Consider the following 54,986-nt stretch of genomic DNA (forward strand, 5'->3'; position numbering starts at 1 on the left):
GGCGGTGTGCTGCCGGGAGGGCGCCGTGGTGCGGGAGACGGTGCGGCGGGTGCCGATGCCATGGGCGAGTTCTCCAGAAAGGGCGGAGAGGAAGCCCGCAGGGGTGTAAGCGGAGGCGCGTATGGTCCAGGCGGGGTGGTTGATGCTGGGGCCGGCCCAGAGGGTCCAGGTGTCGAGGAGTTGGGAGTCGTGGGCGGCGAAAACATCGAACTGGACACCGACCTCGCCTTGTTCGGTGGACCAGCGCATCCAGCGTCCGTCCACGGAGGACGTCCAGCCGACGTCCGCGAGCGGCCGGACGGCCTCGGTGACGGTCGTCTCGATGGGGGTGCCGAGGGAGGTGTCCTCGGCGTCTCCGGCCGTGAGGGCGGACAGCAGGGTCCCGAGGACCGGTGCGGGGACGGTGGAGGTGAGGGCCATGTGCCACATGCGTTCGCTGACCGGGCTCTCGTAGGCGGCAAGCGTCCATGTCGCGTCCCGGGGGTCGGCGTCGAAGAGGATGCGCAGGGTCAGTGACTCGTGGTTGGCGATGGTGGTGTTGTCGTGCCAGGTGCGGTACTTCTCCCAGTCGCCGTTGTTGTCGAGGAAGATGTTGAAGACGGCTTCGTGGTCGCCGGGGTCGGCGGCGTAGGCGGGTACCTGCTCGACCGACGGCGCGACGGTGTCGGTCGGGGCTGTGTCGGGCGGGGTGAGGTTGGCGCGGGCATGGGCGGTGTGGCGTTCGGTGGCCGTCATGGGTGCGGGTCCGGGACGTACGGCCTTGCCGCGAGCCTGTTCGAAGGCGATGAGGGCTTGGGCCGGTGAGGCGAAGGCGCCGGTGACGTGACGCAGGTGGTTTTCGCCGGCCAGGTGGACGCTCTTGCCGGTGTCGCGGTAGGTGCCGACGGCCACGGTGTCCCAGCTATCCTCGGCGTGGGCGTGGGCATGGATGACGAGCCGGCCGTCGCGGATGGCCTCGTGGATCTTCTGGGCTTGGTCGGAACATTCGCGGATCTCGTCACGGCTGAGGCGGGACGCGGGGTAGTTGACCCACGTCCATTCCTCGTCGATGGCTTCCCGCAGGTTGGGGGTGATCTCGGTGGTGATGCCTTCGGCGTGCAGGGAGTGGGTGGCCTTCTCGGCCCAGTACGGCTCCTCGCTGTCGATCCGGGCCAGGACCATGGTGCGTTCGTCGAGGGAGTCGAAACCGTGGGCGGCCAGGAGGGCTTGGGCGGTGCGGTGGCGGCTGCCGGTCAGGCGTGCGACGACGGCAGTGGGGTGGGCGGGATGTACGCCGAGTTGGACTTGGGTGTCGAGACGGACCGGGGCGTCGGGAGAGGTGCTGGGCATGAAGGGCGGGCTCTTTCGGGTGAGCTCGGCAGCGGACGGCCGCCGGGCCCGGCAGTGGGGTCATCGGTGGGCGCGCGGGCTGAGTAGTGCGGGCTGGGGCGGCGGGCCGGACGCGCGGGGCGGTTGCCCGCGGCGTGCCGGCTGGCTTTCGGCGGGAGCGGGAGCGGGAGCGGGAGCGGGCGGGGGCGCGGTGGCGCGCATCCAGCGGGTACGCAAGGAGCCCACGTCGGCCAGGGCCCGGCGACTGCCGGTGACGAGCTGGTGAGGGGTGTTGGCCAGATCGTCGGTGTAGGCGGTGATCCGAGCGGCGACCGTCTGGGCGCGGGCGAGGAGAGCGCGCCCGAGGATCTTCTCGCCCCAGTATTCGGGGGAGCCAGCGGGCGTGGAGACCAGGGCCATCAGCTCTTTGGGGGTGATGCTGGCGGTGAGCAGGCCGCGGTGCTGGGCCTCGTCGAGGACGGTGATGGGATCGACCATGCCGCCGCGGTGGACCAGCGCGGTGATGGACTGCCAGAGCGCGGCGTGCAGCGGCAGCAGAAAGTCCGCCTCGGTCAGCCACCTCATCTGTCGGACCTCCGCTGGATAGGCGGTGGCGGTCGCAAGGAGGAGGCGCTCTTCGTCGAGGTCCTCCTCGCTGGCCTGCCGTGGGACATCCGGAGGGAGTGCGGTACGGGGGAAGGAGCCGGGGTGCGGGGCGAACTGTGCGGCGAGGGCGTCCAGGACGCGGCCGATGTCGTCGGCCATGCCGAGCGTCGCGGCGGCAGGGTTGGGCAGGCCCGGGTCGCTCGCGGTGGACGCGAGGCGTTCGGCGTGGGCGCGCAGGACCCGGCGGGCGTTGTCGGCGCGGATCATCCTGGCGTACGCCGCCGCGTGCTGTGACCGCGGGCAGAACTGGATGAGGGTGTGAAGGTAGGAGGTGTTCAGGCCGGGAGCGTGCGGACGTGCGTGCTCCAGCACGGCGTTGAGCCAGGCGGTGTCCTTGGCGTGGTCGGCCGGGTCGGGCGGCGGGAGCGTGCGGATCGCGGTGAACAGCGCGGCATGGGCGTGGCTGTCGAAGTCATGAGCGATCAGTGGCTCGGTATCGGCCAGACGATCGGGTTCGAGGAGGAGGGCGCCGAGCAGGGCCTGCTCGGCGTAGTGGACCGGCTTCGGCGCGGGCGTGAGGTCGAGGTCGTCGTCCTCGTCGGGTTCGGGGGTGTGGGGCATCAGGCGGCGAGGGTGAAGTCGTCGGGGTTGAAGGGCTTGTTGAGGTGCGGGGCAAGCAAGTGGGCGGCCAGGCGCGGGGGGACGGCGTTGCCGATCTGGGAGAAGGTCTGGCCCTTGTTGCCCTGCCAGGGATAGTCGGCGGGGAAGCTCTGCAGCACGCCCGCTTCCCGCGCGGTGATCTTGATCGGATCCGGTGCCGCTCGCTGCTCGTCGTCCGGAAGGCCGGAGATGGGGTCCGGGATCCAGAGACATTCGTTGGCGCGGTGGCCGAAGAACAGGGTGCCGGCGGGCTGGCTGGCCCTGCGCACGGTGGCGTTGGTCTGGTTGTTGCTGCGCAGTGACCACGACCAGCGGTGCGCTTCGGCAGTGAACGTGGGGGCCGGAGCATCTGCGGGGCGGTTCTCACCGGGCCGGTCGGCCCAGCCGGAGCCCTCCCGGCGGGAGGCCAGGACGAGTTCGGCGTCGGGGTGGGGCGTCCAGGTGCCGCGGTCGCGGGCGTCGGTCAAGGTCTTGCGCGAGCCGGAGGGGAAGGGCTCGGGGCCGCCTCCTGGTCCGCCGCCCGCGCACACGGTGGGTACGGGGCGGTCGGTGGCGCCCCAGCCCAGGGCTTCGGCCATGGATACCCAGCGGTCGCGGCCGGGCCCGAAGAGTGATTCCGGTTCGGCGGACTGTGCGTGGGTGGGCGGCGGGGGTGCGGCGGTGCGGGTGCGGGAGGCGAGCAGGATGGCCCGTTTCCTTGTCTGGGGGACGCCGTAGTCGGCGGCGTTGAGGATGCCGGTCCACACGGAGAATCCCCAGGTACGCAGGATCGCCGCGTACTGCCGCCACAGGGGCAGGACGTCGGGGACTTCCTCCATGAGCACCCATTCGGGCTCGCCCACCGTGTTCAGGGCGTGCAGGTAGCGCATGGGCTCGGCGGCGAGGAGCGAGCGTGCGTCCGCGCACGCGCCGAGCAGCCGCTCACGGGTGTCGCGTCCGGCGGCGAGGTCGGCGACGGCCTGATGGACAAGGGGCTGGTCGACAAGGCCGAGGCGCTTGCCCGCCATGCTCCATGCCTGACAGGGAGGGGAGGCGATCAGCCCGAGGACCCGGCCGGAGAAGATCCGTACCGGATAGGCGGCGACGTCGGTCCGGATCGTCAACTGCCCGGCCCGGGCACGGGTCTTGCAGGCCCACTCGTCCCACTCCAGGCCGACATCCCTCGCGCCGAGGACGGTGAGCGCGTGACTCCAGCCGCCGGGCCCGGCGAACAGATCGAGGACGATCCGCCTCAAGAAGCCAGCCCGAAGTCGTCCTGCACCGGCACGCCTTCACCCCGGCAGGCCCAGGGAGAACAGCCGTCGACCACGCCGTCCTCCAGCTCTTCGGCCGAGGCCGCAGAGTCGTCGATCTCCTGCTGGCGCGCTGCCCATTCGGCGGCCGTGACGTGGTCGATGGGGGCCTGGTCGAGCGGGACGCGGGAGCGGTGCAGGAACGCCTGCCCAAGCAGGGGGTTTCCGGACGCGTTCGCGCGGGCGTTGCCCTGGCGGATGGCCGCGTCGAAGGCGACCACGTCCTGCCATTCCTGCGGACTTGTGTCCCGGATGGTGCGCCACTGCGCGTTGCCGTGAAAGGGGCAGCCCAGGCAGGATGATTTCGGCGTGTCCGCCAGACCGATGGACGTGAGGTACCGGATGCAGTCCGCGCGCGACCAGTTGAGGTCTATCAGGGGGTGGCGGTTGCGCATGTACCGGACGTCGGCGTCCTTGGCCCGATGGAATTCATCAGTCGAGATACCTACCCATTGCTCGACGAAGATTTCCTTCGGGATGCGCTGCGGATAGGGGTATCCGAGAAGTTTCCGGACCTTCTTCTTGATCGGTTTTATCTTGTATTCCCCGGTGCACTGTCGCCTGGTCATGCCTTGTTTCCCGTCCTCGTTGAGGACGTAGAGAGGCATGGATGCGAACCGATGGCCGGGGTCGAGAGCGTCGTCTCGGATATTCCCGGAGGTGACACGCAGCACGGGTATTCCGGCGGGATCGGAGATTTCTCGTGCGAGGCGGTCGAGGTGAGAGTAGACCGCGCGGGGCTCCCAGCCGGTATCGGCGAAAATGGCGTAGTCGGCCTTCGGGAGAATCCCTTGCGCGGACAGGGCGAGCAGGGTGCTGGATTGGACTCCGGCACCTAGCGAGAGGATTTTCAGGGTGGGGGCGGTCATGGAATTCCGTGGGTGAGGGCGTGGTGATGCCGAGCGGGGTGTGCGTTGCGGGGTCAGCGGGATCGGCCGACGGTGATTTTGGGCAGGGCCGCTGCCGGGCGTGTGGTGGTGAGTGTGGGGGCCTTCGGCCGACAGAAGGAGGCGGCAAGATCGCGGCAGCCTTCGGGGGTGAGGTGGACCCGCTCGTAGTGGGGCCACTCGGGGAATTTCTCGCGGCCCACGAGGCGCCGGGCTTCCAGGGCGCGAATGGTGCTGGTGCTCACGCGGAGGTTCTCGTGGCGGACGAAGGGCTTGTTGCGGTCGATCGTCACGTCGCCCCGCGCGACGGCGCGCAGCGCGGCATCCTGGGCGGCGGTGAGGGCAGGTGGGTGGTGGAGGGGCGGGAAGCCCCGGTGAGAGCGCTCGGTGACGAACAGCTCAGCGGTCGCCAGCGCGTCGTCGGCCCCGAGCGCGGTCAGATGCGTGACGAGGGCGACGCGCCTGCCGGCCTCCCACCGGGCTTGGTGGTCGGTCAGCGTGACCAGGAGCGAGTCGTCGATCTCGACGGGAAGTCCGGCGCGCGTGGCATCGAGGATTTCGGCACCGGCCAGGAGGTGGTCGGCTGTGCCTGTGGCCAGGTGGGCCAGCTGGCGGACGCGCGCGTACACAGAACTGATCGCGGGGCTGCGGTACATCTTCCGCTGGGCATTGAGGGTGTTCACGATGTCGAGCGCCGATCGGGCCAACTGCCCTGCGGATGCGGCCTGTTCGGTGAGGCCGGCTGCGGTGCGGGTGCCGCCCAGCGGGTGCCGTAGGAGGGTGTCGTTGTAGCGGGTGAAGTCGGAGCCGAGGAGCAGGAGTTGTTCGGCGGGGGCGGTGGGTGCGGTGTTCGGGGTCAGCCTGGAGCTGTTTCGGTGGGGGTCAGCGGCGGCGTGCGGCGCGATCGAGCTGGGCGAGGGCGTGGTCGAGGCGTGGATTCGCGGAGGCTCGGCGGACGGTGGTGATCAGGGCGCTGTCTGCGTGCCGCGTGATGACGGGCACGTCGGCGTAGGCCCGCTCCACGGCGAAGGGGGTGGCCAGGGCGTCGAAGAAATTGCGGACGAGTGCCTCGGGTGCGTCCTGGGTGAACGTGGCCAGTGGCGCGTCTTCGCAGTAGAGGTGCTCGACCCGCCAGGAGATGTTCTCGCCGGGCGTGTGGTGCAGTCGGCAGTACAGGTCGGGTGATGTGAGGACGTCACCGTTGGCGGACCAGTCGTGCAGCGCGGCGAGTTGGTCCAGGGGCATGTCCGTGATCGGGATGCGGTCGGCGTGACGGGCATCGCCGAGCAGCTGGGGCAGCGCCTGGGTGACCGCGGCGACGGCCTCCAGGGGCGCGTCCCTGCTGAACATCGCTTCCCAGAACGGCTCATGGTGGGCGACGGTGACCCACCGGCCAAGGGGGTGCAGCGGGTTGAAGTCGAGGAACAGGCTGGCGTCGGGGCTGTCGATCTGGATGTGCCCGGTGTCGGCGTCGTGTTCGTGGCGCCAGCCGAAGAGGTGGATGAGGGGTCCGATCACGTCGGCGATCCGGTCGCCGGCGCCGGCCATGTACCGGGGCGAGATCATGACGCGGTCGTCGGGCGTGTACGGGTTCACCGGCTTGCCCCTTGCCTCACAGCGGACTTGGGCGGCGTTGTCGGCGCGGTGTGCGGGCGGGACTGGGCCAGAGCGCGCCGCCCCAGCTCCGTGACGGTGATCTTCTGGCCGTGGTACAGCGACGTGCTGGTGTCGGCGGTGACCATTCCGTGCCTGGCCAGCGCCCGGTACGTGGCGATGGACACGCGGACACCGTCGCTGGTCGCTACGCGTGTGACGCCCGCCCCGCGCTGGAGACTCTCATACAGTCGGCCGCCGCCCACGAGGGACGCGAGGGCGTCGTACTGGGGGCGGGTGAGAGCGGGCGCGGTTGTCTGATGAGCGGATGCCGCCCTGTGCTCCTGTGCGGATGCCAGGTCCTCGGTGATGCCGTGGGCCAGGTAGCGGCATCCGATCGCGCTCAGGTCGAGCTGGTGGGCGGCATCGCCGAGGTGACCGGCCATCTGCGGAATCACCTCGGCATGCCGCGCGGCACGTACCGCCTGGTCGTCAGCCGGAGAGGGACAGCCGGCATCCTGCTGGCCCTCGTAGGGGTTGGCGAGCAGCGCGTGGGCGATGTCGGTGCCGGCGAGCGACGAGGAGGACACGATCGAGGCCAGCAGATTCAGGCTGGCGCGGCTCCTGGCGATGTCGGTGTACGCGCTGTTGTCGAGCGTGGTCAGCCGGGCGACGGCGGTGGCCGTGAGGTCCTGCGCCTTGATCAAGAGGGGGCTGAGGCGGCGCAGCGCGTCCGTGCCGGGGGTGTAGGAGACGTCGCGTACGCGTGCGCGGAGGGCTTCGAAGTCCCCTGCGAGGTCCCGGAGTTGGCGGACGAATTCCTTGAGGCCGAGTGGGGGTGTGGAGATGGGGTGGGCTCCTGGGACGGCGGTTCAGTGGCTTCGGGCGGTTGCCTGCGTGGGGGTGGGGCTCGGGCGGGGCGTCGTACGGGGGGCGCTGCCGGGCTCGGTCAGGGGTAGTCCGAGGACGGAGGCGAGGGCGGTGATGCCTGCCGGTGTGAGGTGCACGCGGTCCTGGGCCGGGCCGCCGGCGTAGGCGGCGCGCGCGGAGTTCGGGGTCCGTTCGGCGAGGTCCTTCGACTCCAGGGCCCGCAGCGTGCTCATGAGGACCTTGGGCTCCCGGGAACGTGTGAAGTCCCGGCCCAGGGAGCTGCTGGCCACGACGTGACCGCAGGCGATCTGCGCCAGGGCGGTGCGCTGGGCGGCGGTGAGCCGTTCATCTGGTGCCGGGGCGGTCGACCAGTGACGTCGCCTGCTCTCTGCGGCGAGAGCCGCGGCGCAGCCGACCGCGGTTTCGGGAGCCAGCGCGGTCAGTTCACGGGCAGCCTGAATGCCGTGGTCGGCTGACGCGGTGCTGAGGAAGGCGAGCTGCTTCAGTCGCACCACGGTCTCCGTCAACTCCGTGCTCTCGTAGAGCCGTTCACCCTGGATGGCCTTGACGGCGACGCGAGTCTCGGACGCCAGGCGCTGTGCGGAGACGACGTGGGTCCTCGGCTCAGGCGCCGTCGCCGTGAGCAGGACGATGTCGAGCGAGTCGTTGTGCCGGGTGTAGAGATCGGCGAGGTGGAGCAGCCGCTCGACGGGCGTCAGCGGTGGCGGCACGTCGAACAACAGGGTGTCGGTGGGCGGAGTGCTCATGCGCTGCGCCGCACGGTCGCAGTGCGCCGGGGTACGGGGGCGGCCGTGCTCGGCGTTGGGGGACGGCGCGGTCCGTCAAGGCAGGCACGGGCCGCTTCCAAGGCTTGGCCGGCGTCGTCGAGGTGGACATGCAGGCGACGGTGAAGGTCGATCGTGTCGAGCTGCCCTTGGAGGGAGGCCGGCGTGGGCCGGGTGAACGAGACGAGCGGGGCGAGGGCCTGCGTGTAGTGGGCGACGGCACGCCCGAGGTGCCCGGCCATCAGGCCCAGCACCTCGGCCGAAGGCCGGGCCGGCGCATCGGGATTCGCGGGCAGGAGGCGGTACTCGGAGTCGGCTGCCGTACGGGCGACGAGGTGACACAGCAGGTCGACGTGCCGGATCGCGGTGAACAGGCCATAGAAGTCCGGGGTGATGCGGTGATCGCGGACGTCGGCGGCCACGGCGTCCAGTGCCTCGCTCAGCTCCATGTCGTCCAGGTCGACGGGCTCGTAGGTGTGAATGGGCGCCTCCGTAGGCGAGTTGGGTGGGGAGGGGGTGCGTGGGCTGGATCTGGGTCTCGGGTCCCCCTGGCGTAGTTGGAGCACGATGTTTCGGCGGCTCGTGGTACTGGCCTGCCCGGTCGCCGGCGAGATGGAGCTGCGGGCCCGGCGTGGTGCGGGGGATGGGAGTGGTCGGCGCGGGACACTGCCGTACGGCACGGAATGCGAGACGTCAGCGCCGGGCGTGGGGCGTGCCGGCCGGGGCGCGTGGGGGAGGGGTACTCGGTGGGATGGTGAGCGGCGGGTCTGCGATCACGGTGCTGGGGTCGGCGGCGCCGGGAGCGGCGAGAGAGCGGTCGATGAGCTGCTGGTCCCCGTTGCGGGCGGCGGCGGAGGCCAGACGCCGCGAGAGCCGCTGCGCCAGTGCCTGGTAGGTCGTGGCCGCACGATCCATTTCGACGCAGGCGCGTCGCAGGTGGTCGCGGCTGGTGCCGGGGGTGGGGTCCGCGCCCCTGTACAGCAGGATCTCCGTACGGCTGCTGATGGCGATGGCGCCGAGGGCGGACGCGAGGGACACCTGCGCACAGGCTTCCGCGAGATGGGCGACGTTCTCCCGGCCGTACTTCATGGCGGCGTACTGGCTGGTGGACAGGTCGTGGAGTTGCCGCGTGCACGTGATCGCCAGCTCGTGCAGACGCAGGACAGGGGGCGCGAGTTGATCGATGGGGGCGAGGATCTCCTCCTCCCGGACCCGTTCCACTTCCTCGGTCAGGGTCACCAGTGTGGGAGCCACCTGGCCGAGGAGGCGGGTCTGCTCGGCCAGGTCGATGATCTGCAATGCGAACTCCAGAAGGGGCGAAGGACACCACGCGCTTTCGACGAGTGCGCGGGCGGGTGTTAGGCAGCCGTGCCGTAGTCGCCCTGGCGGGGGGTGTGCTTGGCGACGGCACGGGCGGTGATGGCCTGGGAGGCACGGGCGGAGGCGGCGGCAAGTTCGTCGGCGCCGGGCTCCGCGTACCAGGGGCGAAGGTCGAGCATCGCGGCACGCAGGCCGGTGGCGAAGACGAGCGCGGTGCCCTTGGGCAGGGCGCGGATCGCGTCCGCGGGCAGGATCCGCTCCTGCCGCATCGACACGGAGGTCGACTTCCCCGACTCGGAGGTGGAGGTCGAGGTGGTTTCCACGTCGTGGTCGCCGATGAGGCGGGAGAGCTTGTCGGCGAAATCGGGGTCGTCGATGCCGGAGCCGATCACCTTGACGGTGGACGCGGACCACAGGGCGTCCATGCCCGTGTCGCCCCAGACCTTCTGGCCCTGCCGGTAGGACTGCAGGATCGTGATCGGGATGATCCCGCGCGAGCCCAAGTGGCTGTACAGGTCGGGGAGATCGGAGATCTTGCAGACGTTGGCGGCCTCGTCGAGGATCGCGAGCATCGGCGGGTCGAGGCGCCCGCCGGCACGTTCGGCCTGGGCGGTCGCGGCCCGCATCACGGAGTCCGCGCACGCGGCGATCAGCGCCGACGCGCCGCCTCCGCCGTCCTTCGACAGCAGATACAGGGTGTCGGTGGAGGTGACGAACTGCGTGGGCCGGAACTCCGGGACGTCCTTCTGCGGCGTGATCCAGGCGGCGATCTCGGAGTTGAGGAGGGCCGCGGCGTACTGGCGGGCGGTCTCGTAGATCCCGTCGCGGGTTTCGGGCGGCCCTTCGACGGTGCCCTTGAGCTGCGCGGCGACCGCGGTGAAACCGTGGTCGCGCAGGATGTCCAGCGGGGTGCGGTCGGCGGGGAACGCCAGCCACTGCATCACGTCGGTGATCGGGCGTTCGTCGAGCGCTGCGGCGAGGAAAAGCTGGCTGAGGATGTTGGATCCGGCCTTGGACCAGAAATCTCCCTGCTGACTCGCGTCCACCGAGGCGGCGAGGAAGTGGCCGGCCAGTCTTCCGGCTCCGTCGAGGGTTTTGGCGTCGGCCAAGGGGTTCCACCACATCGCGCGTGCGGCGTGCGCGATCTGCTGCGGGTCCATCGACCAGGTCCGGCCGACGGCCGCCCGTGAGTCGAGCGTGGCCGTGTAGGCGTCGCCGGACGCCTTGTTCGAGGTGATCATGACCGGACCGGGGGCGTTGAGGATGGAGGGGATCGCGAGGCTGGTGGTCTTTCCGGACCGGGGGGCCATGATCGCGACGGCGACGTCCTCGTATCCCATCCTCACCTCGTGGCGTGTGCCCTGGAGGGTGCCGAGGAGGATGCCGGTGTCGGCGGCGTCGATGTGCTTGGTGTTCTTCAGGCTCGGGCGCAGGGAGCGGGCCTTGTCGGTGATCGCCTTGGCCATCAGGGGTTCGACGTCCCTGGCCTTGGCCATACCGGTGATCTTCTTGCGGCTGCCGCCGCGGTTCTTGTGCAGGGCCCACAGGAGTCCGGCCGCAGTGCCGAGGGCGAGGAGGACGGCGGTCGGGACGATGCGTGCGCCGATCAGGAGGGATGTTTCTCCGGCCGCGGGCCAGAGCTGATCGGGGTGCAGGAGGGCGGCGGCCGGCTGGTAGGGCGCCCAGGTGCCTCCGGTGAGGCGGGCGGTGATGTTGCCGGACAGCCAGGCGAGGTGGGAGAGGGGGACGACGACGGCCAGGACACCCAGCAGGAGCCGGAAGGCGAGATCGTAGCCGTCGTTGTTGCTGGAGGAAGGAGGCAAGGGCGCGGTGTGCTTCGGTGTGGGGACGGGGGGTCAGCGGCTGCGGCCGGGGCCGGGTGGCTGCCCGGGCGGGGCGCTCGGCGGTGCGGCGGGCGGAGCGTGGCGGGCGCTGAGTGTGTGCACACGGTCGTCCAGGGCGAAAGCGACCAGAGCTGCGCGCATGCCGACCTGGGTACGGGTGACGAGGCGGGGGTTGAGCGTCGGCGGGCGCCACGTGTCGACGACGCGCACGACCGGAGTGGGGTCGGTCATCGACGCGGTGAACGCGGCGATCAGGCGGGATGGCGTGTGTTCGCTGAAGTGGGCGTGCCACACGATCCGGGAGCCGTTGACCATGACGGTGGCGAACCAGGGGTTGGCCCGGTCGGAGCGTTGGAGGAACGCGGTGCCGTCCGGCGAAACCAGCCCGTTCCCAGTACCGGCGGGGGTCCAGTCGGCCTGCCGGAGCACGTCGTAGGGGTCCGGCGCCGCAGCCGTGTCCGCCGCCGGGTCGGTGAGTGCGTCGGTGACGGCTGCGATGAACTCAACGGGGGTACGGGCTCCGAAACTCGCGTACCAGGCCGGTGCTGCCGGTTCGGGCGCGTGGTGGAGGGTCCACCACTGGCTGTCGGGGTCGGGCTCCAGACGCAGCAGCGCTTTCTGGTCGGGGCTGGTGAGCACGACGTCGGGCGTCAGCGGCGTCAGCGGTTCGTGCTCCAGGTTCCAGCCGCAGGCGCGGTGGAGAGGAACGGTGATCCACGTGGGATCGCCGCCGCCGGCCAGGTGACGCGGCGCGACATAGTCGACCACGATCCTCTCGTCGGGGAACCTGCTCACCTGCGCACCTCGACCGTCCGGCCGGCGGCCGGCGCCGGTGCCGTACGCGGCGGGGGTGCCAGAGGCGAAGGGGCTTGCCGGGCGGCGGAGTTGATGTCGCCGATGACGTGGCCGTGGGTGGCCCAGTCGTCGAGGTAGCTCCAGCACTCGGCGTGGTGCTCGGCGAGGGCGTCATCGAAGACCGGTGTGCCGGGCGTGGCGTCGGCGGCGAGGGCGTCGCGGGTGCGCAGCCATTGTTCGTGCAGGGCGTCGAGTTGATCGAGCGCGGTGTGCAGGACGCCGAGCCGGTAGCTCCAGTGAGACTGCACCGAGCCAGGCGGCAGGCGGGGCAACTGCACACCGGCCGTGGCCAGGAGGTGGCGGGCGTCAGCGCCTAGGGTCTCGAACGCGGCGGCGGTGTCGGCGTCGCGCTGGCTCTGGCGCAGCCCGTAGGCGTGGTCGTCGTGGGGCCAGCCGTCGAAGTCGGTGTGCTCGTCGGAGTAGTTGTCCCAGGCGTCGAGGATCTTCTTGCTGTCGCTCAGATACGCGCCAAGGTGGTGGAGCAAGGCACGGTGTGTGTGGTGGTCGGTGGAGATGGGGAGGGGTCCTGTCGGTTCAGCGGCGAGCGGCCGGACGGGCTGGGCATGCGGTCGCCCGGGTCGTCGTGGGTTTCGTCTGCTGTCGGCGGGTGGAGCGGGCCTGCGTGCGGAGGGACTTCAGGCGCGTGGTGTGGGCGTCGACAACCTGCTGTGGGCGCAGTGGGCTGGGTTCCTGCACGGCGCTGTAGTGGCCGGTGCGGTCGTACATGCCGCGCTGGAGCGGGCTACGGTCGGCCAGTGTGGTGAGGAACGATCCGACCAGGTGGGCGGGGGTGCGCTCGTCGAAGTAGGCGTGCCAGATGCGTGGGCCGGGGAATTCGCCGTGGCCGGGCTCGCGGGTCTCGATGTGCCAGGCCGGCCCGTCGTGGAATTCGCTCAGCGGGCGCCGTTCGATGTGGCACATGGAGTCTGGCGAGTGCGCCGTGCCGTCTGAGTCGCGGTGCCACCCCGAGGAGATGACCGGCTGCCACGGGTCAGCCTGCTGTGGAGGCGGGACGACGAGGGCGTCCGTGAAGCCGGTGAGAATCTCGGCGGGCACGAGTTCACCGAACTCGGCGTACCAGCCCGACCCGTTGTCGGTGGTCTCCGTCCACAGCCGCCACCACACCGAGGTGGTGGACTGCGGGTCGAACTGGAGGCGGTGGCGAAGGTCGGGGCTGCGCAGGACGATCTCGGCGCTCAGGGGGTCGGAGACGGTGCTCCATCCGGCGGCGGCCAGACCGTGGGTGACATGGCGGGCGTCTCCGGGGCCGGCGAGGTGGCGGGGGCTGGTGTCGAACGGAATCTGCCCGGCGTGCTTGTCGGCGAAGGCGGCGAGCTGCCGTTCGGTCACCGGCATGTGCCGCTGCCCGCCTGGTGGCTGCGAGACGTGCGGCTGGGGCCCTGGGCGAAGGCGGGCAGCATGCCGTCGTGCGTGGAGCCGCGCTGGTCGAGGGCGGTGGCGGCGTCGAGGCCAGAGCGCACGCGTCCGGCCATGACCGTGTCACCGTGAGGCGTCGTCGGCGGGCTGGCGGTCGAGGGCGTATGCATCGATGTCCTTGCGTGAAACGGGCGGTGAGGTGGCTCGGCCGGGACGTGCCGGCCTAGCGGCGCTTCCTTCGATGTGCCGGCCCTGGGAGCGAGGGTCGGCTGGCCGGGGGCGGCACGGTGCGCCGGGCATCGTCGAGTCGCTGCCGGTACATCTGCTGGCACTGCTCCGGCGAGACGCTGCTCCTGGTGGCAGCGAAGAACAGGGTGTTGGGCTGGTGGCCCTCGTCGCGCAGCAGCGGTGCGGGGTCCGTCAACGCGGTGATGAAGCCCGCGATGGCAGCACCCGGTGCTGCTTCGTCGATCGACGCGCCCCACAGCCACTGGCGCCGTTGCGTCGTGGCTGGAACCGAGACCTCTGCTTTCCAGCGCCAGCCGGGGGGGGTCGGAGACGACGTCAGGTACCCGGGAAAGGACCGCGGTTTCGTCGGGTGACAGCAGCGTTGCCCCGGAGCCCTGGTGGTAGAGCGACCAGCCGCGGTCGGTGGCCAGTTGCCACAGGTTCCCGAGCGGCACGTGCGAGCGGCTGGTGAGGGCGTCCGTGAAGCCCGAGATGATCTCGACGGGGGTGTGGCCGCCGAACTGGGCGGACCACTCGCGCCGTCCGGCGGGATGGATGCGCCACCAAGGCTCGCGCGGCTCGGGCGCGGTGGGCTCCAGGGCGAGATGGAGCTGCCGGTCGGGGCTCTCCAGCAGGACGTGCGGGTAGCCGGGCACCGAGTGGTTGCTCCAGCCGGCGGCGAGCAGGTACTCGGTCACGTGCCGGGGATCGCCGCCGCCTGCCAGGTGCCGTGGTGTGACCTCGTCCAGCCACCGCGTGTGGTTGTCCTTATGAATGGTGGGGCCGTTGACGCGGGAGTAGAAGCGTTCGTGACTCATCGGGCCCGGCCTGACCGCCCGGCATACGGGCGCGCGCCGGGCGGAGTGCGGGATCGGTTGGAGGCGAAGGAGTGACGGGCCCACGTAGCCGCTCTGGCGGCGGTGATCCTGGCCTGCTGCCACGCGCCGAGTTGGGACGGCAGGACGGACATGGAGGTGGTGCGGATCCGCCGGGAGGGCGGGATGTGGCCGAGGGGCCGCATCACCGGCTGCGGATCCGCGAGTGCCGTGCTGAACGCCTGCACCAGGTGCATCGGCGTGGTCGGCGTGAACGTCGCCTCCCACAGCCGGCCGTGTTCGTTGCGGGCCCCGGCCCACCAGTGTGCTTGGCCGGGGCCGGACTGGTGGAAGCGGACGAAGGCGTCGCCGTCCGGACTGCGGGCGGTGAAGTGCCGGCCTTGTTCGGTCTCCCAGCCCTGGTGCAGCAGGGGTTCCCACACGTTGGGGGCGTGCGCTGTGCGTGGGGTGGTCAGGGCGTCGGTGAGACCGGCGACGATCTCGACGGGTGTGTGGCGGCCGAAGGTGGCGTGCCATGCCTCCTGGTGCGCGGTCTGTTTCCCGCGGATGGTCCAGCCGCCGGGCTGCGTGAACGGGTCGTATCCGATGCGCACGGACTTGTCCGGGCTGTCGAAGACGACCGGTCCGCCGGTCTTGGACTTGTCCTTCCATCCGCAGGCGCGCAGGTACTCGGTGACGTGGCGCAGGTCGCCTCCGCCGGCGAGATGGCGGGGCTCGACGAGGTAGTGCTGCTGGGCCTGCTGACCGGCGGCACTCCAGCCTGTCCACTGCTGCTTCTTCAGCGGCTCCTCCTGACGACCATGGCGGAGGGGACGGGCTTCCCAGGCGCGATGGCGGAGGGTGCTCCGAGGCGCTTGAGGGTGTCGGCGTGCCCGCCAAGTTCCGCGCCGATGTTCCCCATTTCGCTGGCCGAGCGGCCCACCGCGAGCCACACCTCGGGAGGCAGAATGCCGCGCTGAGAGTGGTCCTGGGCGAAGCGCGATCCGGTGGCGACCAGTTCGGTGACTCGTCCCAGCAGGCCCTCGTCGTAGTCGAGGACCTTGCTGAGAATCAGGGCGGCCTCCTGCGGCGAGGAATGGGCCAGGAGCTGTGTGAGCAGGCCGAGTTGGAGCGCGATGTCGTCAGCGAGCCGCACTGAGTAGTAGGGGGGCAGGTCGGGCATGGGCCTCCTGAACGGACCAGGTTGGACTGCTAGTTGGGATGCTGGACGCGGTAGCTGTCGACGTGAAGGGACACATCCCGGCGACGCGCTTCGTCGAGGGCAGCCTCGGGGTGTCCGCCGGCCAGCAGGTTGGTCTGGGTGTGCCTGTCGGCGGTGACGGCACGCAGATAGCGGCGGAAGAGTGCGGTGACCAGGCGGGGCTTGCGGTCGGCGGTGATGGGTGCTGGTGTGCGGCCGGTTGGGCGGGTGACGGGTACTCCAGGTGTGGGCGGGGGCGGCGCGGTGATCGGGCAGCGCGTATGGCGGGGGCATGGTGCGTGTGGGGCAGACGTCGTGGGCGCGGAGGGTGGCCAGCGTGCTAGGGATGCGGCGAGGGCGGCGTGGTAGGCGGCGCCGCCGAACAGGCTTATGCCGATGGGGACTTGGTCGCCGTGGCCGGTCAGCAGCAACACAGTCCGGGCGGCCAGGTCCTTCGTGGCGATCTCGTTCATTGGGTCGAGGACTTGATGCCAGATCTCGCCGCCGTGGTCGTGGTGTTCGAGGCCGAGGCCGTTGAGCAGGACCAGCAGCTGTTCCAGGGCGCCGGTGCGGGTGTCGACGTAGCTCGTGCCGTCACGGTGACAAAACGCCGGCCCCGGCCTCGTCCGCCAGGCTCACGAGCGGGCTGCCATTCGAGCGTGGTTCACCGCCGACGCGGTGTTGCCGCACTGCCGCGGGCGTGGACAGCGGAGGCGGTCGACGTGTCCGGAGCGGCTGCGGCGCTGCGCTGGCGGCGTGCTGCCAGCGCAGCCTCCTGATAGGCGGCGGCGTCCCAAACGGCGTCGGTGATGTTGACCAGGTACCCGGCCACGAGCAGGGAGGGAACGGCGCTGGTGGCGAGCTTCCTTTTCTCGGCCTCGGTGAGGCGTGCGGGAGCCTCGTGCCACACATAGGTCGGGCCCGAGGAGCCCGCGGGCCTGAGGGTGTTGCGTTCGAAGCCGAGCTGGTCGAGCAGGGTGAGGAGTTCCTCGGGCGCACCGGTGGGTGTGTCGGCGTGGACCGTGTCGGTCAGCGGTCTGATGTAGATCTCGACGTCGGTGCCTTCGTCGTCGGCGCGGTTTCCCACGTACTTCGTGCTTCCGTTCGGGGATGGGGTCAGTGGCTGCGGTGCGGGGCCGTGATCGGCGGACTCGGAGGCATTGCCGCGGCGGTGCCGAGGGCAGGCCGGGCGGGCGGATGGCGCAGGACCACGCCGACGCCGAGTTCGGACAGGCGGTGGCCGGCGGCTCGTACGGAGGCGGCCTGGCGTGCGGAGTCGTCACCGGACAGGACGAAGGCGTCGCGTTCGGTGTCGAGGGCGAAGCCGTGCTCGGTCAGGACCCCCGTGATGTCTTCACGGTCGGGCCGCTCGACGACGAGCGTGCCGCCGGACCAAGTCATGACCACGTGCTCCGGTTCGGCGGCCGAAGACGCCGCGATGCGGACGGCGTTGGTGCGGACCTGGGCGAGGGCCTTGTCGTACAGGGGCAGCAGGTCGTAGTGGATGTCCTCGGCGGCGCTGAACGGATCGGCGGCCACCGCGATGCCGTCGGGCTCGCGGACACCGCGGAACGCCTCGGCTGGTGCGTCGGCGGGGGCCATGGCGGCGATCAGGTATCCCTCGCCGGGACCCGGCCGGTCTGCGATGAACAGCCGGGTGCCGTCGTCGCGGGTCAGCACGGCGTAGTGGTCCACGGTGCGCCTGGCCAGGGCGTCGGCGACGTCGTTCATGTCCCACACACGGTCGGTGAGGGAGTCGTGGTCGGTCGTGCTGCCGCGGTTCGGGTGATACGTGCTGGTCCAGGCGCCGGGTAGTTCGCCGGCGAGGACGGCAGCGAACGAGCCGAGAGCGGTGTCGGGGGCGGAGTCGTGCATGGTCTCCTCAAAAGGAACGGGAGGTGGGGATCAGCGCTGCTGGTTGCCCGAGGCGGGTGCGGCAGTGGCGATGACGGGGCTGGTGGCCATCCGGGTCGAAAGCGGTGCCGGTAGTACGGCGGCGGTGGGCAGGGCACGGGCGGTGGCGTCGAGGTCCTGCTGGATGCCGTGCAAGCGGCGGGCGATCAGCTCCAGTTGGTGTCCGGCGGCCGGGCCGTAGGTGTGCGGAAGGTGGTCGAGACGGTGGGCCGTGTGCTCGACGAGGCCGCGCACGGTCGCGAGCGGACCGGTGTTCTCGTCGGCGAGCTGCCGCAGCAGTCCGGCGAGTTGGGTGGCGGCGTCCACAGTGCCGGGCGAGGCGCCGTTGGCCGGTAGAGCGGCACGTTGCGCGAACCGGGCGGTCTGCTCGGGATCCGGGCCGCCGCCTTCGGGGGAGCGGAGGTCCAGCTCGGTCTCGATGCGCCGGCACTCGGCCGCCAGGACCGGAGGCACTCGACGGTGCTGCGTGGTCCATGTGCCGTCCGGCCGGATGAGGTTGGCGAGCAGGTCGAGACGGCCGGGCTGCGCCTGGACGGCGATCCAGCGGCAGCCGCGATCGTCCCCCGGCCGGTGGATGCCCACGATGCGGAGGATCCGGTGGGCGATTTCAGACCACTCGGGGCCGGTGAGGTCGCGGTCGCTGGGGTGCAGGCGCACCTCCGCGTGCCAGATGGAGCGGACGTCGTCCTGAGAACTGGCCGCGTCGGGGTGCTGCCAGCTGGGGGCGTCCAGGTGCTCGGCCCACTCGGCGGACGTCCAGGTCTTCTGCTCGTCGTCGGGCGTGCTGTGGTCCAGCCCCGGCCAGTGGGCGACCACGGTGTATGCGGTCAGCCCCTCGTGGTTGCTGACCGGCCGGCCGAGGGCCTCGGTGAGCGGCTCGGCGGGCGTGAAGTGGCGTGGATGGATACGGATGATCATTGCGGGTTGGGCTTCCGGCGCTGATGGGCGAGTTGGGCCAGGTCGTATGAGGCGGTGATCAGGGTGTGTTCGCGCACCAGGTCGGCGTGGACGGCCAGATGGCCCGGCGGCAGACGTTCCAGGGCGCGCTCGACGGCCGCGTGAGCCTGGGGATAGCGGCCCAGCGCGCGCAGCGCCGACGCCTTGCGGAACTGCGCGATCGGATCACCGTCGCCGCCGTCGGGCAGCCGGTCCACGAGGGCCAGGAGCGTGTCCGCGCGGCCGGGAACCAGGCCGCCCAGCCACACCCCGTGCAACAAGACGTGCAGCGTCTTGGGGTGATCCGCCGCGGTGGCGAGGACCTGCTCCATCACGGCCAGCCCGTCCGAGCGGGACTGGCCCAGGCGCGCGAAGGCGTACAGCGCCCAGCTGTACGGGTCCGCGTTCAGCACGCTCAACGGCACCTGGTTCTGGAGGGATTCGATGGAGCGGCACCGGAAGTCGTAGCGCAGGGCGCTCAGATAGAGGTGCCGGTACGTCCGCGAGACGACCGGGCCCGATCCGGGCCCAGGGCCGGTGACGTCCCCGGGGGCGAGCAGCACCAGCGCACTGTTCCCGGCGGCGCGGGCCTGCCAGGCGACGTCGGCGCACACCTCGGCCGACTCCTGCCATGTCGCGTCCAGATCACGCAGGTCCTCGGCCAGACGCACCGGCCACTGGGTCCCGGTGACCGTCTCGATGGCGATCGACGCCGCTCGCGCCATCGCCGCGGTGCGCTCCGAGCCGACGGTGCGGGTCATCGCCCTCCTCGGGCGTCGGCGACGTGCACCACCTGGTTGAGCGGGGTGAGCGAGTACCAGCCGCAGTCGACGTCCCCTTCGGCGCCGGCCAGGCGCGGGAGGAGATACGTGCGCAGCGCCTGCTGGTAGATGAGGCAGTCCGGGCAGCGGCGGGAGAGGTGGACGAGGTAGCGCGGGTGAGCGGTGACGTAGGTGCGCGCGCCGCCGTCCGGGTCGTACAGCCGCCACCCGTCCTCGTCGGTCGGCGTGTGCCACGAGGACGTGACGACCTTGTAGGTGTCCCCCCACAGATTGCTGCCGGAGGTGCCCTTGAGGATGACGACCTGGTCGCCGGGCCGGAAGTGCTGGTGATTGATGTCCCGTTCGGGGGTGACGATGTCACCGGGGGCATGCGGTGGACGGGAGACGGCGTCGGGCACAGCAGGGAGTTCCTTCCACGAGCAGGCGCAGGGGAGGCGGTGGGAGGAACAAGACTCCGGAGAATCCCCGGTTTCGGTAACCGGGGATCGTCGGGTATAAGGACCCGCGTCTAGCGGAACGGATTCTCGGTTCCGACGTCGTCACTGGTGGCGGCGTCGAGGAGTTCGGGCAAGTCAGTGCCCTCGGCGGCACGCTGATCGAGCCACCACCCGGCGCGGGTGAGGGTGCGGATCGTGTCCTCCAGGACCGCCCAGTCGGCCTCGTCCCAGCTGCCCTCGGTCACCAGCGCGCTGTATGCGGCGGTGACGAGCTGGTGGCGGGAGCGTTCGGCCCAGGCGAGGGCCTTCTCGGGTCCTTCGAGCGGAGGCATGTCGAACTGCTCGGCCCACTCGGTGGCGGCCTGCTGCTCCTCGGCGCGCTTGGCGGCCAGCCACTCGTCCTTGCCGGTGCCGTCCTCGTCGCGGGCGGCCTTCCAGCAGGCAGTGCAGTCGCGCTCCTCCAGCCAGCGGGCGAATGAGGCGCGCCGGTCGGCGGGACGGTTGGAAAGATCATGCGGGACTTCGTGTCCACATCGGTGGACGACGGTCCAGGTCTTACGGACCCCCGGGGAATTCCGTGCGATGGGCGTTACGTTCGAGGTCGGGCTGCTGGTCTGGGGCTTCAAATCGAGTGCCTTTCGTTGGCGGTTGGGGTGGTGGCCTGCGTCGTTGCGGAGGGTCGTGCATCAGATGCGCGATTCATGCGGCGGACGGAGGTGGTCTGGAGTGCTTGGCGGTGGTCTCGGGGACGCTTCCGCCTTCTGCGTCGTCTCAGCGTGTCCTGCGGATGGCGTCTGTGGCCGCCGTGGCGATGGCGACGGGAGCGCTGGAGGGCTGGGGCAGGTGCAGCAAGGTGGTCCCCGGCAAGTGGTGGGACTGGGCGGTGAGGGTGAGCTGGAGTACGGCGCAGCCGGCGGTCGTGAGCTGCTTGACGCGGGTGACGGCTTGAGCGGTTTCGTCGCTGGCGTACCGGGCGTCGGTGACGATCACGAGGAGGCGGCCGGCGCCGGGGCGGCTGAGTTCGAGGCCGTGGTCGAGTGCGTCGATGGCGTCGCCGAGGTTGTGGTGGCCGCCGTTGGCATCGAACGTCGTCACGCGCTCTGGTGCTCGGTGGGTGGGTCGGGTCAATGCGGTCAGGTGCCTGTCGTAGGCGATGGTGGCGGTAAGGGAGTCGGGGTCGGTCAGGGCTGCTGCGCGTGCCACGATCCAGGCAGCGGACGCGACGGGCGCGCAGGCGGCACGCATGGAGCCGGAGACGTCGACGGCGATACCCACACGCAGCGGTGGGGTGGGGGAGTTCCGGCGGCGGGTGTGGGTGAACGGTTCCGCGGTGGGGACCGACCCGGCCGCGCGCTGAGCGTCGCGGGCGAGGGCCGCGCGCATGTTGAGGCGGCCGGGCGGGGTGGGGCTGGTGGTCCGCTCCTCGGTCCGCTCGCGGTAGGCGGCGGCACGCAGGGCGCGGCTCAGGCGCGCGGCGGCACTCTGCTCGGCGGCGGTGGGCCTGCGGGTGCCGGTGACCGGGTTGCCGTAGGGCGCCGGTGTGCCGTCGGGGGTGACGGTGGTGCCACGGGCGTTGAAGACCGACTTGGCGGTGGCGGCGGCTTTGCGTCGCTGGCCGGCCCGCTGGGCGCGGTCCTGGGCCTGCGCCTTGGACTGCGCGGCCGTGGCGTTGGTCGCTGCGGCCTGTGCCGCGAGGTCGGCGGCGTCGGTGGCTGCCGTGCTGTCCATGACGACCCCCACGGCGCCGGACAGCAGATCGGTGAGGTTCTCCGGCACGGGCAGGGCGGGGGCGGCGGTGTCCAGAGCGTCGCACCATTTTTGGGCGTGCGCGAGCATGGTCGTGGCGTCGTGGTCGGCGCACTGGTGGGCTGCGGTCCAGATGCGGGTGAGTGTGGCCAGCAGGTCTGCGCCCAGCACCTTTTCGCACAGATCGGCGACGGCCCGGGTCTCGCCGGCGTCCAGGATGCCGACGTCACGGCGGCCGAGGACCAGGGCCGCCACGGCGGCGGCGTGCTCGATGCCCTGGAGGGTGGGGTGGGCGGTGTCGGGCATGACCAGGGTTCGGGCACTGGTGCGCAGGTACGTGCGGTCCGTGGGCCGCGTGATCAGGTGTGCGCCTTCGACGCGGCTCTCCTCCAGCAGGAGCGCGGCCTCGACGACGCGGGGGTTCGCTCCGGCAGGCTTCGTCCAGACGGAGTGGGCCGCGTGCGCGGCCTCGTGGACGAACACTCCCCAGGCGGCGGGATACCGCTCCTCGTCGCCCACGATCCGCGGATGGATCTCGTGGGGCTGGAGCGGGGCGAACAGGCCGGCGTCGAACTCGACCTCGCCCAGAGTGGGGAAGAACGCGGCCGGTGCGCCGCTGCGGGTGCCGGGGCGGCAGGTGACGAGGAGGTCTGGGCGGCCGGAGAGGGCGACCAGCCGGTCGCCGAGTTCGGCTCCCACGCGCAGCCACGCGTCCGGGGAGGAACGGGGTTGCGCGGGCGGGGCGCCGTCGTCGTCCCATCGCGCGAGGTCGGCGTCGTCGTCCGGCGTGGTGGCGGGGGACTGGACGTGGTGGTGGGCGCTCATCGCGAGCGGCCCCGGTGTGCGGAGCCGGTGCTGCCCGGGGGCTGGCGGACGGCCGAGGCGGGGAGCTGCTTGCCGAGGGTGAGGGGCGCGATCTTCTTGACGCCGGCAGCCTTGATGACGGCGGCGGCGACGGTGTCGCGATCCTCCACAGGAGCGATGCCGACGAGGTTCGCGAGCGCGGCTTTGGTGCCGAGGACGGCCTCGGTCCTCTGGTAGCTGAGCAGTTCCCGCAGTTGGGGGGCCCAGCCCAGTTCGCCGAGTTCGACTTGGTGGGCGAGGTGTCGGGCGACCCGGACCACCCGGGCATCGATCCTCAGCGCCAGGGCGAGGTCATAGTCCGTGCCGATCTGGATCTGCACGCTGAACCGGCTCGCGAGCGCCTCCGTCAACACCGCCCCGTGGACGCCGGGATTGTGGCCCGCCACCACGTAGAAGCCCGGCTCGGCCTTGATGGTCTCGCCCTTGTGGGCCTTGACCTGGATCTGCCTGCGCCCGTCCATCGCGGGATACAGCGCCGCCAGGACCTTCGGTGAGATCAAGGTGGCATCGTCGATCAGCAGGGCGCGGCCCTCGGTCATCGCGGTGACCAGCGGACCGTACTGGAAGACGTAGGCTCCCGCGTCGTCCTGTGTGTACTCGCCGATCAAGTCGCCGACCGTGGTGTCGCCGTCACCGGCGACGGTGAGCAGGTCCGGGAACGCCGCCTCGACCAGACTCGTCTTGCCGGTGCCCGGAGGGCCGTAGAGCAGCACCGGCACGTCGGCGTCGCGCAAGCGATTCAACGCCTCGACGTCGGGCAGATCGGCCAGCTCCCTCGGGTGGTAGACCTGGCCCCCCGCGCGGCGGATCGGGCCGGTCTGCCTGGGCGTGGCTGCTGCGGGAATGGTCGTGCGGGCCGTGGCCGCCTGGGCGCGGGGAGAGTGGGTGCCCGGTGGGCTGATCACAGCGGTCTGCGCGGCTGCGGCGGTTTTCGCGTTCGCGCGGAACTCCGGTTGTCCGGTTCCGCCTTGGTCGGCCTCGCCGCGTCGCACCAGGGTGAGGGCGGCGTTGCGGACGGCGCCGTGGGAGTGGCCCAGCTGCCTGGCCATGTCCCCGATGGTGAGCGTGTCCGCCGGCCGGTCGGCCAGCAGTCGGGCCACCTTGGCCCGTAGTTCGCCGCCCTTGGTGCGCGCTGGACTGGTAGGCGTTCCGGGTGTGGTCAAAACGAGGCCCCTTCAACAGGTGCGGGTGCGGGCGGGGTTGGCGATGCGCTGGAGAGGCTGGCCGCTCTCGGAGCGGATCACGGACTGTGCCGACATCGGCGACCGGGCCAACCGGGGCGTACCGTCGGCGCTCACCGGCAGACCGAGGGCTCGGTCCAGGTGCACGGGATGGCCGGCGACGAGCAGCTCGCTGGCTGCCGAGCAGGCCCGTGCGTCCGCTCCGTACCGGGTTCCGTCGCTCGGCAGGCGCAGCCTGGCGTCTCTTCGAAGCCGGCCTGGAGCAGGATCCGCCGGGCGGCGGCGTTGTAGCCGGTGGTGGTGATCTCGCCGGTGATGGTGTGCCGGATCGTCATGAACGGCTCTGCTGGTGCTTCGGGCAAGGCGGATCTCCTATCGGTGGTGACGGTGTGGGGCGCCGGTGGATTCAGGCGGTGCGGGGCCGCGTGTGGAGTTCGGTGAACTGGTCGGCGGCGAGGTCGAGCAGGTCTATCTGGCGCCGCCATGTGCGGCGGGCGGCGGTGGCCAGGACGCGGTCGATGCGCGGGTCGAGGGTGCTGACGGCGTCCAGTCCGGCGGCGCGGGCGACGGTCAGGCGCAACTCGGCCTCCAGCCAGGCCCAGTGCTCGACGGCGGGCGCCGGGACGTCATCGTCGGTAAAACCGCTCAGGTAGTTGCCTCCGGCGGAGAGGATCTCGGGCAGGGGGATCTCGTCGGAGGCCATCCAGCGGCCCTGTTCCAGCAGCGTGAGGATGGCGCAGCGCATCAGGGTCAACTCGTCGCGTTCCGGTGCGGTGCAGATCGGGCAGGCGTCGTTGTGGCAGTTCCAGGCGGGTGTGGTCGAGCGGGGCACGGCAGAAGGGCCTTTCGGGGGTGGGGAGTTGACCTCGGTGGGACGCCGGGTCAGTGTCGTGGTCGCCGCGTGGTCTCGGCGGGCGAGGGCTGCGCGGTCATGGCGGTCTTCGCGCGGCGCGGCGGCGTGGATGCGGAGTCCGGGGCGGGGCGCAGGCCGGGGCCGAGGTCGACGGTGTAGCGGGCGGCGGTGAGCATCTCGGCCGCCCAGGCGGCGCGTTCGTTCTCCCACCGGCGGCCCAGGTCGAACGGCAGGCGGATCCAGACGCCGCGCAGCGTGGGATAGGTGTCGAATCCGGCACGGGCCAGGACGCCCGCGGCGAAGGCGTCGACCGGACCGTCGACTTCGACCTCGCCGCCCGGGCCGCGGGTGATGCGGATTGCTGCCTCGCTCATCGGCCCCGCCCTCCTCCGGCTGCCCGGGCTCGGCCGCCCCCGGGCACGGCGGCGGTCTGCGGCGTGACCTCGGGGAGGGGCGTGGCCGGGGCGGCAGGGTTCCGCGGGGAGCGGGTGGCCGCGGCCTGCGCGATACGGGCGCGGTGCTCCAACAGGCCGTTGTTCACGCCTGGTTGGGGCGGGCCCGGCGTCCGGGCAGGGGTGAGGGCGGCGGCGGTGTGCACCCGGTAGCCGAGGCGGCGCAGATCCTGCGCGGCCTGGCGGGTACGGCGCAGGCCGTCGTGGTGCGGATGGATGAGCCGGTAGCGGCCCGAGGCACCGGGGATGGGCTCGAACTGCTCGCGGGTGAGGAGCCAGTCGGCCAGGTGGCCGGGGACCTGGGGGTCGGCTTCGGCGACGTAGCCGTGCTCGGGATGGGAAGTGAGGCGGAAGTGTTCGGACAGAGACGAATCCTTATCGGTACGTTCAGCGGTGCGCCGAGGCGGCCGGCGGCGTGGGCGGCGGCGCTGGGCGGGCGGTGAGCACATGCGGACTGGCCGCGGACAGGGCTGCCGGGCCGCCTGGTACGGCAGCGCGGGCCTGACGCTCGAACGTTCCGCCGTCGGCGAGCCACGTCTCGATCGCGGGCAGGACGGCGAGGCCGAGCCGGCCCCGGACCCGGCTCCATTCGTGGGTCGGCAGCGTCCGGGGGATCGCGTACAGGTCGCGCCGTGTGTCGTTCCACTTGTTCCAGGCGTCCTGGCTGTGGGCGAGTGCTTCGCGCAGGCGGGTCAGCGTGGCGGCGTCCTGGGGCCAGGGGGTGGCCGTGGGACGGCACCGGGCCAGCAGGAGAGGTGCGTGGTCGAGTACATCGGTGAAGGAGAGCCAGGCCCTGTTGGCGAAGTCCCGTTCCATTCCGGCGATCAGGCGGGAGTCGCCGAGCGGGACGCCGTCGCTGTACCGGCCGGAGTCCTTGACCGCCTGGAGGGTCTGGTGTTCTTCCCGGATACGTTCCAGCGATCTCAGGACGGTGTTCACATCCCGGTGGTGCAGGGCGCGGCGGTAGGCGGGCAAGAACGTGTGGGTGACGGCGTGCGCGGCCAGTTGGGGATCGGCGGGCAGCACGATGCTGGGTGGCGTGGTGGGGTCATCGTGCGGGTCCTCCTTCTCGTGCTCGGTGAGCGCTCCGAGGAGGTAGCCGCTGCGGTGACCAGGGCGCTCGATCAGCAGCAGCTCGGTACCGGTGTCGTTCTTCAGCACGGACGCGAACGGGACGCGATGCTCCACGAGGGCGCGGTAGAGGTCGCCGGCCTCCCACAGCGCAGGCCAGAGGTCTTCCTGCCACAGAGGGTGGCTGTAGATCTCCAGTCGGGCGCTCCACGCGCCGGGGAGGCAGGCCGCGATCTCGGTGCCGATGTCGCCGAGGTAGGGCCGGGGGCTGGGGGTGATAGTGGCGCCGTGCTTGTGGGCGTGATGCACCAGGACACTGGCGGTGTACCGGGCGGCCCGCGCGTCGGTCAGCGGGGAGACGAACACCCCGTTGGACAGGCGGCGGAATCCAGCGTCGTTCAGAGCGCGGTGAGCCTGTTGGTACTCCTCGCCGGACGCGATGGCGACAAGGCCCAGGGCACGGCTGGTGGTGAGGGTGATCTCGGCGGAGGGGGTGGGCATCAAGGTCCTGGCGGGTCGAGCCCACGGGCGTGTTCGTCCAGGCGGACGGGGCTCAGCGGGACTTCGGGGTGCGCTTGGGCTCGGGGCTGCGCGGCGGTTCGGCGTGCGAAGGCTGCGCCGAGGGGGGACGGGCCGGCGACGGGACGCGTTCGATGGTCACCAGGGGGACGACAGCTTTGGGGAACGGGAGAGCTGTGGAGCGCAGAGTGGGCCGAGGGTCCAGGGTGTCGGCGACGACCGCGTGCATGAGGAAGGCCGGCGTCTTCTCCGTGAACGAGATGTCCCACAGGTGACCGAGACTGTTCGGGGAGGCGGCCAGGTGCCAGGTGATGGATGCGTCTCCGTGGATCGGCGGCGCGGGTGAGTCCGGAGGTCGGCCAACCACGGCGGCGTGCCCGTCGTGCGAGATGAATCCGGAGAGCCCGAAGTCGTCGAAGTAGCTCCAGGAGTCGATGTCAACGTACAGCTCAAACAGGCCCGGCTCGGCGCCGATGCCGTAGACGACGTGATCCGGGTCGGCGGCCAGTTCAGCTGCCAGGGTGCCGATGAGCGTGGAGACGAACTCGATTGGCACATTGCCGTTGATGGTCGTCCGCCAGCGCTCCGGCGCTTGTGCGTCGGTGCGGGCCGAGATCACCAGATGCGCGTCTCGCCCCACGGCTGTCTGGTCATGGCGGATCGTGATGCGCCGGCACGGGCTCGTGACGGTCAACGACGAGTCGTCGGTGTGCACGCTCCACGCGGAGTCCTCGGCGAAGACGTCCAGGAGCAGGTGGTGGTCGCTGGGGAGACTGGCGGCCAGATAGCGGGGAGAGATGAGGACCTTCTCCCGGGGCCTGTCCTGGGCGGGGTCGTTGGGCATGGGCTTTTCCGATGGGATGGATGGGGGAGCGGGGCGCGACGAAGGCGGGTGCCCAACTACGGGGTGGCGGAGGCCGCATCGCGAGGAGAAAGCGACGCGGCGCGCAGGCTGGCGCCGAACCGGTGGGCGAAGACCCGTGCCTTCGCCTCCAACTCGTCGTACGAGACCTGTGCGGTCATCTGCCCGGCGTGCTTGCGGTACCGGTAGACCGGAACGGGCAGCAGGATTCCCGGGGCGAGGCAGGTGATCGCGAGGGCGCAGTAGTCCTCGCCCTGCACCAACCCGCCCATCGGGGCCGCGCGCACCAGGCCGGTCCGGGCCAGGATGGTGGTGGGGCCGAGCGGGATGGTGTCGGCCGGGTCCTTCCAGTACGTCCACACGTCCCCGGCTTCGTGCCGGCCCGGTGGCGTCGGGCACCGCCACAGGGCGGTGGCGCCGTCGGCGTAAAGGTCCTGGCTGTATCCGGCGCACCAGCCGACCCCGGTCTCCTCCAGGGTGTGCAGGCGCAGCGCCATGGCGTGGTCGGTGAACTCGTCATCGTCGTCGGCCCAGTTGACGTACTCGGTGCGCACCTCGTTGAGCGCCAGATTTCGGGCGCAGGCCGCGCCGACCGGGCGCGGAAGGGCGAGGACGCGGACGCGGGGGTCGGCGGCGAGGGCGGCGGGAAGCCGGGCGGGATCGGCGCCGTCGAGGGCGACGACGGCCTCCCACGGGACACTCTGCCGGCACAGGCTGGCATGCATGGACACGAGGAACGCCAGCCGTTCCGGGCGGAGTTGGGTGGCGATGACCACGGTGATCTTCGGGCGGGGGCGCGGTGACAGAGGTTTCTCCGGACAGGCGGCGGATCGGTGCAGAGCAGCCGGGGCTATCGGCGGGCGGCCCTACGGGGCGCTGACGTCGGCCCGATGACGGGCACGGTGGTGGACAAGTGGGGCATGAAGCGCGGCGGGACGATCGGGGCCCGGGAATCCGGATGCCAGGCGCCCGGATCGGCACCGATGACACCGCGCGGGTCGGTGTCCCAGGCGACGACGGGGCCACGGTCGTACGCCCGCAGGGCGATCACTTCGATGCCGTGCTCGTGCAGGACGTAGGCCCAGTCCAGGTCGTCGGTGCCGTCCTGGGTGATCAGTTCGCGTTCGGCCGGGGTGCCGTCGGTGCCGTACACGTTGGTGAGTTGGCGGCTGGAGTACTCCTGGCCTCCGGTCAGGGAGCGGCGCAGGGCGGCGGGGGTGCCGTCGAGGAGGTCCGTGCCCAGTTCGTCCCAGCCGTGGTGGACCTCGTCGATCAGGTGCCGGGCCATCGCCTCCAGGTCACCGGCGAACCGGTGCTGGTAGGCGGCCAGGAGCAGCGGGAGTTTGCTGTCGGGGTAGCCGTCGAAGTGGACGTACATGCCGGCGTACCCGTCGGCGGTGGGGCGGGCGATGACCGCACGGGTGGACAGATCAGTCTCCTGGGGGTGGGGCGGGTCAGTGCGAGCGGGCGCGCGGCGCCCAAGCCGTGGTGGGGGTAGGTGCGGCGGTCCGCGCGGTGGTCTGGGGCGGTGTGGTGGCCGGGATCGGCTGGCCGGGCTTCCACAGGCCGGGGGTGCCGCGGAGCCGGACGCGGGCGTCGGCGGTCCACGCGACGAGGGGACCGCGTTCTGTGCCGGGTGCGCTGATCACTTCGATGCCGAGCGGGTGCAGGACGTATCCCCAGTTCAGGCGGGACGCCGTCCGCTCCGTGTAGATCAGCGGTGCCCCGGTCGGCCGGGCCGGGTAGCGCTTGCCGGGCGCGTCGCGGCCGGCGGCGAGGTGCTCGCGCAGGGCGTCGGGTGCGCCGTCGAGGAGGTCGGTGCCGAGGAAGGACCAGCCTTGTGGCGCGTCGTCGATGAGGTAGGCGGCCAGGGTCTTGGTGTCGCCGGCGAACCGGTGCTGGTGGGCGGCGAGCAGCAGCGGCAGGTGATGGCTGGGGTAGCCGTCCCAGTAGACGTACGTCCCGGCGTAGCCCGTGGGGGTGGGACGGGCGATGAAAGAGCGGGTGGCCAGCGTTGCTCCAAGCTCGTGTGGACGATGGGTGGTTCAGGGACGGCGGCGTGCGGGCCGGGTACCGCTGTCGGCAGCCCAGCGGTGCTGCTCGACCACCACGGGCGTCGGTGCGGGCATGGTGCTGGACGGGGCGTCGGCGACGGGTGTGGTGACGGCGGTGAGCGCGCGCTGGAGGCTGCGCAGGGCGGCGGCGTGGCCGAGCATGACGTTCAGCGAACTCTCGGCCGGGGCGGCGGTGCCGGGGCGGGGCGCGAGCCGGTGAATGTCGGCGAGACCGGTCACGGCCGTACTCAGGTGCGCGGCTGTGCGGTTGGTGTGTTCGAGTGCGGTGGCCAGCTGGACGAGGTAGGCGCGTCCCGTGTCGGTGGTGGCGAGGGGACTGTCGGACGACCGGAGTATCTCGCCCAGGAGGCCGGAGGCGATGTTGTACACGGAGACGAGCTGATGCAGCAGGGGAGCGAGGGCCGACTGGGAACTGCCGGTCCGGGGCGCGGTCAGGTCGGCAGCGGTCTGCTGAATGCGACGCTGCCAGGTGGCGAGCTGGGCGTGGACGACGGCGTCGTCGCCGGCACTCACCGCCGCCGCCCCGGGCGCGGGGCCGCGCGCGGCAGCCGCGGGTGGGAGCGCGGACCATCGCCGGAGTGCACGACGATGCGGAAGTCCCGACGCCGCAGGCGCTGCAGGCTCTTGACCAGCTGCCGCTTGGCCTCCTTGGTACTGAGGGTGTCGGGCAGGTGGCATTCGCCGGTGGCCGGGTCGAGGAGGAAACCGCCGTACGCGAGGAGTTCGGTGAAGACGGGGATGTAACCGCTGCGGATCCGGTGACGCCGCCGGTCGTCGCGGGTGACGTGGACCTGGAGGTGGCCGGGGCTGCTGCGCCGGATCGGGATGGATGACGCGAGGCGGTAGTCGGTCACCAGTCGACGGTGCAGCTCGGCCGCGGCCCGGACGGGGTCGGCGGACACGGCGATACCGCGCGGGGCCCGCAGCCCCTGGACGTGCTCGTGGCTGGTGTTGGCGGGCAGCATCGGTAGCACCACGAACTGGTGCGGCCGGTAGGGGCGAGGCATGACGTACAGCTGCAGGCCGAAGTGGTGGGTGAGCACGCTGCGCGAGACGCTGTCCGTTTCGAACGCGCCGTGGGCAAGGGGTCCGCTGTCCCAGATCCGGTCGCTGGCCGGATCGGCGGCGATGGGGACGGGGGTCGGGTCGGGCTCCCAGCCGGGCAGGCGGTCGGCGAGCGCTCGGGTGAACTCGCTTATGTGCAAGGGCAGTTCCTCAGTGGGACGGTTCAGGTAGTGGCCGTGGCCAGCAGTGGCGGGAGTACGGCTCCGCTGGTGCGCAGCGATGGGCCGATGGCCCAGAGACGTGCGGGTCAGCGGGTCCGGGAAGGGGAGGCTGATGGTGTCGGCGGGGCCGGGACGATCGCTGGTGGTGGCGTACGGGTATCGGCGTTGGCCCGCAAGCCCCGTGCGGCGCGGGCGAGTTGGCTGCGGCTCTCACCGAGGCGGTCCAGGAGGCTGCGGTGGACGGCGGTGATGGCCCGGGCGCGGTCGGGGCCGGGGTTGGGGCGCCGGCGGGTGAGGTCGGTGAGGCGCGCGAGGTGGTGCACGGCGGCGCCGAGTGCGGCGAGGGCGGCACCGGCCGGCTCGGCGGCCTCGGCGAGCGCGAGGGTGACGCGGCGGTGGACGGCCGTGGTCTGATCGGGGTAGTAGGCGGCGGCCCGGTGGCGGGAGGCGTGTTGCCCGGTCAGATAGCCGAGCAGGCGGGCCAGGTTGCGGACTTCGTCGTCGAGGATCTCGCTCAGCGCCGGATCCGCGCTGACCTGCTCAGGGAGGGGAAGGTGGTCGGCGACCGTGTTGAACCGGTCGGCCAGATTGTGCAGCAGCACCCGCTGGTCGAGGTCCGACGGAAACACCTCCGGGACACGCGGACCCACGTGGCTACCGCCGCTGGGCCGCGGGGGCGGCTGAAGCCGTGAGCGGGCGGGCCGGGGTCACGCTGGGGGCGGACGGGGCGGCGTTGCGGAAGTCGACGCCGATGCCCTGGGCCGTGAGCAGCCGGACCGCGGCGTGGAGGAACAGGGCCCGCTCGGCGCGGCTGTAGGAAGCGGGCAGGGCGAACGCCGCCTCGTGCGGCCGGTACTGGAAATGGCAGATGTAGAGCACATCACGGGCGTCCTCGGGCACCGACGTGTACGGTGCGCCCACCACGCCGTCCGGATACCAGACCAGCGTGAGGGTCTGGGCATGCTCGGGTGCGGGCTGGCGGTGCGGTGGCTCCGGCTGGACGCGCGCGTTGTGGCGGACCGCGTCGAGGGCCGCCTCGTAGCGGGGCAGGACACGGCGGGCGACATCGGCGGCGGCACGCAGCGGATCGCCGGGCACGACGATGCCGTTGGGCTCCTCCACCGGTGAGACCTGGTGGGGTTTGAAACCGGTGGGGTGCATCGGGGTGACGAGGAACTCGCCGCCGCGTCCCACAGGCCGTTTGAAGACGCACAGTTGCCGACGGTCGGGTCCGTCGAGGAGGACGTGGAGCATGCGGTCGTACCCCGCGGCCCAGTTGACATACATGTTGTCCCACACCCGGGTGATGAGGGAACAGCTGTCGTCGTCGACTTGCGGGGGAGTGCTGGTCCAGGTGCCGGGCAGGCGGGCGGCGAGGGCGGTGGCGAAGGCGAACAGTTCGTCGTGAGCGGTGGGCATGGTTCCTGACGTGCGCGTCGGCTGGTGGATGTGTCGGAGGTTCAGCGCCGTGGGCCGCCGGGCCCGGGTTGCGGTCCGGGCGGGGCCGGGGGCGTGCCGGGAGCGGTGCGGACCTGCTGCGTGAGCGCGTCGAGGTCCGGGGGCGGGTCGTAGTGCGCGCGAAGGGCCTTTACGTCGGCTTCGGTCGCCATGGCGATGGCGGAGGCGATGCTGCTGGCGGCGCCGCGCAGCAGCCAGGGAGGTGACTCGGGTTCGGCTCCGCGGTTTTGGCCCTTCCACTTGGCGGTGGCGGCCAGGTACTCGATGACCTCGTTGAGGAAGGGGGCGACCGCGTCCAGCAGGGTGTTGAGGACGGTACTGAACTCGGCCGGTGTGTCGGCCGCGTCCAGCGCCCGGCGGAGATGGCTCAGGTCCGGGGCGGGAAAGGGCTCGGCGGGTAGCACGTGATGAGTGCGGAAGTCGGCCGCGTCGCGATCGGCCCAGCGGTACAGGTCGCCTCTGGTAGCGGATCGGGTGTGGTAGGCGCGGATCTGCTCGGCGCTCCGGCCGACGTTGTCGTACAGCTCGAAATTGGGGTCTTGCAGGGGAACTCCAGGTCAGCGGAGGCGGCGCGGTGCGGGGCCGGACGCCGGGGCCGGGTCCGCCAGGGGCGTGTGCCGGAGCCGGGGCGGGCTCGTGCACTGGCGGAGACCGAGGGCGAGGGCTGCTTCCAGGGTGGGGGCGAAGGTCAGTCCGGCGCGGCGCAGGGTGTGGGCGGAGTCGAGGCCGCCGGAGTGCAGAACGGCCCAGGCGCCGACGGCGTGGGCGGCACGGGCGTCGTCCACGCTGTCGCCGATGACGAGGACCGGCCGGGAGCGCAGAGAGTCCGGCAGGGCGGCGAGATGGTCGGCAAGAACAGCTGCCTTGGTGCCGTCACGACCGCGTCGGCCGTCGATCCGGCTGAAATGGGCGGTGATGGCCAGCCGGTCGGTCTCCTCGACGAGCAGGTCATGCGGATACAGCGACAGGAGCGACTGGCTGTGCCCCAACTCCGTTACCTGGCAAAGGAGTTGTTCGGCTTCAGGGTGGAGGCGGGGCGGCCGTGAACGCAGGAACACCGCGAAGTCGGCCTGAGCCTGCGCCCATTCGCCATTGGTCACCGGGCGGTTCAGCAGCCGGTCGTAGAAGGCGCGGATGGGAACGGTGTGTTGGGCCTGGTAGGTGGCCAGGTCGATGGACGCCGCCTGCAGTCCCGCGAGGGTGTGGTTGACCGCGTCGAGGAGGTCTCCGACATCGTCCTTGAGGGTGCCGTTCCAGTCCCACACGATATGGACGTACGGCGGCGTCTGCGGGAGATGGACTGTGGTCCGGTGCGTCATCGGCTCACCGGAGGGTGCGGGGACGTCCCGGCGGCCGGCGGCGCCGGAACCCGGACCTCGGGGATGAAGCGTCGCCTCTGGGCTTCGCGTTCGGCGGCCTGCGCGATGAGGGCATCGTGGTCGGCCTGGCACTGCTTGTACTCGGCCCAGTCTGCGTCGCTGAAATGGGCGGGGCGGTTCAGGGGACTCCTGGAGGTGGTGATGCCGGCTCGGATCTTCGTCCGGGGGCTAGCGGTGGCGACCGCTCGGCCTGGGCGGTGGGAGCGCGGGGTGTTGCCGAGGGGTGAGCGTTGAGAGGAAGCGCTGGAAGTCGAGGTGGTCGTCGAGTTCCTTGGCCGCGCCGCGGAGGGAATCCGACGTGCGCAGCAGGAAGTCGCGCGCCGAGGCATGGCCGATGACCATGCGCCATTTCACGTAGCGCTGGTCGGTCGGGCTGGAGGAACGCTGCAGGCCGAGGGCGGCCTCCGACGCCTCCAAGAAGTACGCGGTCGCGCGGACCGACAGGGTGCTCGCCATCGCGAGGTGGGCCAGGGTGGCGCGGCCTGCACGGTTTGTGCTGTGGAGACTCGCGGCGAACTCGCCCGTGAGGCGGAGAACGTCGCGGGAGAGATCCTGCGCGCTGGTCGCGTGCCCGAGCAGCTCGGTGTAGGAGGGCTTGTCCGGCACGTGACCGCTCTCGTCCAGCAGCTGCCACTGCTGGGCGTAGTCGTTGAACGTGGCCTTCATCGCATTGAGCGCGCCGATGAGGCGGAGCGTGTCGTCGGGGGGTATCAGTTCGCGCTGGCCGTCGGATTTCATGAGCCTCTTGCGGTGTCTCTACTGCTGGGAGTTCCGTGTCTCCGGGGCGGGACGGAGCGGATCAACAGGAGTCAGCGGCGGCGTACCGTCGGAGCCGCAGGTGCTCCGGTGCGCGGGCCGGCAGCGGGCCCGACGGACTTGGGTGTGGCGGTGGACGCGGTCACAGGCGGTTGGGAGGCGGCCTGTTGAGGGCGTTCGTTCTGGGACCGCCGGGCCGATTCGATCGTCAGCGATTCCGGCAGGAGGCGGGCGTCTTCGATCAGTTCTTCCAAGCGGATCGTCCACGACTCCAGCTCTCCTGCGGAGTCGAGTGCGCCGCGGTCATGGCACCAGGCGGCTGCGCTCTCCAGGAAGAGGTGCATCTGGGCGAACGCGCCGTGAGTCTCATCGACGGTGTGCTCGTACACCTCGGTGAATTGATCAACATCAGGGGCGGCTTGGAGAGCGTCCGTCGCAGCGCGGACGGAGACGCCGGAGTCCGGCGGCTGTACGTAGCGTTCGGGCTGGATAGCGACCGCCGGCGTCGGGGCCTTTTCTGGAAGCCACCGAGGTACGCGGCGTGAGCCTTCGTACTCGTAGTAGTCCGGCTTGGAACTGGTTATGTGCGCTTCCGTTCGTTGGGATTGGGGCCGCGCCGTTCGAGAACTCGGCGCTGTTTCAGTGCATGCGGGCGTCGGTGTCGAACAACTCCAGTTCCTGCCGGTGGAGTTGATGTTGGACGATGAACGATCGCCCGGCGACCTTCCACAGTCCTCGGCCGCGGTTGAGGTGGGAGATCGCACTCGTCTCGACTGACGTGAGTCCCAACAGGCTTGCTGCATCGCGGAGTTGGTCTGTCTCCTGGCGGTAGACGATGCGGGTGGAGCAGTCGGCCAGCAGGCCCTCGGCCAAGGCGCGTCCGCGGGAGCCGGCGTCGCCGGCGGTGAGCAGGTCGGACAGGCGGTGGATCACCATCAGGTTGGCGATGCCCAGGCCGCGGCTGAGTTTCCACTGCGACTGCATGCGCTGGAGCAGGCCGGGGTGGCGCATCAGGCGCCAGGCTTCGTCGTAGACGATCCAGCGTCGGCCGCCGTTGGGGTCGGTGAGTGCGGATTCCATCCACGCGGACGCGCAGGTCATGGCGAGGACGAGGGCGGTGTCGTCGCCGGATCCGCCCAGGCGCGACAAGTCGATGGTGAGCATCGGCGAGTTGGGGTCGAAGATGAAGGTGCTCGGGGCGTCGAACATCCCGGCGAGGTCGCCGTGGACGAGGCGGCGCATGGCGTGGGCGAGGTCGCGGGAGGCGTCGCCGAGGCGGCCGGACATGATGCCGCCGGCCACGTCGAGTTCGTCGGGGTTGTTGAGGGTGACGGCGATGTCGCCGAGCAGCGGGGTGCGGCCGGTGGCGGCGGCGCGGGTGACGACGGCGTCCAGGGCGACGTCGAGTCCGGTGTGCTCCATCGGCAGCAGGTCCCGCCCGAGGACGGTGCGGGCCAGTGAGCCGAGGAGCAGCAGGCGGCGTTTGCGGATCTCGCCCGCCCAGTCGGCCTCCGAGACGCTGTCGGGCCGCGGCGCTGCGTCCAGGGGGTTGAGCTTTCCGGGCAGGCCCGGCCCGAGCGCGATGGAGGTGCCGCCCAGCGCCTGGGCCACGGGCGTCCATTCGCCCTTGGGGTCACACGGTACGTAGACCCGGTAGCCGAAGGCGATCGACCGCAGCGCGAAGGACTTGGCCAGGGCCGACTTGCCCTGTCCGATCACCCCGGCCAACAGGACGTTCGGGTTGGTGAAGCCTTCGATCTTGCCGTACAGGGCGAACGGGTCGAAGCAGAAGCTGGCTTCGGCGTGGACGTCGCGGCCGATGTAGATGCCCTCGGCGCCGAGACCGCCTTCGGCGAGGAAGGGGTAAGCGCCGGACACGGTGGCGGTGGTCATGCGGTGGGCGGGCAGCTTGAGCCTGTTGTGGCGGGAGGACGCGGGGCCGGGCCGCCCGGTGGGCGGGAAGAGGGGCGGCGGCATCTCCCGTTCCTCCACACCGGCACCGTGGGCGGGAGCGGCTGCTTCAGCGCGGGCCTTCGCGGCGGCTTCGGCCAGCTTGCGGCGGGCGGCTCTGCGGGAGGCGCGGTCGGCATGGCGCGGAGTGAACAGGGGGCTGGCGCTGGCGCGCCGGGCGCGGCGCGCGGGCCGGTGGCTCATGACGGGGCGGCTTTCACGGGACGGCGGTCTGGACCCGGTGCGGGGGTCAGACGACCGGCGAGGCGGTGAACAGAATCGGGCTGCGGTAGCTCTTGCCGTCGCCGCTCCAGTCCAGCTGGATGTAGCCGTCGGCGAGGTAACGGCCCGACCCCGCACGGTACTTGAGGGTGCCGGTCGCATAGGACCCGTTGCCGTTGGCGCTGCTGTGTTCGAGCGCGTGCTCCAGGCCGGTGTAGGCAGATGTCGTCATGACCGGGTCCGTGCCGCGGACGCTGTGCTTGGTCTGGAGCTGGAACTTGGCCTTGTTGAAGGTGTAGGTGCTGTGCTGGGCCGCCGAATAGGGGCCGTCCCAGTACACGGTCGCGGTGGTGTAGATGTAGCCGCCGGACCGCTTGGCGCACAGGGACACGTCGAAGTCCCAGTTGTCGGAGTCGGGACCGTGGTAGCTCGGGTCGTCGACCGTGGCGCTGCTGGTCTTGCAGTGGTAACTGGCGGCGGACGCCGGCGCGGCGGTCAGGGCGGCGGTACCGGCGAGCGCGGCGAGGACGACGGCGGCGGAGGTGGAGCGCTTCAGGGCGCGCATTCAGGGCCTTTCGGTGGTGCGGGGCTAGCGGCTGCAGGTGGTGGTGTGGCCGTGCAGCGGGGTGTTGAGGTCGCGCGGGGTGGTCTTGCGGCGGATCACGTGGCCCGCGGCGAGGTGGCGCTGGCAGATGGTCAGGACAGGTGGCCCCTCGGGCAGCCGCTCGGGGTGGCACTCCGTGTCCGTCGGTGTCTCGTCCGCGACGGGAAGGAGGTGGAAGGCGTCGTGCACCGCGGCGGCGGACTGGAACAGCCGGGTGTGCGCGGTGGCGAGGTGCCGCCCGGCGGCGGGATGCGGCGGCCGGGTGGATTCGGCGAGCTGGTCGAGCAGGTGGTGCAGCGCGGTCAGATGGGCGTGCAGCACGTCGAGGTGCACGCGGTCCGCGGGTGATGCGGTGTGCTCGGCGTGTGGGGTGAGGGTGCGGGCGTGGTGGCGGATACCGGCGCTGGCGGCCCGCAGGTACGGGTGCGCGTCGCCGACGGGAAGACCAGAGGTCACAGGGGGAGAGTTCCTTCCTGCCGGGGCGGCAGGACATCGGCCGGTGCCGGGGCGGGGGTCACAGGGCCGTGCGGGCGAGCGGGAGGGCGCCGAGCGTGAAGGCATCGGGCTGCTGGAAGAACAGGCGCCGCAGGTCGACCTGGGCGGTGACGGCGGCGGTCTCGATCTGCGCGCACGCGGCATCCAGCAGGGCGTCGGTCTCGGCGGACACGGTGAGCAGTCCGGTCAGCGCCACGTCGGCGTGCCCGGCGATCAACTGCCGTTCCCGTGTCTTGACGTCGGCGTATTCGACGGAGTCGGCCTCGGAGTCGACCTGCCCGCGCCGCGAGCGCTCGCTGGCGTCGGCGATGATCGCCGACTTCGTGCGCTGCACGTCGCGCATCGCGGAATCGAGCCCCTGCGGCACATATATAAGGGAGAGGGTGCGGCGGACTCCGGCGGTGAACATCAGGCCGTGCAGGAAGCCGGCGCTTGTTTCGGTGCGGGGCCAGTCCTCGACCCAGTAGGTGGCGTGCCGGGCGGAGTCGGTGGCGAGCCGGTCGTACTCCTCGACTTGGACCACGGGCCCGGCCGCCGCCAGGTCGGCCTCGGCCCGGCCGGAGGGGGACCACTGCTGCAGCGCGGACAGCGCACCCGGGTCGTAGGCGGTGCGGATGACGGCGGTGATCTCCCGCGCGGTCAGCCAGCCGGTGACCGTCAGTCCGGCGCTGCGTGCGGCCTGGGCGATGGCGGACGTGGTCTGTTCCATCACGGTGAAGGCGCCGGGCAGTCCGCCGCCGGCCTGGCTGATGAGCCGCCGGGCGGCCTTGAGATCCAGGGAGATCGCCAGATATGCCTCGTGCGGGGCGGCGGCCGGTCCTGCGGAGGCGACCAGTTCGCTGTAGATCTGTCCGGCGACCGGGGTGTCGTGGCGGCCCTGCTGGGTCCAGTGGCGGGTGAGGGTGTCGCCGCTGTCGGGGACGGTGCGCTCCAGGACCTGGACGGTGGCGACGTGTCCGGTGCGGGCGATGCCCGCGAGAGCCCGCCCCCACCCGGCGACGTTGTGGTTCTGGCTCGCCGGGTCGAGGAGGGCGAAGGCGCGTGAGGAGACACGGGCGACGGCGGTCAGAGTCTGGCTGTGCGGGTCGTGTACGGCGGCAGCACCGTTGGCGGAGTCGCCGGGCGTGACCACCTTCAACGAGGCGGCGGTGCCGGGCAGGTGAAGGATGCCGTCCTGGCGGGGCCGGGTGACGGGTCGGGCCAGCCACAGGGTCTGCCCGGTGTGCCGCCGCCGCGCGAAGCGCAGGACAACCGGCGCCCAGTCGATCAGCGAACGGCCGTGCCGGCGGACGGCGACCAGAGCGGCGACCGTGGCCCACAGCGGCGTCAGGGCGATGGCGCCGACCAGCCCGGTGGATACCACCGTGACCAGTAGCAGTGCCAACGCGCCCGACACGGCGACGAGTTGGGGCAGGGAGAGGCCGAGCAGGATGCCTCGCCTGGACCGGTGGGGGAATTTGACGGTGAGCGGGGTGACGGTGAGATCAGGCAAGGGCCGTTCCGAAGATGCGCGGGGCGGTGGCCGGGTCGGCACGCGGCGCAGAACGCGCGGCGCGTGCCGACCCGGCGGCGGGCAAGGTCACAGGCCAGTGGGCGGGGGCGGCGGCGCCCCGGTGCCGCTGGAGGTACTGGCCGAGTCCGGCGGGGGCGGGGCTCCCTGCGGCGGTGGCGTTGAGGCGGTGGCACCAGGCTGCGACATGAAACCGCTGCCGCCGCTGGAAGGCGATCCGGAACCGCCACCCGGTCCGGGTGCACCGCCGGGCTGACCATTGGTGTCGTCACGGGGGCTGGTCGGCGGAAGCTGGACGGCCTTGTCCAGGCCGCTCTTGATCCCCTCGCCTCCGGACGACGCCGTGTTCGAGGTGCTGCCTTCCTTGCCGGCGTCCGGTGTGGGGTTGGCGGCGATGTCGCCGGGGAAACCGCCCGACAGTGAGTCCGGCCCCTGCGGGGCGGCACTCGCTCCGGCCGCGGCACCGCCGGTGGCGACCGCGGCGGCGGCCTTGCGTCCAGCGCGCTCGGCGTGCTGACGGGCCATCTGCGCACCGGCTCCGCCGGAGCGGTGCAGGCTCTCGCCGTCGGTGCCTTCGGAGGCGGCCCAGTGCACGAACTTGAACGTGGCGTACGGGCACAGCAGCACCAGCGCCATGATGACGATGCCGGCCATGACGTCGGCGAGGGCAGCGACACCGTCCTTGGCCTCGGTCTTGCCCATCGCCGCGATCCCCAGGACGAAGATCACGGTCATCAGCAGCTTGCTGACCACCAGGGTGGCGGTGGCTTCGATCCAGCCCCGGCGCCAGCGCCGTGCGGCCTCCCAGCCGCCACCGGCTCCGGCGAAGACGGCCAAGGTCACCAGGACGAGGATGCCGACCTTGCGGACCATCATCACGCCCCAGTAGAGGAACGCGCCGATCGCGGCGCCGACGCCGACGAAGACCGTGACCATCCACCCCAGGCCGGACAGGGAGGCGATCTGCCCCACCTTGACGATCCGCCGTACCGCTGTGGCCACGTTGAGGTTGGAGGCCTGGAAGAGTCCGTCGGAGAGGGCGTCGACCACTTCGATGGCGACGGTGGTGAACGCGATCGCCGTGAAGGCGAAGAGCACGCCGGTGGCGGTGCCGGTGAATGCCTGGGCGAGCGCCTGGCCGTCGCGGCGGATCGCGGCGCGGACGAGCTGGGCGCAGAACGTGGCGACGAGGACGACCAGACCGATCGGCAGGATCATCTCGTAGTTGTCGCGGAACCACCCGGCATTCAAATCGACCTTGGTGGTGGTGTTGACTGCCTCGGCGGCTAGGTCAGCTGCGGCGGCGGCGAGTTCGCCCGCGCTCTTGGCCATCCAGTTGCCGATGGCGGCGCCCGGGTCGGAGGCGAAATCCACGGCGTCACCCACCGCGCAGAGTTTGTCCGCGAGGGGAAGGTCGCAGAAACCCAAAGGGGAGCCCCCTCCTTTCTCAGGTAGGCGTGGAGAGTGTCAGGGCACGACGGTCGGGGCGATGGAGACCAGCGAGCAGTTCGCGTTGGGGCGGCACTGCACGGCGAGGGTGATGGAGCGGTCCTCGGCGCCGGCTCCGCCGTTCTTCCAGGCGATCTGCTGTGTGCCGGTGACGGTGACGGCGTAGATGTACGCCTCGGTGATCGCCGACGGATCGTCCGCCAGCGCCGCCTTGAACGCGGAGGGGTAGTGGGCCTCCGCGACGGTGGCGGTGGCGTACTGGTCCTGCTCGGCCATCCGCGACCACAGCACCGGATCCGGTACCTGGGCGGCGATCGAGGACCAGTCGGCGTACTTCGTCTCCGAGGTCAGCCACGCCTTCATCCCGGCGAGCTGCTGATCGTGGCTGGTGGTGCGGGTGTCGTACGACCACAGCACGGTGGCGGCGGCCTTGGCGAAGGCGACAGGGTCCGCCAGCGGCGGAGGCTTCGCCACTGAACCGGCCCCGGCCGACGCCGACGGGCCGGCGGACGTGGAAGCGCTGCTGCTCGGCTGGGAGGCCGGAGCGCCGGTCCGGCTGTCGCCGGCTGGAGTGCGACCGGTGAGCAGGGCGACGGCGGCAGCCAGGGCCAGCAAGACGGCGAGGCCGGTCGTGACAGCTGTGATGCGCCGCCGGGTCGACCAGCCGAGGCTGTAGCCGTTCAGTGCGGGGAATCGTTTCGGCATCAGTGGACCTGCGACCCCAGGGCGGAGAAGAACGCCACGATCCCGTTGGCGGCGCCGAGGCCGAGGGCGGCGCCCGCCGCGACGACTGCGCCCTTTTTCCCGTTGGCCTCAGCCTGGTGGCCGCCGGTGTGGTGGCCCCACGCCCACACGCCGAGGGAGACGGCGAGCGCGCCGACCACGGCGACAATCGAGAACAAATTGACCGAGTTGACGACGTTCTTCAACACGGCCAGGCCGGGCAGGCCACCGCCCGCGGGCGTGATGCCGGGGTCGTAGGCCAGGTACTGCACGGTTTCGAGCAGATGCAAAGAAGCTCCTTGGGCGCGCCGAAGCCCGGCGCGCGGGAATCACAAAAGAAGGGGAGGGGCGAGGCAACTGCCGTGAGACGGAGGGCCGGCCGCCGTGCGAGGAACGGCCGGCCCGGCGAGCGCCCGCAAAGGGGGGCGCGTTCGGTGCGGCTCTGGCGCCGACGGGCGAAAGCGGCCCGGGGTGTCCCGGACAGGGCCGATGCGCGGGGCTGCCGTACCCCGACCCGAGGGTCAGATGACGCGGCGCGCGGCCAGGATGGTCCAGTCCGCCAGGGGTGTGATCCGGACTGGTTTTCCCGTTCTGGGGGCCTCGATCGCAAGACCGTCGCCGATGTACATGCCGACGTGTTCGGGGCGGGCGGCGCTGCCGCGGGCGAAGATCAAGTCGCCCGGCTCAAGTGCCTTGGGGGAGACGGCCTTACCGTCGTTGATCTGCGTGTACGTGGTGCGGGTGAGGGTGATGCCGGCGTGCTTGTACGCCTGCTGGACGAGCGAGGAGCAGTCGCAGCGGCCCATCGGGTCGGTGCCGTGCGGCGCGGTGCAGGAGCCGCCCCACTGGTACATCGTGCCGAGCTGCTTCAGCGCCCAGACGATGGCCTTGCGCGCCGTCGGATCGGCGTCCGTGGGGATCGAGTAGCCCTTGGGCACCGATCCTTCCGGGATGGTGCCGTACCCGGAGCCGTCCTCCGTCGCCGCGCAGGACGTGGTGCTGGAGGCGGTGTCCGTCTCACTGGTGTCCTGGCCGACATCGGGGAACGTCGCGGCGATCGCCTTCTGGAGGGCGGTCGCCAGCGGTTCCCACTGGGCGTAGGCGTCGGGGTAGCCGGAGCGCTGCACCCTCTGCGCGGCCTGGGCGACGGTCAGCTGCTGCCAGCCGTCCACCGCGAGCAGGTGCTTGTAGAACTGCTCGCTCGCGTAGACGGGATCGCGGATCTCCGCGGGGGTGCCCCAGCCCTGGCTGGGGCGTTGCTGGAAGAGCCCGAGGCTGTCGCGGTCACCGGAGCTGAGGTTGCGCAGCCGCGATTCCTGCATCGCGGTGGCGAGCGCGATGATCTGGCCCTTCTTCGGCACGTGGAGGCTGATCCCGGTGGCCACGATCGTGCGGGCGTTGGGGATCTGTTCCTCGGGCAGCGTCAGGCCCTCGACGTGGACGTTCTTGGCGCCCGCACCATTGAGGATCTTGGTTACCTGCTTGACGACCGTGTCGGTGTCGACGTCGCCCGCGCAGGCGAGGGAGGAGGCGACGGTCTGGGCGGCCTGGCTGCTGGTGGCCATCGCCATGGCCGTGCCGGCGAGGAGGAGAGGGGAGAGGACGATGACGCCGATGCCGGCGGCCACGCCCTTCAACCGGGGGAGCCTCCGGGCAGGCGGTTACCGGCCGGAGGCCGGTGTGCGGGCAGGGGCGGGCAGCGCGATGTCATGGCGAGGTCCTTGGTGAAGTCCCGGCGGCGCGTGCGGTGTTGAGGAAAGGGCGCGACGGCCGGGTGGTGGGTAAAGCGGGGCCCGGGTGCACGTGCGCGAGTTGCCGCTCGCACCGGCACGGGGGTGTCGGGTCAGGTGTGCCAGGACATGGGATACCTCCACGAAGGCAAGGGCGGGGAATACGCCATCGGCTGTGTCGGCCGGGCAGTTCCAAAACAGTAAGGGCGGATCCCCGGTTGCCGAAATCGTTGGTGATCAAGGCTTGTTTTCGGGGTTCTCGGCGGCGATAGCGCTCAACCGGGGATCGTGCCCTACAGTTTTGTCTCCTCCCCTCGCCTCTCCCGATGCGCGTACCTGCGGTGCCTTCTTGCCCGCATTCGGTCCCGCGGGTTATCCGGGAGGGCTGGAGGTTCTCTCCGTCATCTCACCCGACCCGAACTGGGGTATCTCTTTGCCTTTTTCCCTGCATCAGGGCGACGCTCTCGGCGTCCTCGCCCAACTGCCGGACGACTGCGTCGATGCCGTCATCACCGACCCGCCGTACAACAGCGGCGGGCGGACGGCCAAGGAGCGCACCTCCCGCAGCGCGAAGCAGAAGTACACCTCCGCCGACGCCGGGCACGAGCTGCCGGACTTCACCGGTGAGAACATGGACCAGCGCTCCTACGGCTTCTGGCTGACCCAGGTCATGACCGAGGCGCACCGGCTCACGAAGGTCGGAGGCGCGGCGCTGCTGTTCACCGACTGGCGGCAGTTGCCGATCACCACGGATGCCATCCAGGCCGCCGGTTGGCTCTGGAGGGGTGTGCTTGCCTGGCACAAACCGCAGGCCCGCCCCCAGAAGGGGCGCTTCAAGCAGTCATGCGAGTTCATCGTCTGGGCGTCCAACGGGCCGATCGACGCCACCCGCAATCCCGTCTACCTGCCTGGCCTGTATAGCGCCTCGCAGCCGTCGGGCAAGAGCCGGCAGCACATCACGCAGAAGCCGGTCTCCGTCATGCGGGAACTGGTGCAGATCTCCCCGCCGGGAGGGACGGTGCTCGACTTCACCTGCGGCTCGGGCTCGACGGGAGTCGCGGCCCTGCTGGAGGGACGCGACTTCATCGGCGTCGAGAAGACCAAGCACTACTCGAAGATCGCCAATGAGCGGCTATTGCAGACGATGCAACAGACCCTGTCTCAGGATGACTTGACCCTCACTTCCTGATCCGGTTGTGCCGTGCGGATCGGCTTGTGGTGCGTGGCCCGCCACGCCCTGCCGGTGCCGCGCTTCGCGTTATAGCAGCCAAGTCCCGGTTACCGAAACCGGGGATTCTCCGGATGGTTTGAGTCGCAATGCACGCCCGTCGGCTGCGGCTCAAGGAGGCCCCTTTTCGTGCCTGAATCCATAAACCCCTCGCAGGACGGGGGGACGGAACCGGTCCGGCTGCCGGACTCCGACCTGGAGAGCGTTTCGGCGAGCGTCCGCAAACTGCTGGAGCAGTCTGCGGAGCAGGCCCTCCAGCTCGACAACCTCGCCTCCGCACCGTTGCCCCCGGACATGCCGTTCGGCGCCTACGGCATGCCGGGGTTCGCGGGCCTGCCGCCGCAGGCGGCTCCACCGGAACCCCGCCCGATCCTGGAGCTGGAGGGCGAGGAGTACGAAGACGAGCTCGACGCGTTGTCCGACTGGGTGGACGATTACCTGATCCGGGTCTACGGGGCAGAGGTCACCACCGCCGCCCCGTGGTGCGAGCAGTGGCAGGAACACGCCGACGTCGTCGCCTGGCTCCACGCCCTGTGGCTGGCCTACCAACAGCACAAGGATCCCGAGGCCGGACTGTCCGGTTTGTTCATGTGGCACCGGGATTTCCTCACCCACGCCATGGCCACAGTCCGGGCGGCCGGCGGTCCGCTGTCGGCGTGCATGACCGATCCGGACCGGCCCGCTCATCGCCTACTGCCCGGCCCGCCGCCCTCCAGGCGGACGACCGCCGCCCCTGAGGAGTCCGCAGAGTCCGAGGAGAACGGCGCGCCTGGTCCGGGGGCCGGATGAGCGGCCATGACCGGCCGGCCTTCGGTCTCTCCTTCGACCCGCGCGCCCTGAGTGACCTTCTCCAGGCCCCGGGCGACATCCGCGACCTGGCGCTCGCCCAGCTTCAGGACGTCGTCAACGCCCGTCTGTTCGGCGCCAAACTCACCCGCCATCTCGCCGGCTGCCGCAAGGTCTACGTCGATCACCGCAACGCGTGGCGCATCGTCTATGCCCAGCGGCCGGCGCCCGCCACCTCCGCGTACACCACCGAGATCCACGTCGTGGCCGTCCGCCCGCGGGAGGCGTACGACGTGTACGACACCGCCCGCGCCCGCCTCGGCATCGCCCGGCGGCCCCTGGGCGAGCGTACCCACGCGGCGCGTACCCGCTCGCCGCAACTGGGCGTACGCCAGCCCGTCCCCAAGCCCGGACCGCCTCCCTACGCGATGCCCGGCCTTCCCCGACCCGCACTGTCACCGACCCTGAAGGGCCCCGTTCGTTGACGCAGTTCCCCAGCCTGATCGACCAGGTCGCCGCCGCCGTACTGGCGCCGGCCGAGGTCACCGAGAACCCGCACCACCGCGCCATCGTCGATGTGATCGTCGAGATCCAGGACCTCGACGGGCAGCTCGCCGCCCTGGCCGGCGCCGGACGTCCGGCCGGCGTCACCGCGACCGAGCAGCTCGATGCGCTCACCGACCTGCTGGTCGAACGCATGGCGGCCGGAGCCGAGTTGAGCGCGCTGCTGTCCACCTCCTGCTGCTGCGCGGCGGCATACGAGCCCGAACCGTCCAGCGAGTACGAGCCGGTGGACGACGAGGAACCCGACGGTGAACCGGATCCCGATCCCGAATTCGATCCCGACGCGGAGGGCTTCGACGACTTCGAGGATCCGCAGGGTCCCGACGCCCCAGACGGCTTTGGCGACCTCGATGTCTTCGACGATGTCGATGACCTTCACGAGGACACGTGCGCAGAGTTCCTGAGCTGTCCGAGTCGTCCGTGGACGATCGTCCATGCCTGCCTCGACATCTTCGACGCCTTGGGCGCAGCGCAGTACGTCAGCACGGCTGAACTGGTCGCGCGCCTGCGTGAGGTGCCCGGTGAGGCGGAGGGGCGCTGGCGCTATGCCGACCTCACCCCGGTCCGCCTCGCCCTGCTCCTGCGCCCCTACGGAGTCCGCTCCCGCAAGCCGCGCAACGTCGACGGCAGCCGCTACCTGGCCTACCGGCGCGACGACCTGCAAGCCGCCCGCCCGGACTGCTCCTGCTGACCCACCCCGTCCTCGCACATACCGTCGAGGTGACGGCGGCGGACGGGGACCTGGTCGACGCGTTCCACGCGCAGTGTCGCGAGCAGAGCCTGCTGCTCCGCTGGGGCCGTACCCGCCTCACGCCCCGTGACCTGGCACGGCTGCTCGCCCAGGCGCAGTGCTGGATCGGACTCGACGCCAACGAGCGGCCCCTGGCCCTCGTCTGCGTCGGGTCCGTCAGCCGTCAGCCGGGCGTCGTCGACCTCGGACTGCAAGTCGCCGACGACCACCACCGCCGCGGCATCGGAACAGCGATGGCCCGGCAGGCGGCCCGGATCGCCCGCACGCATGGGGCACACACCCTCACCGCGTTCACGCACGCGTCCAACAGGCCGATGCTCCGGCTCCTGGAACATCTGGGACCCACCCGGCGCACCCGCGACGGCCCCTATGCCGAGGTCTGCGTCGCACTGGACGCGTACGACCCAGCCACTTTCCCGCCTCCCCGAAGCGTCCCAACATGACCCCACCTCCCGTGGTCTCGTACGACCGCCGCCCGCGCACCGTGCTCGACCACCGGATCGAGACGGCCACAGGGTGCAGCATCGAGACGCTGTGCCGCCACCGCGACGACGCTCTCCTCGACGCCCCGCACACAGCCTTGGCAGACGCCCACCGCGACCTCGTCCGGGCCGAGTGGGACGTCACCTTCCACCGCGCCCGTCTCGCCCACTTGGCCTCCGGTGAATTCCCCGTCGATCAGGCTCTGTTCGCGCGGATCGAGCGCACCGTCGACCAGCTCGCGCACGCCATCGACGCGCGCGACACCCAACTGGTCAAGGCTGCCGCCGCGCTGGAGCCGATCGAAGCCACCGCTCGGCCGCGTGCGCCACGGCACGTGCCGGCGAAGGACTTCGCGGCCCTGCTCGCCATCGCCCAGGGCGCCAAGCTCCACGAGAACCTGATCACCCACCGGCTCGCCGTGGCGACCCCCTCACGCACCCGCATCTCCTACGCCCACCTGCAGCACCTGGAGGCGAGCGGCCTCGTGGACCGTGACACCTCCCGCCCGCTCCGTGCCGGTCAGCCCGTCACCCTCACCGACGCTGGCCGGGCCGTCCTTGCTGCTCCGCGTCCCGCAGGCCCGCCCGGTACCACGCTGCCGCTCCGGCCGGCGGCCTCTCCGGCTCCCGCTCACCTACGTCGCTGAGTGGCTCAACACGCCCTGCCCACGGCGCCGTTGGCGTCATCGACCCGAAAGCACCGATGCCCACCCGCACACCCGATTTCCGCCTCGACGGCTACCAGGCCGTCAACGATCTCGTTGACGAACAGTTCTGGCAGCACATCGGCATCGCCGAGGACCAGCTCACCGTCCTGGCCGAGCACCACACCAGCGACAGCGGGCACAGTTTCTACCTCCTCCACAACGGTGCCGTCACCTGGGGCATCCCGGGCGAGCCTCAGCTCGTCGCCCTCCACCTCCAACGCGGCACCAGCGCGCGGACCTTCCGCTTCGACCACGCCGCATTCGCCCTGCCCGCGATGGCCCAGTCCTGGCTGATCGCCCGGGGCTGCCCCGAGGAGCAGATCCTCCTCGCTGACGGCATGGGAAGCGAACCTGCAGACCCGGCCACGCGAGCCCTGGAGCAGCGACTGCGCAGGGACGGCGACCATTTCGCTCTGCTGACCAGCTACACGCACGACACCGGGCCGATGGAGATCACCGTGCTGCTGCGCGCCCTCGATGAGAAGGCTCCGGTGCCGTTCCGGATCCTTCTCGAAGAGGTCGACACGACGGCGTGGACACACACCCTGCGCGAGGGCGGCTTCACCACCTTTGAGGCCGCCACCCAGTGGTGGGAGGCGCACTGGAGCGGTGAGGCGATCCCGCTGCCGCCCGCATCCCCGGCAGCCCGCCACACCACCGCTGCGGGCCTTCCTGCTCCGCCCGCGCGCCCCGCTCCACCGCGCCGTCCGGGCCGCTGAATTCGCGGCTCGCCGGCTCTGCTCTGCCCCTCCTTCATGGTGAAATACCGGCGGCCTTCGGCGAGGCGGCGCGGAATGTAGCACGCAATCCCCGGTTACCGAAACCGGGGATTCTCCGGAGTCTTGTTCTCGGCCCGCACGGCATCAGCCCGGGTCCGTTTCCGCATTCCCGTCTCCGGTTTCTTTGAGGTCAACTTCCCATGCGCACCACCCGCATAGGCGTCTGTGCCGCCGTTCTCGGCGCGCTCGCTCTCCCGCTCGTCTCGGTCCCCACTGCCAGTGCTGCCACCACCGTCAGCAGCTGCGCGGCCAAGCCGCTCCCGTACACGGTGCACACCAAGGCGGTGACGATCCGCTCCAGGGCGTCCGCTAAGGCGACGGCGCTCGGCGTGCTCTACCGCAGCCACACGTTCACCGTCCACAAGAGCAGCGGGAACTGGCACTACATCACGGACAAGACCACCGGCGTAAAGGGCTGGGTGTCCGGAACATACGTCTACCGCGACGTCGCCATGTGCCTGGACTAGCAGACCCGCCCGCAATTCCCTTGTCCGGCAACCGAGTCCACAGACTTTCCCGCAGCAGGCCGGATAGGTAGTGCAGATTTCCGCGCCCCGAAAACGCGAATGAAAGGAGCCTTGCTGTGCCCGAGTTCAGCGAGGACGTGATGGGCGTCGTCACTGAGCGGATCGAGGCCCGCTTCCAGATGACTCTCGCCGATCTACGCCGGGCAGTCCAGGCAGCACCCCAGGCCAACTCCGATGCCACCAGCGTCGTGCACTGGTACGGCCTGCTCGCCGAATCCCAGGATGCGCTCGACACCGCGGAGGACGCGCTCGTCGAGACGCTCGGCACCCAGCCGGGCGAACTCGACGACACCGCGATGGAGTTGGCGTATCAGGTCAACGCGGCGGTCGCCGCACGCGACGGGCGCGTGATGGTCGTGGACTACCTCCTCGACCCCCTCGCCCCGGGCAAGCGCGGACCGGACGCCTGGCGTAGTGCGGACCCTGCCGCGCGCCGAGCTCCGGCGCTGCCCACCTCCGCGCCCGTAGTGCCCGGCACGCGGAGTGTCCCGGCGCGAGGGGCGGCGCGATGAGCGTCACCGACAAGTCCACCAGTCGCGACACCGCGCTGGAGGTGGCATTCGGCGCGTCCGTCGCCGAACTGTATGCCCAGGCAGCGCACTTTGAGGCCGGTGCCGCACTGCACCGCGCGCTGGAGCTGCGCAGCTACCTCGCCATCGCCGAGGAACAGGTCGTCCGGGTACGGGACCGCGTCCGCGCCGGCATGTCCGCCGACCGCGACCTGGGCGAGCTGTCCGCCGATGACCTCCGCATGGACGCCCAGTGGCTGGAGGCGGCTCTGGCCGGCCGCAACGGCTACGTCGCCGCCCTCGACGACCTCCTGCGGACCATGCCCGCGCCCGGCCAACGCCCCACACGTCCGGTGCAGTTCGCCCAGCCGAAGATCACCGCCACTGCTCCGCCCGCTCCCACTGCCGGGGCGGTGCCAACCCGCCGCCCCTGAAAGCCTGCCGATTGCCCCAGCCCGATGCGGCTCACGCCGTCTCCGAGATGATCGCCCAGCGCATCGAGGCGCTGTACGGGCAGCCGCTCGCCGAACTCGAAGTCCTCGCCGACAGCACTCCCGACGCCACCCTGCTCGCCGCACTCACCGGCAGCCACAGCGACCTAGTCCTCGCCGAACGCACCATCGCCTTCCAACTGGAGAGGCTGCGCGAACTCACAACCCCTGAACGGGAGATCGGCCGCTTTGCCGCCGGCCACATTCTCGACTGCGCCCGCCGCATCGCCGAGTCCGTCGCCGTCCGAGACGCCTGCGCCAGACACACCGGCGCAGTCCTGGCAGGACTACGCCGCGCACCGGCCCCGGATCCCCAGCCGTCCGCGCCACCCGCACCTGCCGCCCCGGCAACCGCCACGTCCCGCACCCGCTGAACTGCCCTGTACTGCTTGAGGAGCATCGTCCTTGGCCACCGCTCAGCCTCCCACCACCCCGAACGACCTCGCTCGTGTCACCAAGACCCTGGATCTGCTCGCCCCGCGCTGGAGCGTGTGGGTGCTGATGACTCTCTCCTCCCAGCCGCTGCGCTACGCCGAGATCAAGCCCCGGCTGCCGTGGCTCGCCGACGGCCAACTCCACCCCCGGCTGCGCCATCTCACAGGCGCCGGCGTGGTCGAACGCACCGAGTACGCCCCGCGCCACGTCACCTACGGCCTCACCGGCCGCGGCGCCGAGCTGCTGCCCGTCCTGGCCCAGATCGCCTCCTGGGGCGACACCCACCTGGAGAAGCAGTTCGTCACCAGCAAGGCCACCGGCGCACTGGAGCCCGAGCGGATCCCCCCGGCCCAGAACATCGACGACACGCTCGCCCTGATCGCCCCGCGGCACGCCACCCCGATCCTGATGACCCTGCAGGCCAGAGGCCGTGCAAGCGCCAAGAGCCTGGCGGCCGAGGCCATGCCCGGCTACGGACTGACCGCCGTCTACAAGCCCCTGGACCGACTGGTCGCCGACGGCCTCATCACGGCTACCGGCAGCGGCGACTTCCAGTTGTCCGCCAGCGGCCGGGCACTCGCCCCCGTCTTCCAGTCCATCACCGCGTGGGCCGTCCTCCCGCCCGCCGGGGCCGACCCGCTTCGCCACCGAGGGACTGCCCCGTCCCGGACCCGCTCCGGCCCGTGGGCGACCACCCCGACGCGCCTTCCGGCGCCGGCAGTTCCCTCTGCACCGTCTGCCAGCCGCGCCCTGGCCGCCACGCCGCCCGGCGGCCCGGCGTGGAAGCTCGGCGACCTCTTCTCCCACCAGATACCCGCCCGCCCCATCACCCCGGCAGGAGGGCCGCGCCGATGACCGCCTCCTCGCCCACCAGCCTTCCGCGCGAGAGCCGCGCGATCCGAACCCTGTCTCTGCCGGGCCTGATACGCCTGGTCACCGAGATCGACGACAACGGCCCCATCAGCCGCCACCGCGGCAGCCTGCAGGGCGCCCTCGGTGACCTCCCCATCGGACAACTGCGCCACGCCATCGACACCGCCCGCGACCTCGGCCTCATCCACGCCTGCGGACACGCCACCGCCTGCTACCAGCTCACCACGAGCGGCCAGGACCTGGCCGAGCTGTACGACACCGCCGCACGCTGGGCCCGAAGCCGCCAACTCCCCAGCCCGACCAGTGACTTCGTCGCGCGCGTCCAGTACGCCCTTCAGCTACAGGACGGCGGCCCGGTGCAGTCCTGCGCAGCGACCGAACCGTCGGCTCCGCGCGCGGCGCTGTCCGAGTGGCTCAGGGCGCACCCCCGTGTCCTGCACCAGGACGTCGCCCGCTCTTCCCACGCGGCGCAGGAACCGGGGCGCGCTGCGTGAGATCCCGTGTCGGGCCCCGGCATGCCCGCCGGCCGGTCCCCACTGTGCTGCGCTGTATCTACCTGCCGCGCAGCACGGACGCCGCGGCGTCCGCCATGGCCACCTACGGCATCCCGCTGCTGGTGCTGGCCACCACCGACTCCGCCGCCCTGACCGGCCTTGCCTTCGCGCTGGAATGGGTTCCGCGACTGGGCGCGTTCGCCTTCGCCGGGGCGTTGGTCGACCGCCACGGCACCACCGCCGTGCTCCGCCTGGCCTCCGTAGGCCGGGCCCTGGTCGTCCTGGCCGCCTCGTTCATCTTGCCGACGCAGGCAGCGGGATACTGCACGACGGTCACAGTCATGCTGCTCGCCGCGTCCACCGGGATCCTCACCGAATGCTCCTACCTCGCGGCCGAGACCGCGGGCGGGATCGTCGGCCGCGAGGCCGGTGAGCGTGCCCACCGCATTCAGTCCGTGCTACTCGGCATCGACCAGGTCGCCACCCTGGGCGGCCCCGCGCTCGCCGGGCTGCTCCTGCAGCGGGCCGACGCCGCCGGAATGCTGTACGCGATCGCCGCCTGCTCGCTGCTCACCAGCCTCCTGGCCCCGCGCCAGCGCCACCAGAGCAAGTCCGCCGTGCCGCAGCCGGCCCTTACGGGGCTGCACACCGGCTGGTCGACCCTCCGCGCGCTACCGGCTCTCGGCTGGCTGGTGACCGGACTGACCATCTCCAACCTGACCGTCGGTCTGCTGCAGGCCGGCACCCCAGTGATCGTCGTCAAGCAGCTCGGACACTCCCCGGCCGACGTCGGTCTTATCTGGTCGGCAGCCGCCGCCACCTCTCTCCTCGCAATTGTCCTGTGCCGCCGGGCGATTGATCGCTTCGGCCTGTGGCCCATCGGCGCCGTGTCCGCCACGATCGCCGCCTTGGCGTGTATGGCCGTCTCCTTCACCGATACCTACGGCACCTATCTCGCCCTGATCGCCGTCCTCATGGCCGGCGAGGGCGGCCTGACCGTCGTGCTGCGCACCCTGCGCTCCCGTCTCATCCCCGCCCCGGTGTTCGGCGCCACCCTGTCGCTGACCATCCTGCTGCTCCTGCTGCCCTTCCCCCTCGCCGGTGTCCTCGTCGCCGCCGTGCCGCCCGCCCAGCTCGGCCACGTGATCACCCTCTGCGCCGCACTGCAGGCCCTGGGCCTCTTCGCCGCCTTCGCCCGGCTGCGCACCGCTCCCGCCTTGCGCACCTCTTTCGCCTGACCTCCCGAAACACCCCACGGAGACCGCCGCCATGCCCACCTCCCGCACCCTTGCCGGCCCCTACGCCCTGCCAGTAGCCCGACCTTCGTTTCGAGCGGGCTCGCGCCCGACGCTGACCGACCGCTTCCTGGCCTTCGACGCCCAGCACCCCTACGTCTACCGCGCGCTGGAGCGTCTGACGGCCGACAGGCTTGCCGCCGGCGGCACCCGGGTCGGGCTGAAGGCGCTGTTCGAGGACCTGCGCTGGCAGCTGCCAGCGGGCGTGCGCGGACTGAACAACTCCTTCGCCTCCCTGTACGCCCGCAGGTTGATCGAGGACCACCCCCAGTGGGCGTCCGCCTTCGAACTGCGCCGACGCCGCACCCCCTGATCCAGACGCCCTTCCTCAACTCTCCCTTCCCCCACACCGTTTGGAGCCTTGTTGTCCTCTCGCCCTGTCGTCCTGGTCGTGGCCGCAGCCGACATGGAGGCCCAGGCGTATCGCGGCACCTGCCTTCAGAACGTCGCCGCCCACTACGACGTCGTCATGATCTCCGGCGCCGAGCCGACCTGGGAGAAGGAGTTCCTCCTCGACTACGAGGTCGCCGACCCCGCCGACCAGACGGCGCTGACCGCGGCCGGGCGCTCGCTCGCCGAGCGGCATGAGCTGGCCGGCGTGATGACGTGGACCGAGTGGTACCTCGTCCCCGTCGCCCGGCTGGCCCGCCTGCTCGGCCTGCCCACCACTGCTCCGGAGGCTCTCCAGGGCTGCCGCAACAAGCACACCAGCCGCGGCCTGTTCGCCCGCCACGGGGTGCCCTCCGCCGCCTCAGTCAGCGTGCGCACCGAGCCCGAGGCACACGCTGCCGCCCGCCGCATAGGCTTCCCCGTCGTCCTCAAACCCGCCGCGCACGCCGCGAGCATGGGCGTCATCCGCGTCGACACCGCCGACCAGCTGCCCGTGGCGTACGCCTTCGCCGCCAAGACCGCCGGCCGCGGAGTTGAAAGCACCCAGGTCCTGGTCGAGGAATACCTCGACGGCCCGGAAGTGAGCGTCGAGAGCGTCACCCACCAGGGGCAGACCACCGTCGTCGCCGTCACCCGCAAGACCGTCGGAATGCCGCCCCACTTCGAAGAGCTGGCGCACGCGGTCGACGCGAACGACCCACTCCTCGCCACCGTTGCCCCGGCCGCCGTCGCGGCCATCAACGCCCTAGGAGTCACCGACGGCGTCAGCCACATCGAGATCCGCGTGGTCGACGGCCGCCCCCGCCTCATCGAGGTCAACGCCCGGATCGCCGGCGACATGATCAGTCACCTCGTCCACCTGGCCACCGGCGTCGACCTCGCCCGTGCGGCGGCCGACATCGCCTGCGGACGTACCCCCGACCTGACGCCCACCCGCCGGCAGGCCGCGGCGATCCGCTTCATCTACCCCGCCTACTCCGGCACCCTCACCGCCCGCCGGGTTACGGAACCCACCAGGGGAGTGGAACGCGTGCGCTTCCAGCGGCAGGCCGGTGACCCGCTCGTGCTGCCCCAGGACGGCGGCCACCTGTTCACCGCCCGCATCGGCTACCTGATCACCACCGGGCCGACCGCCACCGTCGCCCAGGTCCGCGCCCAGGAGGCGTACCGCAACCTCGACATCCAGGTGGTTCCGGTCGTGCAGGAGACCCCGGCCACGCGGGAGAACGACGCGTGAACCAGGCCGCGGCGCCCGAACTGGCGCGCAGCCGCCGCCTGCTGACCGGGTACTTCGCCGGACTGGGCGTGGTGATGGCCGTCTGGGGCGCGCGCATACCCGCCGTCCAGAACACCGCCGGGGTGAGCACCGCCGGGCTCGCCCTGATCCTGCTGGCCGCCGCCTTCGGCATGGTCGCCGGACTCCAGACCGGCGGACGCCTCGCCCACCCGGCCCGCCTGCCCACATTGCTGACCGGCGGTGCCCTCGCGCTCGCCGCCTGCCTCTGCACACTCGGGGTCTGCCACAGCCTGCACACCCTCCTTGGGGCGGCGTTCGCCTTCGGCGCCGCACATGGCGTCCTCGACGTCGCCGTCAACGCCGCCGCAGTCCGCTGCCAGGCCGCCCACGGCCGCCCGATCATGGGCCGGTTGCATGCGAGCTACAGCCTCGGCGCCCTCACCGGCGCCGCGCTGGCCGCAGTAACCGCCCACATCCCGCACCCCGTCCTGTTCGCCGGCGTCGCAGCCACCGCCACCGTCACGGCAGGGACAACGACACGGCTCACCCGCACTCTCGCCAGCCCCGGACTCGAACCCGTACACAACCGCGTGGTACCGGGCT

At 71.2% G+C, this 54,986-nt stretch carries 68 protein-coding genes (2 of these 68 cut by a window edge); 17 read left to right on the forward strand and 51 right to left on the reverse strand.

All coding sequences use genetic code 11. The features are described from left to right. From OH768_RS47695 to OH768_RS47945, 51 genes are all read right to left on the reverse strand, one after another. Window positions 1–1,329, reverse strand: partial view of a DUF317 domain-containing protein gene (locus OH768_RS47695; RefSeq protein WP_406463305.1) — the 5' portion only. It extends 51 nt beyond the left edge of the window; only the first 1,329 of its 1,380 coding nucleotides appear in the window; its start codon is at window positions 1,327–1,329; its stop codon lies beyond the left edge, outside the window. A gap of 60 nt (window positions 1,330–1,389) precedes the next feature. Further along, window positions 1,390–2,535: a DnaB-like helicase N-terminal domain-containing protein gene (locus tag OH768_RS47700; protein ID WP_406463307.1), complete on the reverse strand. Its 1,146-nt coding sequence runs from the start codon at window positions 2,533–2,535 to the stop codon at window positions 1,390–1,392. Further along, complete coding sequence (locus tag OH768_RS47705) at window positions 2,535–3,800, reverse strand: DNA cytosine methyltransferase (RefSeq protein ID WP_406465726.1); 1,266 nt, start codon at window positions 3,798–3,800, stop codon at window positions 2,535–2,537. The genes OH768_RS47700 and OH768_RS47705 overlap by 1 nt, the downstream gene beginning before the upstream one ends. Before the next feature lie 5 nt (window positions 3,801–3,805). Then, a complete protein-coding gene (locus OH768_RS47710; RefSeq protein ID WP_406465728.1) occupies window positions 3,806–4,678 on the reverse strand; it encodes a hypothetical protein in 873 nt (290 codons plus the stop codon). A 110-nt stretch (window positions 4,679–4,788) separates the two neighbouring features. Next, entirely contained in the window at window positions 4,789–5,436 is a 648-nt protein-coding gene (locus tag OH768_RS47715; RefSeq protein ID WP_406463308.1) for a hypothetical protein, read from the reverse strand. 199 nt (window positions 5,437–5,635) lie between these two features. After that, a complete protein-coding gene (locus OH768_RS47720; RefSeq protein ID WP_406463310.1) occupies window positions 5,636–6,349 on the reverse strand; it encodes a DUF317 domain-containing protein in 714 nt (237 codons plus the stop codon). Next, window positions 6,346–7,053, reverse strand: coding sequence for a hypothetical protein (locus OH768_RS47725; RefSeq protein ID WP_406463312.1), 708 nt, complete (start codon window positions 7,051–7,053; stop codon window positions 6,346–6,348). Before OH768_RS47725 ends, OH768_RS47720 begins: the two co-directional genes overlap by 4 nt. Window positions 7,054–7,218: 165 nt before the next feature. After that, window positions 7,219–7,983, reverse strand: coding sequence for a hypothetical protein (locus tag OH768_RS47730; protein ID WP_406463314.1), 765 nt, complete (start codon window positions 7,981–7,983; stop codon window positions 7,219–7,221). Then, on the reverse strand, window positions 7,980–8,450 hold the full coding sequence (locus tag OH768_RS47735; RefSeq protein WP_406463315.1) for a hypothetical protein: 471 nt from the start codon (window positions 8,448–8,450) through the stop codon (window positions 7,980–7,982). Before OH768_RS47735 ends, OH768_RS47730 begins: the two co-directional genes overlap by 4 nt. A gap of 244 nt (window positions 8,451–8,694) precedes the next feature. After that, on the reverse strand, window positions 8,695–9,300 hold the full coding sequence (locus OH768_RS47740; protein WP_406463317.1) for a hypothetical protein: 606 nt from the start codon (window positions 9,298–9,300) through the stop codon (window positions 8,695–8,697). Window positions 9,301–9,359: 59 nt separating this feature from the next. Continuing rightward, the gene (locus tag OH768_RS47745) at window positions 9,360–11,144 is read right to left on the reverse strand and encodes a type IV secretory system conjugative DNA transfer family protein (protein WP_406463318.1); all 1,785 of its coding nucleotides are present in this window, start codon (window positions 11,142–11,144) and stop codon (window positions 9,360–9,362) included. 33 nt (window positions 11,145–11,177) lie between these two features. Then, window positions 11,178–11,960, reverse strand: coding sequence for a DUF317 domain-containing protein (locus tag OH768_RS47750; protein WP_406463319.1), 783 nt, complete (start codon window positions 11,958–11,960; stop codon window positions 11,178–11,180). Beyond that, window positions 11,957–12,505, reverse strand: a complete 549-nt coding sequence (locus OH768_RS47755; RefSeq protein WP_406463321.1) for a hypothetical protein — start codon at window positions 12,503–12,505, stop codon at window positions 11,957–11,959. The genes OH768_RS47750 and OH768_RS47755 overlap by 4 nt, the downstream gene beginning before the upstream one ends. Before the next feature lie 49 nt (window positions 12,506–12,554). Further along, complete coding sequence (locus OH768_RS47760; protein ID WP_406463322.1) at window positions 12,555–13,376, reverse strand: DUF317 domain-containing protein; 822 nt, start codon at window positions 13,374–13,376, stop codon at window positions 12,555–12,557. Then, a complete protein-coding gene (locus OH768_RS47765; protein ID WP_406463323.1) occupies window positions 13,367–14,443 on the reverse strand; it encodes a DUF317 domain-containing protein in 1,077 nt (358 codons plus the stop codon). The genes OH768_RS47760 and OH768_RS47765 overlap by 10 nt, the downstream gene beginning before the upstream one ends. Next, complete coding sequence (locus OH768_RS47770) at window positions 14,440–15,243, reverse strand: DUF317 domain-containing protein (RefSeq protein ID WP_406465730.1); 804 nt, start codon at window positions 15,241–15,243, stop codon at window positions 14,440–14,442. Before OH768_RS47770 ends, OH768_RS47765 begins: the two co-directional genes overlap by 4 nt. Further along, window positions 15,240–15,623, reverse strand: a complete 384-nt coding sequence (locus tag OH768_RS47775; protein ID WP_406463325.1) for a hypothetical protein — start codon at window positions 15,621–15,623, stop codon at window positions 15,240–15,242. Before OH768_RS47775 ends, OH768_RS47770 begins: the two co-directional genes overlap by 4 nt. A 29-nt stretch (window positions 15,624–15,652) precedes the next feature. Continuing rightward, a complete protein-coding gene (locus OH768_RS47780; protein ID WP_406463326.1) occupies window positions 15,653–16,114 on the reverse strand; it encodes a hypothetical protein in 462 nt (153 codons plus the stop codon). 191 nt (window positions 16,115–16,305) lie between these two features. Next, complete coding sequence (locus OH768_RS47785) at window positions 16,306–16,728, reverse strand: hypothetical protein (RefSeq protein ID WP_406463327.1); 423 nt, start codon at window positions 16,726–16,728, stop codon at window positions 16,306–16,308. Window positions 16,729–16,757: 29 nt separating this feature from the next. Continuing rightward, on the reverse strand, window positions 16,758–17,516 hold the full coding sequence (locus OH768_RS47790; protein ID WP_406463329.1) for a hypothetical protein: 759 nt from the start codon (window positions 17,514–17,516) through the stop codon (window positions 16,758–16,760). A 30-nt stretch (window positions 17,517–17,546) separates the two neighbouring features. Continuing rightward, complete coding sequence (locus OH768_RS47795; protein ID WP_406463330.1) at window positions 17,547–18,473, reverse strand: hypothetical protein; 927 nt, start codon at window positions 18,471–18,473, stop codon at window positions 17,547–17,549. Next, the gene (locus tag OH768_RS47800; RefSeq protein WP_406463331.1) at window positions 18,470–19,252 is read right to left on the reverse strand and encodes a hypothetical protein; all 783 of its coding nucleotides are present in this window, start codon (window positions 19,250–19,252) and stop codon (window positions 18,470–18,472) included. Before OH768_RS47800 ends, OH768_RS47795 begins: the two co-directional genes overlap by 4 nt. Then, the gene (locus OH768_RS47805; RefSeq protein WP_406463332.1) at window positions 19,249–19,671 is read right to left on the reverse strand and encodes a hypothetical protein; all 423 of its coding nucleotides are present in this window, start codon (window positions 19,669–19,671) and stop codon (window positions 19,249–19,251) included. Before OH768_RS47805 ends, OH768_RS47800 begins: the two co-directional genes overlap by 4 nt. A gap of 110 nt (window positions 19,672–19,781) precedes the next feature. Further along, window positions 19,782–20,336: a hypothetical protein gene (locus OH768_RS47810; protein ID WP_406463333.1), complete on the reverse strand. Its 555-nt coding sequence runs from the start codon at window positions 20,334–20,336 to the stop codon at window positions 19,782–19,784. 145 nt (window positions 20,337–20,481) lie between these two features. Beyond that, a complete protein-coding gene (locus OH768_RS47815; RefSeq protein WP_406463335.1) occupies window positions 20,482–22,281 on the reverse strand; it encodes a hypothetical protein in 1,800 nt (599 codons plus the stop codon). Continuing rightward, on the reverse strand, window positions 22,278–23,420 hold the full coding sequence (locus OH768_RS47820) for an AAA family ATPase (protein WP_406465731.1): 1,143 nt from the start codon (window positions 23,418–23,420) through the stop codon (window positions 22,278–22,280). Before OH768_RS47820 ends, OH768_RS47815 begins: the two co-directional genes overlap by 4 nt. A gap of 194 nt (window positions 23,421–23,614) precedes the next feature. Beyond that, a complete protein-coding gene (locus tag OH768_RS47825) occupies window positions 23,615–23,836 on the reverse strand; it encodes a hypothetical protein (protein WP_406465732.1) in 222 nt (73 codons plus the stop codon). A gap of 71 nt (window positions 23,837–23,907) precedes the next feature. Then, complete coding sequence (locus OH768_RS47830) at window positions 23,908–24,333, reverse strand: hypothetical protein (protein ID WP_266863644.1); 426 nt, start codon at window positions 24,331–24,333, stop codon at window positions 23,908–23,910. 50 nt (window positions 24,334–24,383) lie between these two features. Further along, a complete protein-coding gene (locus OH768_RS47835; protein ID WP_406463336.1) occupies window positions 24,384–24,728 on the reverse strand; it encodes a hypothetical protein in 345 nt (114 codons plus the stop codon). Beyond that, a complete protein-coding gene (locus OH768_RS47840; protein ID WP_406463337.1) occupies window positions 24,725–25,255 on the reverse strand; it encodes a hypothetical protein in 531 nt (176 codons plus the stop codon). The genes OH768_RS47835 and OH768_RS47840 overlap by 4 nt, the downstream gene beginning before the upstream one ends. Further along, the gene (locus OH768_RS47845; RefSeq protein WP_406463338.1) at window positions 25,194–26,378 is read right to left on the reverse strand and encodes a hypothetical protein; all 1,185 of its coding nucleotides are present in this window, start codon (window positions 26,376–26,378) and stop codon (window positions 25,194–25,196) included. The genes OH768_RS47840 and OH768_RS47845 overlap by 62 nt, the downstream gene beginning before the upstream one ends. Window positions 26,379–26,430: 52 nt before the next feature. Continuing rightward, window positions 26,431–27,240 (reverse strand): DUF317 domain-containing protein, encoded by an 810-nt coding sequence (locus OH768_RS47850; RefSeq protein ID WP_406463339.1) that lies wholly within the window; start codon window positions 27,238–27,240, stop codon window positions 26,431–26,433. A gap of 56 nt (window positions 27,241–27,296) precedes the next feature. Continuing rightward, window positions 27,297–28,034 carry a glycosyltransferase family 2 protein gene (locus OH768_RS47855; protein WP_406463340.1) on the reverse strand — a complete coding sequence of 246 codons (738 nt, stop codon included), beginning with the start codon at window positions 28,032–28,034 and terminating at the stop codon, window positions 27,297–27,299. 74 nt (window positions 28,035–28,108) lie between these two features. Beyond that, window positions 28,109–28,636, reverse strand: a complete 528-nt coding sequence (locus OH768_RS47860; RefSeq protein ID WP_406463342.1) for a hypothetical protein — start codon at window positions 28,634–28,636, stop codon at window positions 28,109–28,111. Between the two features lie 76 nt (window positions 28,637–28,712). Beyond that, window positions 28,713–28,907, reverse strand: a complete 195-nt coding sequence (locus OH768_RS47865; protein ID WP_406463343.1) for a hypothetical protein — start codon at window positions 28,905–28,907, stop codon at window positions 28,713–28,715. Between the two features lie 396 nt (window positions 28,908–29,303). Beyond that, the gene (locus OH768_RS47870; RefSeq protein WP_406463345.1) at window positions 29,304–29,846 is read right to left on the reverse strand and encodes a hypothetical protein; all 543 of its coding nucleotides are present in this window, start codon (window positions 29,844–29,846) and stop codon (window positions 29,304–29,306) included. Beyond that, complete coding sequence (locus OH768_RS47875) at window positions 29,843–30,538, reverse strand: hypothetical protein (RefSeq protein ID WP_406463346.1); 696 nt, start codon at window positions 30,536–30,538, stop codon at window positions 29,843–29,845. The genes OH768_RS47870 and OH768_RS47875 overlap by 4 nt, the downstream gene beginning before the upstream one ends. A gap of 107 nt (window positions 30,539–30,645) precedes the next feature. Beyond that, the gene (locus OH768_RS47880) at window positions 30,646–31,209 is read right to left on the reverse strand and encodes a hypothetical protein (protein WP_406463348.1); all 564 of its coding nucleotides are present in this window, start codon (window positions 31,207–31,209) and stop codon (window positions 30,646–30,648) included. A gap of 4 nt (window positions 31,210–31,213) precedes the next feature. Next, window positions 31,214–31,978: a hypothetical protein gene (locus OH768_RS47885; RefSeq protein WP_406463349.1), complete on the reverse strand. Its 765-nt coding sequence runs from the start codon at window positions 31,976–31,978 to the stop codon at window positions 31,214–31,216. 41 nt (window positions 31,979–32,019) lie between these two features. Next, window positions 32,020–32,421 (reverse strand): hypothetical protein, encoded by a 402-nt coding sequence (locus OH768_RS47890; RefSeq protein ID WP_406463350.1) that lies wholly within the window; start codon window positions 32,419–32,421, stop codon window positions 32,020–32,022. A gap of 153 nt (window positions 32,422–32,574) precedes the next feature. Further along, a complete protein-coding gene (locus tag OH768_RS47895; RefSeq protein ID WP_406463351.1) occupies window positions 32,575–33,336 on the reverse strand; it encodes an HAD family hydrolase in 762 nt (253 codons plus the stop codon). Window positions 33,337–33,564: 228 nt separating this feature from the next. After that, window positions 33,565–34,134 (reverse strand): hypothetical protein, encoded by a 570-nt coding sequence (locus OH768_RS47900; protein WP_406463352.1) that lies wholly within the window; start codon window positions 34,132–34,134, stop codon window positions 33,565–33,567. A gap of 71 nt (window positions 34,135–34,205) precedes the next feature. Continuing rightward, a complete protein-coding gene (locus tag OH768_RS47905; RefSeq protein WP_406463353.1) occupies window positions 34,206–34,541 on the reverse strand; it encodes a hypothetical protein in 336 nt (111 codons plus the stop codon). A gap of 250 nt (window positions 34,542–34,791) precedes the next feature. Continuing rightward, complete coding sequence (locus OH768_RS47910; RefSeq protein ID WP_406463355.1) at window positions 34,792–36,306, reverse strand: VirB4 family type IV secretion system protein; 1,515 nt, start codon at window positions 36,304–36,306, stop codon at window positions 34,792–34,794. 46 nt (window positions 36,307–36,352) lie between these two features. Further along, a complete protein-coding gene (locus OH768_RS47915; RefSeq protein ID WP_406463356.1) occupies window positions 36,353–36,889 on the reverse strand; it encodes a hypothetical protein in 537 nt (178 codons plus the stop codon). 24 nt (window positions 36,890–36,913) lie between these two features. Next, window positions 36,914–37,384: a DUF6238 family protein gene (locus tag OH768_RS47920; RefSeq protein ID WP_406463357.1), complete on the reverse strand. Its 471-nt coding sequence runs from the start codon at window positions 37,382–37,384 to the stop codon at window positions 36,914–36,916. 58 nt (window positions 37,385–37,442) lie between these two features. Continuing rightward, on the reverse strand, window positions 37,443–38,915 hold the full coding sequence (locus OH768_RS47925; RefSeq protein ID WP_406463358.1) for an SCO6880 family protein: 1,473 nt from the start codon (window positions 38,913–38,915) through the stop codon (window positions 37,443–37,445). A gap of 87 nt (window positions 38,916–39,002) precedes the next feature. Then, the gene (locus OH768_RS47930; protein ID WP_406463359.1) at window positions 39,003–40,361 is read right to left on the reverse strand and encodes an ATP-binding protein; all 1,359 of its coding nucleotides are present in this window, start codon (window positions 40,359–40,361) and stop codon (window positions 39,003–39,005) included. A 39-nt stretch (window positions 40,362–40,400) separates the two neighbouring features. Continuing rightward, window positions 40,401–41,087: a hypothetical protein gene (locus tag OH768_RS47935; protein WP_406463360.1), complete on the reverse strand. Its 687-nt coding sequence runs from the start codon at window positions 41,085–41,087 to the stop codon at window positions 40,401–40,403. Next, window positions 41,087–41,395, reverse strand: coding sequence for a DUF6112 family protein (locus OH768_RS47940; protein WP_406463362.1), 309 nt, complete (start codon window positions 41,393–41,395; stop codon window positions 41,087–41,089). Before OH768_RS47940 ends, OH768_RS47935 begins: the two co-directional genes overlap by 1 nt. 231 nt (window positions 41,396–41,626) lie before the next feature. Further along, on the reverse strand, window positions 41,627–42,742 hold the full coding sequence (locus OH768_RS47945; protein ID WP_406463363.1) for a C40 family peptidase: 1,116 nt from the start codon (window positions 42,740–42,742) through the stop codon (window positions 41,627–41,629). 526 nt (window positions 42,743–43,268) lie between these two features. On the opposite strand from OH768_RS47945, the gene OH768_RS47950 reads away from it, so the two are divergent. From OH768_RS47950 to OH768_RS48030, 17 genes are all read left to right on the forward strand, one after another. Continuing rightward, the gene (locus OH768_RS47950) at window positions 43,269–44,024 is read left to right on the forward strand and encodes a DNA-methyltransferase (protein WP_406465734.1); all 756 of its coding nucleotides are present in this window, start codon (window positions 43,269–43,271) and stop codon (window positions 44,022–44,024) included. Between the two features lie 168 nt (window positions 44,025–44,192). Next, a complete protein-coding gene (locus tag OH768_RS47955; protein WP_406463365.1) occupies window positions 44,193–44,852 on the forward strand; it encodes a DUF4913 domain-containing protein in 660 nt (219 codons plus the stop codon). Further along, window positions 44,849–45,334 (forward strand): hypothetical protein, encoded by a 486-nt coding sequence (locus tag OH768_RS47960; RefSeq protein WP_406463366.1) that lies wholly within the window; start codon window positions 44,849–44,851, stop codon window positions 45,332–45,334. Before OH768_RS47955 ends, OH768_RS47960 begins: the two co-directional genes overlap by 4 nt. Continuing rightward, complete coding sequence (locus tag OH768_RS47965; RefSeq protein WP_406463368.1) at window positions 45,331–46,104, forward strand: DUF3631 domain-containing protein; 774 nt, start codon at window positions 45,331–45,333, stop codon at window positions 46,102–46,104. The genes OH768_RS47960 and OH768_RS47965 overlap by 4 nt, the downstream gene beginning before the upstream one ends. A 29-nt stretch (window positions 46,105–46,133) precedes the next feature. Next, a complete protein-coding gene (locus OH768_RS47970) occupies window positions 46,134–46,607 on the forward strand; it encodes a GNAT family N-acetyltransferase (RefSeq protein WP_406463370.1) in 474 nt (157 codons plus the stop codon). Then, window positions 46,604–47,293: a hypothetical protein gene (locus OH768_RS47975; RefSeq protein WP_406463372.1), complete on the forward strand. Its 690-nt coding sequence runs from the start codon at window positions 46,604–46,606 to the stop codon at window positions 47,291–47,293. Before OH768_RS47970 ends, OH768_RS47975 begins: the two co-directional genes overlap by 4 nt. 56 nt (window positions 47,294–47,349) lie before the next feature. Next, on the forward strand, window positions 47,350–48,072 hold the full coding sequence (locus OH768_RS47980; RefSeq protein ID WP_406463373.1) for a hypothetical protein: 723 nt from the start codon (window positions 47,350–47,352) through the stop codon (window positions 48,070–48,072). Between the two features lie 200 nt (window positions 48,073–48,272). Next, complete coding sequence (locus OH768_RS47985; RefSeq protein ID WP_406463375.1) at window positions 48,273–48,599, forward strand: SH3 domain-containing protein; 327 nt, start codon at window positions 48,273–48,275, stop codon at window positions 48,597–48,599. Window positions 48,600–48,715: 116 nt separating this feature from the next. After that, the gene (locus OH768_RS47990; RefSeq protein WP_406463376.1) at window positions 48,716–49,171 is read left to right on the forward strand and encodes a hypothetical protein; all 456 of its coding nucleotides are present in this window, start codon (window positions 48,716–48,718) and stop codon (window positions 49,169–49,171) included. Then, window positions 49,168–49,602, forward strand: coding sequence for a hypothetical protein (locus OH768_RS47995; RefSeq protein WP_406463378.1), 435 nt, complete (start codon window positions 49,168–49,170; stop codon window positions 49,600–49,602). Before OH768_RS47990 ends, OH768_RS47995 begins: the two co-directional genes overlap by 4 nt. Before the next feature lie 47 nt (window positions 49,603–49,649). After that, on the forward strand, window positions 49,650–50,033 hold the full coding sequence (locus OH768_RS48000; RefSeq protein WP_406463380.1) for a hypothetical protein: 384 nt from the start codon (window positions 49,650–49,652) through the stop codon (window positions 50,031–50,033). A 31-nt stretch (window positions 50,034–50,064) separates the two neighbouring features. Further along, window positions 50,065–50,949, forward strand: coding sequence for a winged helix-turn-helix transcriptional regulator (locus tag OH768_RS48005; protein WP_406463382.1), 885 nt, complete (start codon window positions 50,065–50,067; stop codon window positions 50,947–50,949). Then, a complete protein-coding gene (locus tag OH768_RS48010; RefSeq protein ID WP_406463383.1) occupies window positions 50,946–51,461 on the forward strand; it encodes a hypothetical protein in 516 nt (171 codons plus the stop codon). Before OH768_RS48005 ends, OH768_RS48010 begins: the two co-directional genes overlap by 4 nt. After that, window positions 51,458–52,699, forward strand: a complete 1,242-nt coding sequence (locus OH768_RS48015; protein WP_406463384.1) for an MFS transporter — start codon at window positions 51,458–51,460, stop codon at window positions 52,697–52,699. Before OH768_RS48010 ends, OH768_RS48015 begins: the two co-directional genes overlap by 4 nt. A gap of 31 nt (window positions 52,700–52,730) precedes the next feature. After that, window positions 52,731–53,069: a hypothetical protein gene (locus OH768_RS48020; RefSeq protein ID WP_406463385.1), complete on the forward strand. Its 339-nt coding sequence runs from the start codon at window positions 52,731–52,733 to the stop codon at window positions 53,067–53,069. Between the two features lie 93 nt (window positions 53,070–53,162). Continuing rightward, a complete protein-coding gene (locus tag OH768_RS48025; RefSeq protein WP_406465735.1) occupies window positions 53,163–54,383 on the forward strand; it encodes an ATP-grasp domain-containing protein in 1,221 nt (406 codons plus the stop codon). After that, window positions 54,380–54,986 carry the 5' portion of an MFS transporter gene (locus OH768_RS48030; RefSeq protein ID WP_406463386.1) on the forward strand. Its footprint extends 557 nt past the window's final position, so 607 of the gene's 1,164 nt are visible here — the first part of the coding sequence; the start codon lies at window positions 54,380–54,382; its stop codon lies off the right edge, out of view. Before OH768_RS48025 ends, OH768_RS48030 begins: the two co-directional genes overlap by 4 nt.

This window comes from Streptomyces sp. NBC_01622 (genome assembly GCF_045209635.1).
GTDB lineage: Bacteria > Actinomycetota > Actinomycetes > Streptomycetales > Streptomycetaceae > Streptomyces.

Bases quoted from the DNA above. Each gene is read 5' to 3' on its own strand.
- OH768_RS47885 (WP_406463349.1), bottom strand. From the start codon at position 31,978: ATGCCCACCGCTCACGACGAACTGTTCGCCTTCGCCACCGCCCTCGCC.
- OH768_RS47735 (WP_406463315.1), bottom strand. From the start codon at position 8,450: ATGGAGCTGAGCGAGGCACTGGACGCCGTGGCCGCCGACGTCCGCGAT.
- OH768_RS47700 (WP_406463307.1), bottom strand. From the start codon at position 2,535: ATGCCCCACACCCCCGAACCCGACGAGGACGACGACCTCGACCTCACG.
- OH768_RS47800 (WP_406463331.1), bottom strand. From the start codon at position 19,252: ATGACCCGCACCGTCGGCTCGGAGCGCACCGCGGCGATGGCGCGAGCG.
- OH768_RS47780 (WP_406463326.1), bottom strand. From the start codon at position 16,114: ATGAACGAGATCGCCACGAAGGACCTGGCCGCCCGGACTGTGTTGCTG.
- OH768_RS47910 (WP_406463355.1), bottom strand. From the start codon at position 36,306: ATGAGCCACCGGCCCGCGCGCCGCGCCCGGCGCGCCAGCGCCAGCCCC.
- OH768_RS47915 (WP_406463356.1), bottom strand. From the start codon at position 36,889: ATGCGCGCCCTGAAGCGCTCCACCTCCGCCGCCGTCGTCCTCGCCGCG.
- OH768_RS47760 (WP_406463322.1), bottom strand. From the start codon at position 13,376: ATGCCGGTGACCGAACGGCAGCTCGCCGCCTTCGCCGACAAGCACGCC.
- OH768_RS48010 (WP_406463383.1), top strand. From the start codon at position 50,946: ATGACCGCCTCCTCGCCCACCAGCCTTCCGCGCGAGAGCCGCGCGATC.
- OH768_RS47835 (WP_406463336.1), bottom strand. From the start codon at position 24,728: ATGAGCGAGGCAGCAATCCGCATCACCCGCGGCCCGGGCGGCGAGGTC.
- OH768_RS47775 (WP_406463325.1), bottom strand. From the start codon at position 15,623: ATGCCCGACCTGCCCCCCTACTACTCAGTGCGGCTCGCTGACGACATC.
- OH768_RS48000 (WP_406463380.1), top strand. From the start codon at position 49,650: ATGATCGCCCAGCGCATCGAGGCGCTGTACGGGCAGCCGCTCGCCGAA.
- OH768_RS47960 (WP_406463366.1), top strand. From the start codon at position 44,849: ATGAGCGGCCATGACCGGCCGGCCTTCGGTCTCTCCTTCGACCCGCGC.
- OH768_RS47900 (WP_406463352.1), bottom strand. From the start codon at position 34,134: ATGAAATCCGACGGCCAGCGCGAACTGATACCCCCCGACGACACGCTC.
- OH768_RS47815 (WP_406463335.1), bottom strand. From the start codon at position 22,281: ATGAGCGCCCACCACCACGTCCAGTCCCCCGCCACCACGCCGGACGAC.
- OH768_RS47895 (WP_406463351.1), bottom strand. From the start codon at position 33,336: ATGACGCACCGGACCACAGTCCATCTCCCGCAGACGCCGCCGTACGTC.
- OH768_RS47935 (WP_406463360.1), bottom strand. From the start codon at position 41,087: ATGCCGAAACGATTCCCCGCACTGAACGGCTACAGCCTCGGCTGGTCG.
- OH768_RS47975 (WP_406463372.1), top strand. From the start codon at position 46,604: ATGACCCCACCTCCCGTGGTCTCGTACGACCGCCGCCCGCGCACCGTG.
- OH768_RS47850 (WP_406463339.1), bottom strand. From the start codon at position 27,240: ATGCCCAACGACCCCGCCCAGGACAGGCCCCGGGAGAAGGTCCTCATC.
- OH768_RS47825 (WP_406465732.1), bottom strand. From the start codon at position 23,836: ATGACGATCCGGCACACCATCACCGGCGAGATCACCACCACCGGCTAC.
- OH768_RS48025 (WP_406465735.1), top strand. From the start codon at position 53,163: ATGGAGGCCCAGGCGTATCGCGGCACCTGCCTTCAGAACGTCGCCGCC.
- OH768_RS47980 (WP_406463373.1), top strand. From the start codon at position 47,350: ATGCCCACCCGCACACCCGATTTCCGCCTCGACGGCTACCAGGCCGTC.
- OH768_RS47790 (WP_406463329.1), bottom strand. From the start codon at position 17,516: ATGCACGACTCCGCCCCCGACACCGCTCTCGGCTCGTTCGCTGCCGTC.
- OH768_RS47765 (WP_406463323.1), bottom strand. From the start codon at position 14,443: ATGAGTCACGAACGCTTCTACTCCCGCGTCAACGGCCCCACCATTCAT.
- OH768_RS47995 (WP_406463378.1), top strand. From the start codon at position 49,168: ATGAGCGTCACCGACAAGTCCACCAGTCGCGACACCGCGCTGGAGGTG.
- OH768_RS47860 (WP_406463342.1), bottom strand. From the start codon at position 28,636: ATGTACGTCCACTTCGACGGCTACCCCGACAGCAAACTCCCGCTGCTC.
- OH768_RS47840 (WP_406463337.1), bottom strand. From the start codon at position 25,255: ATGTGCTCACCGCCCGCCCAGCGCCGCCGCCCACGCCGCCGGCCGCCT.
- OH768_RS47845 (WP_406463338.1), bottom strand. From the start codon at position 26,378: ATGCCCACCCCCTCCGCCGAGATCACCCTCACCACCAGCCGTGCCCTG.
- OH768_RS48020 (WP_406463385.1), top strand. From the start codon at position 52,731: ATGCCCACCTCCCGCACCCTTGCCGGCCCCTACGCCCTGCCAGTAGCC.
- OH768_RS47730 (WP_406463314.1), bottom strand. From the start codon at position 7,983: ATGAGCACTCCGCCCACCGACACCCTGTTGTTCGACGTGCCGCCACCG.
- OH768_RS47985 (WP_406463375.1), top strand. From the start codon at position 48,273: ATGCGCACCACCCGCATAGGCGTCTGTGCCGCCGTTCTCGGCGCGCTC.
- OH768_RS47795 (WP_406463330.1), bottom strand. From the start codon at position 18,473: ATGATCATCCGTATCCATCCACGCCACTTCACGCCCGCCGAGCCGCTC.